Origin of the sequence: Asaia lannensis NBRC 102526, from assembly GCF_024054035.1 — a bacterium.
In the GTDB taxonomy this organism is placed as follows: domain Bacteria; phylum Pseudomonadota; class Alphaproteobacteria; order Acetobacterales; family Acetobacteraceae; genus Asaia; species Asaia lannensis.
The window spans coordinates 461,374-519,044 of the sequence record NZ_JAMXQU010000002.1; the positions used below are offsets into that span (position 1 = coordinate 461,374).

General features: G+C 59.4%; 49 protein-coding genes, 1 tRNA gene and 2 pseudogenes (2 of these 52 only partly in view). 18 read left to right on the forward strand and 34 right to left on the reverse strand.

Translation table 11 applies throughout. The annotated features are described in order from the left end of the window. Both NF685_RS04630 and NF685_RS04635 read right to left on the reverse strand, forming a co-directional pair. A protein-coding gene (locus NF685_RS04630; protein ID WP_222548017.1) for a response regulator crosses the window boundary here: on the reverse strand, nucleotides 1-12 show its beginning. 447 nt of this gene lie to the left of the window's left edge; only the first 12 of its 459 coding nucleotides appear in the window; its start codon is at nucleotides 10-12; the stop codon falls past the left edge of the window. A gap of 8 nt (nucleotides 13-20) precedes the next feature. Continuing rightward, nucleotides 21-1,127 (reverse strand): PAS domain-containing protein, encoded by a 1,107-nt coding sequence (locus tag NF685_RS04635; protein ID WP_252848766.1) that lies wholly within the window; start codon nucleotides 1,125-1,127, stop codon nucleotides 21-23. 629 nt (nucleotides 1,128-1,756) lie between these two features. Between NF685_RS04635 and NF685_RS04640 the strand changes: the two genes are divergently transcribed. Then, a complete protein-coding gene (locus tag NF685_RS04640; RefSeq protein WP_222548019.1) occupies nucleotides 1,757-2,155 on the forward strand; it encodes a hypothetical protein in 399 nt (132 codons plus the stop codon). 1,026 nt (nucleotides 2,156-3,181) lie between these two features. On the opposite strand, the gene NF685_RS04645 is transcribed toward NF685_RS04640, so the two are convergent. The 7 genes from NF685_RS04645 to NF685_RS04675 all read right to left on the reverse strand — a co-directional run bounded on the left by NF685_RS04645 (nucleotide 3,182) and on the right by NF685_RS04675 (nucleotide 8,585). After that, nucleotides 3,182-3,256, reverse strand: a tRNA-Thr gene (locus NF685_RS04645). A 69-nt stretch (nucleotides 3,257-3,325) separates the two neighbouring features. Beyond that, on the reverse strand, nucleotides 3,326-3,739 hold the full coding sequence (dksA, locus tag NF685_RS04650; RefSeq protein ID WP_222548020.1) for an RNA polymerase-binding protein DksA: 414 nt from the start codon (nucleotides 3,737-3,739) through the stop codon (nucleotides 3,326-3,328). 459 nt (nucleotides 3,740-4,198) lie between these two features. Next, nucleotides 4,199-4,858 carry a glutathione S-transferase gene (locus tag NF685_RS04655; protein WP_252848767.1) on the reverse strand — a complete coding sequence of 220 codons (660 nt, stop codon included), beginning with the start codon at nucleotides 4,856-4,858 and terminating at the stop codon, nucleotides 4,199-4,201. Between the two features lie 12 nt (nucleotides 4,859-4,870). Beyond that, a complete protein-coding gene (gene mnmA, locus NF685_RS04660) occupies nucleotides 4,871-5,935 on the reverse strand; it encodes a tRNA 2-thiouridine(34) synthase MnmA (RefSeq protein ID WP_222548022.1) in 1,065 nt (354 codons plus the stop codon). A 57-nt stretch (nucleotides 5,936-5,992) separates the two neighbouring features. Continuing rightward, a complete protein-coding gene (locus NF685_RS04665) occupies nucleotides 5,993-6,307 on the reverse strand; it encodes a ferredoxin family 2Fe-2S iron-sulfur cluster binding protein (RefSeq protein ID WP_222548023.1) in 315 nt (104 codons plus the stop codon). Between the two features lie 23 nt (nucleotides 6,308-6,330). Continuing rightward, nucleotides 6,331-7,479, reverse strand: coding sequence for a cysteine desulfurase family protein (locus NF685_RS04670; protein ID WP_252848768.1), 1,149 nt, complete (start codon nucleotides 7,477-7,479; stop codon nucleotides 6,331-6,333). Then, nucleotides 7,476-8,585 carry a cysteine desulfurase family protein gene (locus NF685_RS04675; RefSeq protein WP_252848769.1) on the reverse strand — a complete coding sequence of 370 codons (1,110 nt, stop codon included), beginning with the start codon at nucleotides 8,583-8,585 and terminating at the stop codon, nucleotides 7,476-7,478. The genes NF685_RS04670 and NF685_RS04675 overlap by 4 nt, the downstream gene beginning before the upstream one ends. A 467-nt stretch (nucleotides 8,586-9,052) precedes the next feature. On the opposite strand from NF685_RS04675, the gene NF685_RS04680 reads away from it, so the two are divergent. Both NF685_RS04680 and tyrS read left to right on the forward strand, forming a co-directional pair. Next, entirely contained in the window at nucleotides 9,053-9,718 is a 666-nt protein-coding gene (locus NF685_RS04680) for an alpha/beta hydrolase (RefSeq protein ID WP_222548026.1), read from the forward strand. A gap of 145 nt (nucleotides 9,719-9,863) precedes the next feature. Further along, complete coding sequence (gene tyrS, locus NF685_RS04685) at nucleotides 9,864-11,120, forward strand: tyrosine--tRNA ligase (RefSeq protein WP_252848770.1); 1,257 nt, start codon at nucleotides 9,864-9,866, stop codon at nucleotides 11,118-11,120. 78 nt (nucleotides 11,121-11,198) lie between these two features. Here the strand turns inward: tyrS and NF685_RS04690 are convergent, their stop codons facing one another. Next, the gene (locus tag NF685_RS04690) at nucleotides 11,199-11,648 is read right to left on the reverse strand and encodes a hypothetical protein (RefSeq protein WP_252848771.1); all 450 of its coding nucleotides are present in this window, start codon (nucleotides 11,646-11,648) and stop codon (nucleotides 11,199-11,201) included. 250 nt (nucleotides 11,649-11,898) lie between these two features. Then, a complete protein-coding gene (locus NF685_RS04695) occupies nucleotides 11,899-12,363 on the reverse strand; it encodes a hypothetical protein (RefSeq protein WP_252848772.1) in 465 nt (154 codons plus the stop codon). Nucleotides 12,364-12,855: 492 nt separating this feature from the next. Here NF685_RS04695 and NF685_RS04700 point away from each other — a divergent pair, with 492 nt between their 5' ends. From NF685_RS04700 to NF685_RS04710, 3 genes are read left to right on the forward strand one after another with little or no spacing between them, the layout of a single operon-like run. Next, the gene (locus NF685_RS04700) at nucleotides 12,856-13,434 is read left to right on the forward strand and encodes a hypothetical protein (protein ID WP_252848773.1); all 579 of its coding nucleotides are present in this window, start codon (nucleotides 12,856-12,858) and stop codon (nucleotides 13,432-13,434) included. Further along, nucleotides 13,431-14,525 (forward strand): sensor histidine kinase, encoded by a 1,095-nt coding sequence (locus NF685_RS04705; RefSeq protein ID WP_252848774.1) that lies wholly within the window; start codon nucleotides 13,431-13,433, stop codon nucleotides 14,523-14,525. Before NF685_RS04700 ends, NF685_RS04705 begins: the two co-directional genes overlap by 4 nt. Continuing rightward, entirely contained in the window at nucleotides 14,522-15,136 is a 615-nt protein-coding gene (locus NF685_RS04710) for a response regulator transcription factor (protein ID WP_252848775.1), read from the forward strand. The genes NF685_RS04705 and NF685_RS04710 overlap by 4 nt, the downstream gene beginning before the upstream one ends. 5 nt (nucleotides 15,137-15,141) lie before the next feature. Here the strand turns inward: NF685_RS04710 and NF685_RS04715 are convergent, their stop codons facing one another. From NF685_RS04715 to NF685_RS04730, 4 genes are all read right to left on the reverse strand, one after another. Continuing rightward, nucleotides 15,142-16,272 carry a glycosyltransferase family 4 protein gene (locus NF685_RS04715; protein ID WP_252848830.1) on the reverse strand — a complete coding sequence of 377 codons (1,131 nt, stop codon included), beginning with the start codon at nucleotides 16,270-16,272 and terminating at the stop codon, nucleotides 15,142-15,144. A 62-nt stretch (nucleotides 16,273-16,334) separates the two neighbouring features. Next, nucleotides 16,335-18,194 (reverse strand): heparinase II/III family protein, encoded by a 1,860-nt coding sequence (locus NF685_RS04720; RefSeq protein WP_252848776.1) that lies wholly within the window; start codon nucleotides 18,192-18,194, stop codon nucleotides 16,335-16,337. Nucleotides 18,195-18,221: 27 nt separating this feature from the next. Beyond that, nucleotides 18,222-18,896 carry a ribulose-phosphate 3-epimerase gene (gene rpe / locus NF685_RS04725; RefSeq protein WP_222548033.1) on the reverse strand — a complete coding sequence of 225 codons (675 nt, stop codon included), beginning with the start codon at nucleotides 18,894-18,896 and terminating at the stop codon, nucleotides 18,222-18,224. A 31-nt stretch (nucleotides 18,897-18,927) separates the two neighbouring features. Continuing rightward, nucleotides 18,928-20,190 carry an RsmB/NOP family class I SAM-dependent RNA methyltransferase gene (locus NF685_RS04730; protein ID WP_252848777.1) on the reverse strand — a complete coding sequence of 421 codons (1,263 nt, stop codon included), beginning with the start codon at nucleotides 20,188-20,190 and terminating at the stop codon, nucleotides 18,928-18,930. A 78-nt stretch (nucleotides 20,191-20,268) separates the two neighbouring features. Between NF685_RS04730 and NF685_RS04735 the strand changes: the two genes are divergently transcribed. From NF685_RS04735 to NF685_RS04755, 5 genes are all read left to right on the forward strand, one after another. Continuing rightward, complete coding sequence (locus tag NF685_RS04735) at nucleotides 20,269-20,946, forward strand: YggS family pyridoxal phosphate-dependent enzyme (protein WP_252848778.1); 678 nt, start codon at nucleotides 20,269-20,271, stop codon at nucleotides 20,944-20,946. 185 nt (nucleotides 20,947-21,131) lie between these two features. Next, nucleotides 21,132-23,120, forward strand: a complete 1,989-nt coding sequence (locus NF685_RS04740; protein WP_222548036.1) for a potassium transporter Kup — start codon at nucleotides 21,132-21,134, stop codon at nucleotides 23,118-23,120. Next, nucleotides 23,117-24,274, forward strand: a complete 1,158-nt coding sequence (gene hemW, locus NF685_RS04745) for a radical SAM family heme chaperone HemW (protein WP_252848831.1) — start codon at nucleotides 23,117-23,119, stop codon at nucleotides 24,272-24,274. Before NF685_RS04740 ends, hemW begins: the two co-directional genes overlap by 4 nt. A gap of 154 nt (nucleotides 24,275-24,428) precedes the next feature. Continuing rightward, a complete protein-coding gene (locus NF685_RS04750) occupies nucleotides 24,429-25,514 on the forward strand; it encodes a nucleoside hydrolase (protein WP_252848779.1) in 1,086 nt (361 codons plus the stop codon). Between the two features lie 3 nt (nucleotides 25,515-25,517). Beyond that, a complete protein-coding gene (locus tag NF685_RS04755) occupies nucleotides 25,518-25,940 on the forward strand; it encodes a DUF1489 family protein (protein ID WP_222548038.1) in 423 nt (140 codons plus the stop codon). Here the strand turns inward: NF685_RS04755 and NF685_RS04760 are convergent. The 11 genes and pseudogenes from NF685_RS04760 to rimP form a co-directional block, all read right to left on the reverse strand. Continuing rightward, the gene (locus tag NF685_RS04760; RefSeq protein WP_252848780.1) at nucleotides 25,878-27,911 is read right to left on the reverse strand and encodes an FUSC family protein; all 2,034 of its coding nucleotides are present in this window, start codon (nucleotides 27,909-27,911) and stop codon (nucleotides 25,878-25,880) included. The two genes, NF685_RS04755 and NF685_RS04760, sit on opposite strands and share 63 nt — an antisense overlap. 31 nt (nucleotides 27,912-27,942) lie before the next feature. Next, on the reverse strand, nucleotides 27,943-29,373 hold the full coding sequence (locus tag NF685_RS04765; RefSeq protein ID WP_222548040.1) for an NAD(P)H-dependent flavin oxidoreductase: 1,431 nt from the start codon (nucleotides 29,371-29,373) through the stop codon (nucleotides 27,943-27,945). Nucleotides 29,374-29,433: 60 nt separating this feature from the next. Then, a complete protein-coding gene (gene pnp, locus NF685_RS04770) occupies nucleotides 29,434-31,587 on the reverse strand; it encodes a polyribonucleotide nucleotidyltransferase (protein WP_252848832.1) in 2,154 nt (717 codons plus the stop codon). Between the two features lie 248 nt (nucleotides 31,588-31,835). Continuing rightward, nucleotides 31,836-32,105 carry a 30S ribosomal protein S15 gene (rpsO, locus tag NF685_RS04775; RefSeq protein WP_023979579.1) on the reverse strand — a complete coding sequence of 90 codons (270 nt, stop codon included), beginning with the start codon at nucleotides 32,103-32,105 and terminating at the stop codon, nucleotides 31,836-31,838. Beyond that, a complete protein-coding gene (gene truB / locus NF685_RS04780; RefSeq protein ID WP_252848781.1) occupies nucleotides 32,089-33,042 on the reverse strand; it encodes a tRNA pseudouridine(55) synthase TruB in 954 nt (317 codons plus the stop codon). Before truB ends, rpsO begins: the two co-directional genes overlap by 17 nt. Nucleotides 33,043-33,057: 15 nt before the next feature. Continuing rightward, the gene (gene rbfA, locus NF685_RS04785; protein ID WP_252848782.1) at nucleotides 33,058-33,483 is read right to left on the reverse strand and encodes a 30S ribosome-binding factor RbfA; all 426 of its coding nucleotides are present in this window, start codon (nucleotides 33,481-33,483) and stop codon (nucleotides 33,058-33,060) included. Next, nucleotides 33,480-35,636: pseudogene (gene infB / locus NF685_RS04790) on the reverse strand (translation initiation factor IF-2); the annotation flags it as partial. The gene rbfA and the pseudogene infB, both read right to left, overlap by 4 nt. A gap of 209 nt (nucleotides 35,637-35,845) precedes the next feature. After that, nucleotides 35,846-36,281, reverse strand: a pseudogene (locus tag NF685_RS14390) (translation initiation factor IF-2 associated domain-containing protein); the annotation flags it as partial. Next, nucleotides 36,278-36,928, reverse strand: coding sequence for an RNA-binding protein (locus NF685_RS04795; RefSeq protein ID WP_252848783.1), 651 nt, complete (start codon nucleotides 36,926-36,928; stop codon nucleotides 36,278-36,280). The gene NF685_RS04795 and the pseudogene NF685_RS14390, both read right to left, overlap by 4 nt. Before the next feature lie 31 nt (nucleotides 36,929-36,959). Beyond that, nucleotides 36,960-38,519: a transcription termination factor NusA gene (nusA, locus tag NF685_RS04800; protein ID WP_252848784.1), complete on the reverse strand. Its 1,560-nt coding sequence runs from the start codon at nucleotides 38,517-38,519 to the stop codon at nucleotides 36,960-36,962. A gap of 98 nt (nucleotides 38,520-38,617) precedes the next feature. Beyond that, nucleotides 38,618-39,244 carry a ribosome maturation factor RimP gene (rimP, locus tag NF685_RS04805; protein ID WP_252848785.1) on the reverse strand — a complete coding sequence of 209 codons (627 nt, stop codon included), beginning with the start codon at nucleotides 39,242-39,244 and terminating at the stop codon, nucleotides 38,618-38,620. 211 nt (nucleotides 39,245-39,455) lie between these two features. On the opposite strand from rimP, the gene NF685_RS04810 reads away from it, so the two are divergent. From NF685_RS04810 to NF685_RS04820, 3 genes are read left to right on the forward strand one after another with little or no spacing between them, the layout of a single operon-like run. Continuing rightward, nucleotides 39,456-40,091: a hypothetical protein gene (locus tag NF685_RS04810; protein WP_252848786.1), complete on the forward strand. Its 636-nt coding sequence runs from the start codon at nucleotides 39,456-39,458 to the stop codon at nucleotides 40,089-40,091. Then, nucleotides 40,088-41,356 (forward strand): AAA family ATPase, encoded by a 1,269-nt coding sequence (locus tag NF685_RS04815; RefSeq protein WP_252848787.1) that lies wholly within the window; start codon nucleotides 40,088-40,090, stop codon nucleotides 41,354-41,356. Before NF685_RS04810 ends, NF685_RS04815 begins: the two co-directional genes overlap by 4 nt. Nucleotides 41,357-41,377: 21 nt before the next feature. Further along, the gene (locus tag NF685_RS04820) at nucleotides 41,378-42,346 is read left to right on the forward strand and encodes a hypothetical protein (protein WP_252848788.1); all 969 of its coding nucleotides are present in this window, start codon (nucleotides 41,378-41,380) and stop codon (nucleotides 42,344-42,346) included. 462 nt (nucleotides 42,347-42,808) lie between these two features. Here NF685_RS04820 and NF685_RS04825 read toward each other — a convergent pair whose 3' ends face one another. From NF685_RS04825 to acnA, 3 genes are all read right to left on the reverse strand, one after another. Further along, a complete protein-coding gene (locus tag NF685_RS04825; protein WP_373317809.1) occupies nucleotides 42,809-44,368 on the reverse strand; it encodes an ABC transporter substrate-binding protein/permease in 1,560 nt (519 codons plus the stop codon). Between the two features lie 20 nt (nucleotides 44,369-44,388). Further along, nucleotides 44,389-45,081 carry an amino acid ABC transporter ATP-binding protein gene (locus NF685_RS04830; protein WP_222548557.1) on the reverse strand — a complete coding sequence of 231 codons (693 nt, stop codon included), beginning with the start codon at nucleotides 45,079-45,081 and terminating at the stop codon, nucleotides 44,389-44,391. 70 nt (nucleotides 45,082-45,151) lie between these two features. After that, the gene (acnA, locus tag NF685_RS04835) at nucleotides 45,152-47,845 is read right to left on the reverse strand and encodes an aconitate hydratase AcnA (RefSeq protein ID WP_252848790.1); all 2,694 of its coding nucleotides are present in this window, start codon (nucleotides 47,843-47,845) and stop codon (nucleotides 45,152-45,154) included. 133 nt (nucleotides 47,846-47,978) lie between these two features. Between acnA and ccmA the strand changes: the two genes are divergently transcribed. The 3 genes from ccmA to NF685_RS04850 all read left to right on the forward strand — a co-directional run bounded on the left by ccmA (nucleotide 47,979) and on the right by NF685_RS04850 (nucleotide 52,765). Continuing rightward, nucleotides 47,979-48,683 carry a heme ABC exporter ATP-binding protein CcmA gene (gene ccmA / locus NF685_RS04840; protein ID WP_252848791.1) on the forward strand — a complete coding sequence of 235 codons (705 nt, stop codon included), beginning with the start codon at nucleotides 47,979-47,981 and terminating at the stop codon, nucleotides 48,681-48,683. Nucleotides 48,684-48,688: 5 nt separating this feature from the next. Continuing rightward, nucleotides 48,689-49,354, forward strand: coding sequence for a heme exporter protein CcmB (gene ccmB / locus NF685_RS04845; RefSeq protein WP_252848792.1), 666 nt, complete (start codon nucleotides 48,689-48,691; stop codon nucleotides 49,352-49,354). Between the two features lie 123 nt (nucleotides 49,355-49,477). After that, nucleotides 49,478-52,765, forward strand: a complete 3,288-nt coding sequence (locus tag NF685_RS04850) for a S41 family peptidase (protein WP_252848793.1) — start codon at nucleotides 49,478-49,480, stop codon at nucleotides 52,763-52,765. Between the two features lie 262 nt (nucleotides 52,766-53,027). On the opposite strand, the gene NF685_RS04855 is transcribed toward NF685_RS04850, so the two are convergent. From NF685_RS04855 to aroQ, 4 genes are all read right to left on the reverse strand, one after another. Further along, complete coding sequence (locus tag NF685_RS04855) at nucleotides 53,028-53,597, reverse strand: NIPSNAP family protein (protein ID WP_252848794.1); 570 nt, start codon at nucleotides 53,595-53,597, stop codon at nucleotides 53,028-53,030. 69 nt (nucleotides 53,598-53,666) lie between these two features. Further along, on the reverse strand, nucleotides 53,667-55,013 hold the full coding sequence (gene accC / locus NF685_RS04860; RefSeq protein ID WP_222548055.1) for an acetyl-CoA carboxylase biotin carboxylase subunit: 1,347 nt from the start codon (nucleotides 55,011-55,013) through the stop codon (nucleotides 53,667-53,669). 26 nt (nucleotides 55,014-55,039) lie between these two features. Continuing rightward, nucleotides 55,040-55,492 (reverse strand): acetyl-CoA carboxylase biotin carboxyl carrier protein, encoded by a 453-nt coding sequence (locus NF685_RS04865; RefSeq protein WP_222548056.1) that lies wholly within the window; start codon nucleotides 55,490-55,492, stop codon nucleotides 55,040-55,042. Next, nucleotides 55,489-55,944, reverse strand: coding sequence for a type II 3-dehydroquinate dehydratase (gene aroQ / locus NF685_RS04870; RefSeq protein ID WP_222548558.1), 456 nt, complete (start codon nucleotides 55,942-55,944; stop codon nucleotides 55,489-55,491). Before aroQ ends, NF685_RS04865 begins: the two co-directional genes overlap by 4 nt. Nucleotides 55,945-56,270: 326 nt before the next feature. Between aroQ and NF685_RS04875 the strand changes: the two genes are divergently transcribed. Further along, a complete protein-coding gene (locus NF685_RS04875; protein ID WP_252848795.1) occupies nucleotides 56,271-56,942 on the forward strand; it encodes a septal ring lytic transglycosylase RlpA family protein in 672 nt (223 codons plus the stop codon). A gap of 139 nt (nucleotides 56,943-57,081) precedes the next feature. Here NF685_RS04875 and NF685_RS04880 read toward each other — a convergent pair whose 3' ends face one another. Then, nucleotides 57,082-57,671, reverse strand: partial view of a YihY/virulence factor BrkB family protein gene (locus tag NF685_RS04880; protein ID WP_252848834.1) — the 3' portion only. The gene runs 382 nt beyond the window's last position; 590 of the gene's 972 nt are visible here — the last part of the coding sequence; its start codon lies off the right edge, out of view; it ends in the stop codon at nucleotides 57,082-57,084.

Consider the following 57,671-nt stretch of genomic DNA (forward strand, 5'->3'; position numbering starts at 1 on the left):
GAGGACGTCCATAGGCGTACTCATGTAGATGCCTCACCACCCGGGAAAGTTATGGTCACGCAAGTGCCTGGCGCATTGTCGCTCCACCTGACATCGGCCTGCACCTGACGGGTAAGACGTGTGATCAGCGCCGCGCCGATGCTTTTGGTGCGGCGTACGGAAGGCATACCCGGCCCATCATCGCAGATACGGATCGTTCCAGTGCCGTTTTCGTTTCCGGTGAACAGGGACAGGCTCCCCGGTCGTCCATCGGCAAATCCATGTTTGATCGCATTTGTCAGGATCTCGTTCAGAATCAGACCAAGCGCAGAGGCATGGGCCGAAGCAACGAGAAGCGAGCGGACATTGAGTGTGAGATTGATATCTGTCCGACCGCTGGACCCGATGATGTCGCGCGCGAGATTCTCGGCGAAGCACCCGATATCGAAAGCCCTGATATCCTCTGACTGGTAAAGCTGACGATGAACGACTGCCAGCGCATCCACACGCTCGAGCATGCTGCCCAGTCTGGACACAATGGCAGGATCGTCGATCGTGCGCGCCTGAAGTCTCAGCAGCGAACCGATCATGGTCAGGTTGTTCTTCACCCGATGATCGACTTCATGAAGAAGGATCGTCTTGGCATCGAGGGCATCGCGCAAATCTGCCGTGCGCCGTTCGACTTCGCGCTCAACAAGAATTTTCTGCTGGCTGATGATCTGCTGTGCCTGCACGCGCTCGGTCACATCCAGCTGCGAGGCAAAAAAGAACCTTATCTCCCCTTTGTCATCCCGCACAGGCGATAGATAAAGCGCATTCCAGAATGTGGAGCCGTCTTTACGATAATTGAGCAGATCGACATCGATGTCGTGTCCGTTTTCGATTGCCGTTCTGACGCGCGCTACAGAGGCGGCGTCGGTGTCCGGCCCCTGAAGAAAACGGCAATTTCTGCCAATGATCTCTTCACGGTCGTAACCGGTGAGTTCCTGAAACGCGACATTGCAGAACACGATCGGATTATCGTCCTGCCCGGGGTCCGTGATCACCATCGGCATTCTGGTCGCACGCACTGCCGCCGCGAACGGGTCGCCACGCCCCTGCTGGTAATCCAGCTCGTCAGTCAGATGCCAGTCGTCGCGCTGCTTCATGAAATCCTCCGGTGACTGCCGGAGGGCATCACGTGAAGATCAAACGACAGGCCACGGTGAGGGTTTCACACCTTCCCGGCGATCCATCTTACTTCGCAAAGACTGACCTCTGTGCCGCGTGACCCAGGATATCGGCCTATCCAGGAGCAGCAACTCCAGCATAAAGCACGGCGTGATACTCTGCTCGATAAGCGGACGAAATCTGCACTTTACATATGCAGGATACGGTGCGGCACGTGATGGACCCGATCTGGTGAAAGAGAAGGCAGAGCGACCACCACATCCAAGCGGACAACCGACTGTCTTTGCCTTGACGCGGAAATACCGTGAATACCGCCCCAGTCCGTTCAATCCAGCCGAACACGGTAAGTCCTGGCGCTGGAACGAGGGCGTTGCACGTTGTTTGTGCCGTATACAGAATGCCCCGAGGGAAACATCCCCCAGTCCATACTCAAACCTGCCGATCAGAAGCCAATTCATGGCAGTTCGTAAAGTAGTTATGGGACATATTATAATATTTTCATGTTTATTATTATTAACAGAACCAAAATAATAACGAGGGAATAACCTTGTTAGTCTGCACAGGTTAACTCAGTCGTCCGCCGTTGCGGACTGATATGGAGCATTGAATGATGCAGACAAAAATTCTCGCGGTGTTCGACACTGTGTCTCATGCACAAGCCGCCATCGACGACTTGCTCGGATGCGACATTCCGGCCGCTGCTATCCACCAGTTCTGCATTCCGAAGGGGGTCGACCCTCTCGACGCAATCAAGCCGCAGAACGCCTTTCATCGTCCCAAGGGTACATTCACCTGGGTGATGGATGACCCACCGCCGGCCAATGTTACCGGAGAGATCGAAGTTCTTCATTACGAAGAAGGACGACTGGCCCATGAGCGTGCTGTGATCGTGGTCGAATGCGCACCTACCGATCAGACACGTATCGAGGAAGTCCTGAACGATCATACCTCTCTCGAAGTCGGCATTGTCTCGATCGACCTGCCCGCAAGAAAGAAGTTCGACTGACTCGCCAACCTTGGTCCGGCATGAGGACGCTCTGCCGGATCAGGTTTTTTTCCTTGCGACGTTCTGAATACCAGGTGGATAGCCGCATTTCAGTTTCAGGTGCCTGTAGATCTGACGGAAGCCTTATCACGCCTCCAGATACGTGCTGCATATGTGTCGCACCCATATGCCCAGCTTGATGCCCACAAGCATCCCGGAAGCTTCTCCGAAATCTCGACATCATCGGATCGTCTGTTCCAACCAAACGGACCACGCTAGCTGGACATCCCTGTGTCTGGCGATGAAAGCTCAGGCGCTCACACGAGCCTCCCCCACAAGCCAATTCAGAGTTCATCAGGGCATGACGCTACGACAGCATTGCCCGAACAGACTCATTCTTGTGCCGAAAGATCCCGCCCTTCCGGGGTGTCGACTACGGAGAACAGGCAACGATAACCCGCCACACACGGGTATAGTGCAGCTCTTGCAACAGATGCAGGAATCATTACCCATCTCGTAAAGTGGCCCACATGCGATGATTTAATCCGATCGTAAACAAGGCACTCGGTTACGGATCCTCAGGAGCTAAGGAGCTCCCCAAAAGCGAATCCGGTTGTCACCAGAACTGGAGTAGACATCAAATGGCATAAGACGCGGGATTACAGCGTTTATGCTTGATACATCTTTATGACGACGCCACACATTCACGGCCTTGTCACTCCGTCGGCTCACGAACAGAACGACACTCCAGGCTGCATCAGGAGACAGGTCAATAGCCTGAATGACGCGCACACAGGACGGAAGCTGCGGGCATCGAGCACGTGAACCGCCCAGGACCATGTCCGCATACCGGAAGCCTCCCGGGCCGCTGAAAGCAAATGGGGCTGAGAGCTAGACTGTCCTGTATGGGCAGACGGCGCGCAAATCCCTGCAGCGCTTCAGCAAGGAGTCTGTTTTAAGCCATATCGAGAACGAAAAGGCGCCTTCTGACATGTCCAAATGAACACAAGACACAGAAGGCCTTACAACAAATTGTCAGGGAAATCATGGTGCTGCTAGCGAGGATTGAACTCGCGACCTCTCCCTTACCAAGGGAGTGCTCTACCACTGAGCTACAGCAGCAACTGGAGCGCTTCGTAGCTTCTCAGCCCGAAAGCTGCAAGCCCCTGAAAGCGCTTTTTTTTAAAACTCTCAGTCGTCGCGATGAATTTTTTCCATCCGCTCGTGACGTTCCTGCGCTTCGATCGACATGGTCGCGATAGGACGTGCTTCCAGACGGCGCAGGCCGATCGGCTCACCGGTTTCTTCACAGTAGCCATAGGAGCCATTCTCGACGCGCTGCAGGGCAAGGTTGATCTTGCCGATCAGCTTGCGCGCCCGATCGCGCGTTCTGAGTTCCAGAGCACGATCCGTCTCGACACTTGCACGATCTGTCACATCTGCCTCATGGATCCCGCCTTCCGACAGGCTGGCGAGAGTCAGATTGGCTTCCTTGAGCAGATCGTTGCGCCAGCGGAGCAGCTTCTGCCTGAAGAATTCCACCTGGAGCGGATTCATGAACTCTTCGTCGTCGGAGGGCCGATAATCCGGTGGGAGCGTGATCATGCACGTCTGTCCTTAACGCAAGTCTTTTTGTGACCTGCCGCGCCGTGCTGCGCCCTGGATCAAAAAAGGGTCTGAACCCGTATCCTGAGCATAACGGTATGGCTGGTTTGGCGCGGCTTATACCTGCGTGTTCAGCATTCGCCAAGCCCGAACTTATAGAAACGCGCAAACTGCACATGGCGGTTTTTGAAAAAACCATGAATTCTGCCACTGCAATAAAACGGACATATAAAACTCGACAGCTCTATATTTGAAGGCAAAGCAATAAACCCACATCCTGATTGCAGGCAGTCACGCACACCGGACGAAGCATCGCCAGAGTGGAATCATTGCGGCATCAGCATATTTTCGAGGTGTAGCTTTACCTCTTGCAGGCAAAGCTTTGGCTTTTCAGATCACACCCGCTACGCAGCACCGATCCTGCCGGACATTACGGACCGGTTCTTGAATTCCGCAACGTCATACGACTGTCTCGTAGCGCTCCAGATGCCATGCTTCGGGTTCTGCAGCGGCAAGCCGTGCCCATTCTTGCATGAGCGGCTGGGAGAGCATGGCAAGACGATAGGCCTCGGCCGCCGGGGATAGCGCGATTGCATAAGACGTAAAGCGCGAAACAACCGGTGCGAACATGATGTCGGGAATTGTCATCTCTGCACCGAACAGAAGATCGCCTCCCGCTCCGAAACGCTCTCGTGCTTCGGTCCAGATCCGGTCGACCCGCGCAATATCCGCAGCCACCTCATCACTCATCGTGTTCCGGGGGCGTCTCTCTCGCCCCAGATTCATGGGAAGAGCCTGTCTCAAAGCCCGGAACCCCGCATGCATCTCAGCACTGATACTGCGGGCCATGGCGCGGGCTATACGGTTTTCGGGCCAGAGCGCCGGGGCGAACTCTGCGCAGTAATCGCAGATCGCGAGGCTTTCCCAGATCTGCGCACCCTGATGCTCAAGAAAGGGTACGAGCCCATTGGAGGAGAGAGCGTGGATTTCGCTCGTTTGCCCCGCCCCTTGCAGGGCGATCACCTCGTCCTGCACATCCAGCCCGGCGGCCCTGACGGCAAGCCAGCCGCGCAGCGACCATGAAGAATAGCGACGTGTGCCGATAACGAGACGATCCAAGGCAGACCCCTTCTAGGCGAGAATAAAGCCTCCACCCAGAACCCTGCTTCCCTGATACAAAACGCAGGCCTGGCCCGGTGCAGGCATGGCTGCCTCATCCAATACGACGCGCGCGCCTCCCGCAAGGGGATAGACCCAGGCCTCACGCGTAATTTCACGCGCCCTGATCTGCACATGACAGCGCACACCAGCCTCTGGAGGATCGATCAGCCAGTTCATGTCGCGCAGGGCGAAATCGACGCGTCCTGCGTTCTCTTTCGGCCCAACGATAATACGCCGTGTTGTCGCGTCGATACGCTTGACGATCTGGCGACGGCCGTCCTTCGTGTGGATATCGCCAAGGCGCTTGCTCTGCCCGACCGTATAGCGTGCAATACCCTCGTGCTGACCCAGAACGCGCCCTGTCTCATCGACAATCTCGCCTGTACCATGTGTCTCCGGACGAAGCTTCTCCACAACAGAGGCATAGGTGCCGGTCGGCACGAAACAGATATCCTGACTATCGGGCTTGGCGGCGATGGAGAGACCGAACGCCTCGGCTTTCTCTCGCACGGCGTCCTTGTTCGGCATATCGCCAAGGGGAAAGCGCAGATAGTCCAGCTGATCCTGTGTCGTGGCAAAAAGGAACCACGACTGATCGCGCGACAGATCGGAAGGGCGATGCAGCTCCGTGCGTCCTTCACTCTCGATGCGACGCACATAATGACCTGTCGCCATCGCTTCGCAGCCAAGATCGCGTGCCATGCTGAGTAGATCGGTAAACTTGACGCCCTGATTGCAGGCCACACAGGGCACAGGGGTCTCACCACGCGCATAGCTGTCAGCAAAGCTCGCCATGACGCTGCTGCGAAAACGCTCTTCGGCGTCGATCACATAATGCGGTATGTCAAGCCGGTCGGCCACAGCGCGAGCGTCGAGGATATCACGCCCGGCACAGCAGGCCCCTGGCTTGGATACAGCCTGACCGTGATCGTAGAGCTGAAGCGTGGCCCCGATGACCTCATGCCCTTCCTGTTTCAGAAGGGCGGCCACTACGGAACTATCCACGCCTCCTGACATGGCAACTAGGATACGCATGAGGTCTCTCTACAGACGTTGAATGACGATGACGTTGAGGATCAGGGAAGTTAAGGCTCAGGACGACTTGGGCAGACGAACGACCAGGCCGTCCAGCGCATCGGTCATAACGATCTGACAGCCCAGACGGGAAGTCTTTTCGAGGCCGAAAGCCAGATCGAGCATATCTTCCTCGTCGTCGGTCGGGGCGGAAAGCTTGTCGGCCCATGCTGGATCGACCACCACATGGCAGGTGGCACAGGCAAGCGATCCTTCGCAGGCCCCTTCAAGCTCGATATCGTGCTTGTGTGCAATTTCGAGAACGGAAAGACCGACAGGTGCGTCGACTTCCTTGCGGGTTCCGTCCTGCTCGACAAAAATCATATGTGGCATGTTTTGATTACCCTGCTTCTTCGTTACGAGGCGCGATAGACCTCGCAGGCGGCCTCCCGGAACCGATCCAGGGCCTGCACGATCTCGCGCGTGGAGGTAAAGCGTCCGACCGCCATACGCAAGCATCGTGCTGCGTCTTTCGCATCGAGCCCCATGGCCGTCAGGACATAGGACGGAACGATTTCCGCCGAGGTACAGGCGGAACCCGTGGAAACCGCCACATCCGGCATGGCCGCAATCAGCGCACGGGCCTCGATCCCCTCAGGCAGGCAAAGGTTCAGTGCGCCGCTCACTCTCGGCGCGTCCTGTCCGTTCACTTGCAGACCGGGAAAGATCGTCTGCAAGCCTGCGAGCAATTCTGCACGCAGGGCCCCTGTGCGCGTTTCATCGCTCTCACGCATTTCGCCGGCAAGAGAGAGCGCCTTGCCAAACCCGACAATCAGCGGCGTTGGCAGTGTGCCGGAGCGCAGGCCCCGTTCCTGGCCACCGCCAGAAAAAAGCGGTTCGAGGCGCACACGCGGGCGATGCCTCACATACAGGGCCCCGACCCCCTTGGGACCGTAGATCTTGTGTCCGGAGATCGACATCAGATCGACCGCCTCGCAGGAAAGTGCGGTCTTTCCCACCGCCTGGGCGGCATCGCTGTGAAACAGAGCGCCCGCCGCTCTCACCATTGCGCCAAGCCCGGCGATATCCTGCAATACACCGGTTTCGTTATTGGCGGCCATGATGCTGACCAGCGCAGTCGGCACGGTCAGTGCTTCGGCCAGCACCCCGGGATCGAGACGACCGTCGTGCATCACAGGCAGAATGACAGGCTCGAATCCTTCACTGGCGAGCGAGCGTACGGATTCGAGCACGCATTTATGCTCCGTCGCGACAGTAATGACCCGACGTCGCGTGGTATTGCGTCGCGCGAGATGACGTACTGTCCCTTTGATGGCGATGTTGTTCGCCTCGGTAGCACCGGAGGTAAAAACGATTTCTCTCGGCTGGGCGCAGATCAGACCGGCAACCTGCTCTCGCGCCAGCTCGACCGCCCGCGCTGCAAGAAGTCCTGCCTCGTGGGAGTCGCTATGCGGATTGCCGTAATAGTCGCCAAACCAGGGAAGCATCGCCCCGACCACTGCGGGGTCGCATCGTGTCGTTGCCTGATTATCCAGATAGATCATGCTGCCTTGCTTCCAAGACGCGCGGCCATCGACTGATAAGCCGCAATAAATGCCTCGATCTGCGCCTCTGTCGTATTCCATGGTAGCGAGACACGTATGGCACTGGCCGCCCCCTGACCGAGTCCCATGGCCTGCAACACGTGAGAAGCGGACACCTTGCCCGATGAACAGGCAGATCCTGTCGAGACCGCAAAACCTGCCAGATCAAGCATCATCAGCTGCGTCTGTGCAGGCACCCCCCATAGGATCAAGGAGGTCGTATTGGGCAGTCTCGGCGCAATGCGGTCGCCTGCAATACGGGCTCCGCTGGCAAGAGCGGCCTCGTCTATACGGTCGCGCAGTCGCGCTATGACCGACCAGTCCTGCTGTCGGGCAGCCTCATAGGCAGCCACCATACTGGCGATGGCAGGCAGAGGCTGTGTGCCGCCGCGTCGCCCCCGCTCCTGCCCACCTCCCCTGATCATGGGAGGGATATGCCCTTCGGCCCCCAACACAAGTGCTCCCGCTCCCATGATCCCCCCGGCCTTGTGACCCGAGATCGCAAGGCTGGTCAGTCCAGCGAGGGAGAAAGGCAGGCGCCCTGCAATCTGCACGGCATCGACATGGAGTCTGGCATCATATCGGGCGCAGACGGAGACAATCGCATCGATCGGATGCAGGATACCTGTCTCATTATTGGCCGCCATCACACATACCAGGGCCGGCCCGTTCTGGCGCAGCGCCTGTTCTAGCGCCTCCAGACAAAGCCTGCCATCCTCATGTACCGGCAGAGTCACGGCCTGCGGAGAAGCCATTCTGATGGCATCGTGCTCGGTCGCACCGATCAGAAGGCGACGCGCCTTGTCCGGACCGGCATCGCCCTGGCCGAAAGCATGGACCGCCAGCATGTTGGCTTCTGTCCCCCCGGACGTAAAGACGATCTGCTCGGGACCGGCTTTCCAGTACCCGGCGAGCCGGTCGCGTGCCTCTTCGAGGATACGCCTTGCCTGCCTTCCCGGCCCATGAACGGAGGAAGGATTGCCTTTCGGATCGAGCGCGTCGAGCATGGCTCGCCTGGCTTCGTCGCGAAGGATTTCCGTGGCATTGGCATCAAGATAAACGCTCATCGGCCTATAGATCGGTTTGTAATGAGGAAGCGCAAGTCAAAACCACAGAAGACGGAAATGACGTGTTATGACGATTTGTGTGGAATTCCACCCCTCGCCCTCGTTATACACAGCGCCAATGATGGCGTGATGAGCGATCCGGGACGTACCATTCCCGCCCGGGGTCCTGCGCCACTTCCGGGGGATATCGATGCGATATCCTCTCACCGTTGAGGAGCTAGTCCATGCGCGTTTCAACGCCTGCCGAATCCCTATATGGTTTTCATGCCCGACCAGCTTCTTTTGCGATACGTGCGCTTACGGCCCTTTTCCGCTGACGACATCGCGCCATTCATCATGACCTGATCCTGTCGGCTTTCCGGGCGATCGTTGCTCCGGATTGTCGGGATCAGTTTCATTTCCCATAAAAAACACAACACTCCTGCCGCGGTTTCACGCGGACAGGAGTATAATTCGGAAGCATTTTGATGCCAGAAGTCATGTTCGCCGGCCCTGATGGCCGGTTGGAGGGTCGCTACCACCATTCTGATGAGCCCAATGCGCCGCTCGCTCTGGTCCTGCATCCTCATCCGCTGCATGGCGGCACCATGAACAACCGCATCACCTACACGATGTACCGGTCGTTCGAGAAAATGGGTTTTTCCGTCATGCGTTATAACTCGCGCGGCGTAGGACGCTCGCAGGGTCGCTATGACGGCGGTATCGGCGAGATTTCGGATGCGGCTGCCGCGCTCGACTGGATGCAGATGGTCAATCCGAACTCCAGCGAGTTGTGGATTGCCGGCTATTCCTTCGGTGCCTTCGTTGGCATGCAGTTGCTGATGCGTCGCCCCGAGATCAGTGGCTGGATCAGCGTTGCACCGCCAGCCAATGATTACGATTTCGGCTTTCTTGCCCCCTGTCCCTGCGGTGGCCTGATGATCGCCGGAGACAAGGATGACATGGCCCCGGAGCCCGGCATCAAGAAGCTAGTCGACAAGCTCAATACGCAAAAGAACGTCGAAGTCGATTATCGCGTATTCGAGGGCGCAAATCATATCTTTGCCAGCGAGGCAGAGAAGGTGGCATTCGCTCTCGAGGATCATGTCACGGTCATGCGTAACCGTCGCGTTCTGGCTATCGCTGCCGACTGAACGACCGATCCGCAAACCAATCAAGGCGGGGCTGGTCCCCGCCTTTTTTGTTTTTTATGCCTCATCACCCTGCATGGTCGGATTTCCTGCGGTTTCGTGCTAGGAGGCGCACCCTGTAACCGTACTTCAAAGTGGATGAACCGATATGGCAGAGCACGCGCTGAAAAGTCCTTTCCTGAAAGAGGCTGACGCTCGGGGCTATATTTTCCAGTGCACAGATCTCGCCGCTCTCGATGAGGCAATGTGTACCGGACCGGTAACAGGCTATATCGGGTTCGATCCGACAGCGGACTCCCTGCATGTGGGCAATGCGCTTTCGATCATGATGCTGCGTCTGATGCAGAAGCACGGTCATCGTCCGATTGCCCTGATGGGCGGCGGCACAGCCAAAATCGGCGATCCCTCGTTTCGTGACGAGGCACGGGCTCTGATGAGCCCCGAGAAACTTGCGCATAATCTCGGCGGCATCGAAGTCAGCCTGCGCCAGTTCCTGGATTTCGGCTCCGGCCGCAGCGATGCCATCCTCGTCAACAATGCCGACTGGCTCGACCGCCTGTCCTATATTGATCTGCTTCAGGATGTAGGCGTTCATTTCTCCATCAGCCGCATGCTTTCCTTCGAGAGCGTCAAGCAGCGGCTTGACCGTGAGCAGGGACTCACCTTTCTCGAATTCAACTATTCAATTCTGCAATCCTACGATTTCCGCGAACTAAACCGTCGTCACGGAGCCGTATTGCAGATGGGCGGGTCCGATCAGTGGGGCAACATCGTGGCCGGTATCGATCTTGCCCGACGCACCGACGGCAAACAGGTTTTCGGTCTGACCACCCCGCTGGTTACGACAGCCTCCGGTGCCAAGATGGGTAAATCGGCCAATGGTGCCACCTGGGTCAGTGCAGAAAAGCTGCCCGTTTTCGAATACTGGCAATTCTGGCGTAACACCGAAGATGCCGATGTCGGACGTTTCCTCAAGTTCTTCACCGATCTCCCGGTCGAGGAATGCGAACGCCTTGGGGCATTGCAGGGCGCCGATATCAACGAAGCCAAGAAAGTCCTTGCAACTGAAGCCACCGCAATCTGTCACGGGCGCGACGCCGCACAGGCCGCTGCGGAAACGGCTCGTCAGGTTTTCGAAGCTGGCACCCTCGTGGCAGATCTGCCCTCGCGCGATCTGCCGCGCAGCGCCCTTGAAGCAGGCATTCCGGCTTTTCGTCTTTTCGGCGAGTCAGGACTTGTCGCGACGAACAGCGAAGCACGACGCCTCATCAGAGGGGGCGGCGCTCGCCTCAACGACCTGCCGGTCCAAGACGAAAACAGGGTGATTGGCCTCGAAGATATCGTTGATGGCGTTCTCAAGCTCTCTTCCGGAAAGAAGCGTCATCTTCTGCTCAAGCCGGTCTAACGAGACAAACTGATATGCCGGGGAACCCTTCCCCGGCTTTTACGAGCCATACGTCAGAACCGACATCAGCTAAATCGGCTAGATTGTCACCACCGAGAATGTCTCGTATGAAAGCTGGCATGCTGACCAGGCCATTTCGCGATCCCCTATGACAGTCAGGTAGCGTGAGGCATCGTCCTGTATTCCGCAAGTTGTCCCGCGACAGCGCGCGCGCAACCGCCCAGGTGCCGTTACTGCCTGCACTCGCCCCTCTTCCAGATCAAGAAAAAGCCTCTTCCCCAATACGGAGATACAGGGATAGGCAATCCTGTCGACATAAGTCAGGCTGACAGGTGTGGCGTCGCCTTCCATCCATAAGACATTCGAGCTTGTGAATTGTCTTCCCCCTGCGGAATACCCAAGCGTCCTCCCGCGATGATCGAGCATCACTGGAACACCCATAATCGGGTGGTCTTCCCCTTCCGGTTGATAAATGCCTGATGCGTGATAATCGACAAGACCACGCAGAAGAATTTGCGCTTCGCTCACGTAGCCTTTTCACTCAGACGAGTGCAGACCCTGAATAAAAGTGTCTCATCGCGCAGAATATCCCGAAACTGGAAATCCTCTCTTAAGCAAGGACTGACGAGTATATCATAAACAAGTTTAGGGCGCCTGTAACAGCCGTTGGCAATCCGGTTATAGAGATTCGTCGTGTTCGCTTGGCGAAAAAGCGATGTCGCTTTCTGCAGTCGCCATGCACAGTCTTCCGCAGTATCGGGCCCGACCAGCATGTCGATTAGCTCTTTGAGATTACGACTTCCTTTGAGACTTCATAAACTATATGACCAGCGCTTGGAACGTTGGTTGACGCCACATCGACGTGTGGACGATCACGGGCATAATCGAGCCAGTGTTCGACTGTATAAGCATCCCCTTGGTGAGCCCGGTCAAAGAGGGCAAATATGCTTCCGTGAAGATCGTCGGGTTTTAGCCCCATACCGCGCATGGACGGTTCGCATAGCGCTGCCCATTCAGGAATAGCGTTTCCCTCCTGATCGTCTATGGTCAGTTGCAGTCCTAATGCTAAAGTCCTCTTCAAAGAAGTAATTCTTGAATACTTGATTGCAGCGTGCGCACCGGCAGAAAGACCCATAGTGATTACCTGACTATATTTTACAAAATCTGCCGCATAATACGTAGTGCGGTATGCATGTTGTGTAAATAATACCAGTTTTTCTTGCGTGTCGTAACAACCAAACAAGTTATATCATATCTTTCAACAATATATTTTCCAAAGTAAATCGATTATGCGCTTTCTTCATGGCCAATACCCATGAACATAACCAGGATATAATCTGTTTTTCCATCAACACAAATAAAAACAATGTCATCGCTATCAAAAATAATGCAGATGCTCATTTTTTCATTATATTTATTGTCTTTCGATATTTTTATGAGCCAATAAAATATTTCTACAAATAAAGAAGAAGACCGCTCCTTACCCCCAGCCATGCTCCCCATAAATAACTTCTTCTGACCGTCGCCCTACTCCAAAACGACTCGAATTCTCGCGTTAGCTCCACTAATCACTTTTGCACAGGTAGCACATTTCTCGGCTTCTGAATGAGGCAGCACCGTGCCACATAACCTGCAAGTAATCCCGCGTCATTTTTGAGCCATGACACAGCACACTGTCGAAGCATATTGCGACACTTCATTCTGATCATGAAGTTCATTCCGACAGGAGATCTGTATGGTTCGCCGCTCCCCCACCCAATCACTCTGGCGGTACGCCCTGAACGATCTGTCTGGCCTCGTTTTTGCCGCGTTGTGGGCCATACGCGGCACAACAGCACTCCGATTACCGTTGCCCACATGCCTTGGGCTTATCACTGGGATCACACTCGTACTTGCATGGGGGTTCCTTGCCCGTGATCTGACATCCCGACGGCCCGAATACATCCATGACCCTGTACTTGCCAGACGCACCCGCCTTTTGCGCTTCATCCTCCTGTTTCTCAGCGGGATGGGGCTTTCGGCAATCCATCGCCCCGATCTTATGCTCGTCACGACCGGAACAATCATCGGCGGATCCTATGTTCCATTGGGCCGATCAATGAACGAGCCGGTGCATACGTGGACCGGGATTGCCATCGTTGGTCTTTCCCTCATCGCCCTAGCCTTTTCCCCATCCATACACGGGGGTATTGCAGGCCTCGGAACGGCGCTCTCTTTGTGGGTTGGCGCAGCAATTCGGTTGGGGCGTGGCAGGATAGCTAAACTTACAATCCCCGCGACAATCGAAACATCGGCAGAGAACGTACATCGATGAAGCCCGCTTCGCAGATTATCAGGCGAGGATTCTTTGGTATCTATCTCCTGCTTTATCCCCTGCCCTGGCTCGCCACCGGAACAGGGCCAATTGCCATCGTTGCGTTCTTCGCTGGCGCTACGCTCTTCATGGTGTTGCCTGCGCTTACTGCCGGCCTCAATGCACCGGTTATCTGGCGTATTGCCGGTTATGCAGCGATCGGCACTGCACTCATTCCTTTCGGTGGGTATTGGGGAGTCTTTTTCATCTCAGCCGGGGCGACATGCGGTGCCATCGAAAACAGAAGGCATGGTCTTGCTCTTCTGATTGCCTCGATGATCGTCTATCTCCTGCTGGGTATTCGTGTTCATGAGACCGTGATCGGTGAGGCGATTACGCTCATCGTTACAACAGGCAGTTTTGCCGGAACACGGATGGCGGTGGACCTTAACAGGCAGAACATTGCTCTCGCACGGGCTCAGGCAGAAATCCGTGCCCTGACTCTCCTCGCCGAACGAGAGCGTTTCGCACGCGACCTGCATGACACGCTCGGTCATTCACTGACCCTGATCGCAATGAAATCAGATCTCGCCTTGCGTTACATCCCCCTGGGACCGAACCTGGTTGAACAGGAACTCCGCGAGATTGGCGAAAAGGCCCGGGAGGCACTTGCCGAAACACGCTTCGTCGTCTCAGCCATGCAAATCAGGACACTTACCGAAGAATGCGCTTCGGGCACCGCCACGCTGCGGAATGCCGGTATAGAAGTCGAGATCGAAGGCGATATCGCGTCGATACCGTCACGATATGACAACCTTCTGGCTGGCTGCCTGCGTGAGTCCATAACCAATATCCTACGTCATACCAAAGCAATCCGCTGCGCAGTGAGCTTTGCACGCAGTCTGGAGGGCAAGTACCGCATCACGATCGAGGATTTCAACGTCAGTCATGTCGGCCCCGCCCATCAGAACATTGATATTTCGTTATCATTCCGGGAAGGAAATGGTATAAGCGGCATGCGTGCACGGCTTGCCGAGGCGGGAGGGTCTCTGAACCTTCTTCATCGGCAGGACGGGACGACACTCGTCATCACGCTCGGAGATGCCTCATGAGGCAAAAACTGCGCCTCGTTCTGGCTGAAGATCAAGTCATGCTTCTCGATGCACTGGCTGCGCTGCTCGCCATGGAGCCGGATATCGAAATCGTTGGCAAGGCGCGTCATGGCAGGGAGGCTCTCGACCTCGTCAGGTCCGCGCGTCCGGATATTCTCCTCACCGATATCGAAATGCCGGAAATGAGCGGCATAGAGATTGCCGAGACCCTTCAGGCGGAAAAAGCCAGAACGGTAGTGGCGATTATCACGACCTTCGCACGCGCCGGGTATATGAAGCGGGCACTTAATGCAGGCGTCAGGGGTTATCTCCTCAAGGATGCGCCTGTGAGCGCGCTTGCCGATGCCTTACGCAATGTCGGACGCGGCGGGAGGGCCATCGATCCAACACTTGCACAACAGGTATGGGATGCGACGCTCGATCCGCTGAATTCCCGTGATCGGGCCATACTACGCATGGTTGAGTCCGGCCGCTCGACCGAACAGATTGCGACCCTGTTCGAGCTTTCGCCCGGGTCGCTTCGCAACTGCTTCTCAGACATCATCCAGAAAATAGGAGCCCGCAACCGGGTCGAAGCCAGCCGGATTGCACGCCGGAACGGCTGGCTCTGAACGCGTCAGACGTCTTGACTGCAAGACGGTCGCGTCAGGATCGATACGACATTGCGCAACACATGGGTCTGATCGTAAAGCGCGCAGCCGCGCTCACGTCCTGCCTTTCCCATAGCCTCACGTAGCGCAGGATTACGCACAAGCTGCGCAAGGGCTTCCGCAAGCGGGGCCGCAAGACCGGGAGGCACAAGAAACCCGGTCACGCCATCTACCACCTGCTCATTGGGTCCCCTGATATCGGTCGCGACAACGGGCAGTCCCGAAAGCATTGCCTCGATGACAGACATCGGCAGGCCTTCAAAATGACTGGGTAGCGTGAATATATCGGCAGCGGTCAGAAGATCCGCCGTATCGTTGCGATAGCCGAGACATTTCAGCCGATCACCCAGAACGGCGCGGGCATGTGCGAATTCCTCTTCCATGGCATCGCCATGGTCTGAAGCAAGACGTTCGCCCACGATCAGAAGCACGGCCCCGGGAACGTACTCCAAGGCACGCAGCAGCTCCGGATAGCCCTTGTGACGTACCAGGCGGGACACAGCCATGATGACAATAGCTGAGTCGTCGAGGCCGAGTGCGCCGCGTATGCGTGCGCGCCTGTCCGCATCCGGGCGATATAAAACCGGGTCGCGCCCGTTTGCTACGGGGTGTGGCCAGGGATGAATACGCAAGCGCCGGGCATCGCGGGCTTCAGCCTGCGATACCGTCATGTAGCGGTCGGTCACCTGCCCCGCGATCCATTCGAGTACGAAAGAAAGCAGACGACGTCTGGCCGAACCCGGCTGATTGAACAGGTAACCGTGGCACGTATAGGCGATGCACGGCACGTCACACCACCATGCAGCGATGCGTGCAAGAAAACCGCTGATTGGCATATGGCCATGCACGATATCGGGGCGAACCGCACGTATCAGTCGTATCAGCGCCCTGAAAGCCCTGACCTGCGCTACGGGAGAGAAAGAGCGTGCCATCGGCAACGGGTGGACCGTGAAGCCATCGTCCCTGACGACAGAGAGATGCGCTCCCTCTGCACATCCGCCCTCAACATGATGCCCTGCATCGCGAAGCGCCTGCATAAGAGGATGGAGGAACTGCCGCATGGCAAAATCGACATTGGTGATCTCAAGAATGCGCAGGGCGTGTCCACCCTCCTGCGGTGCGCTATCGATCCTGCGCCGCCCGAACCGTCGCGAGATCCTCATTCCGGAACACGCTCCATAACCCACTGAATAACCTGTCTGGGTGAGGAAAGCGCAGCACTATTCTCACGGTTGGGCGCGCTCATACTGGCTGTTCCGGTCGGGGGGCGTGCGTCAGCAACCTCGGAAGCCGTGTCCTGCGCGCGCCCGTCCCGGGTATCCTCTCTCCCCTCAGATACCTGCGCGACCAGCCCCTCGCCCCCTGCCGCAGACGCAGCATCCGAAGACGGGGCATTCGGTCTGAATCGTTCGGCCTCATCGCTGGAAGCGGCGCGCGTGCTTTCCTCCTGCACCTCGACCGGCTCTGTCACGGCGGCAGTTGGTCTGACGACAATCTGAAGACTGGCGACCGGCCTTTCACCGCCTGCATAGACACTTTTCTCAAGCGACAGGGCACCCCCTTCCTGACGGAAACGCCAGATCATGCCGCCCGCATACATAAGGACTTCATCGGCATCGGGGGCGAGTTCGGCCTTGACCGTAGGGTGAAGATGAAAACGCAATGCGAAATCGACCCTGCGCTCTCCGTCCACACAATCCTCACCACGGAGGTCTTCTCCCGTCGGACCGAGATACAGGCGTCTGCGCCATGTGGCGCCGAAGCCGGGATACCAGCCATCGTGCTGACCATCGAGCCAGTGCGCGCCATCCTGACTTTGATGGGTCAGGGTCACATGGGCCGGCCGACGAACGATATCGCCGGAGGGACTGATATCGCAGCAGGATGTCTGGTCGATCACGAGGGAAGAATGCGCTGCTGTCTCACGCAGGGCGCGCTTCCAGGCACCGGTCGCTGCTGCCCCGCAATTGACGAACAGACGCTGCCGCCCATGGGAGAATTCGAGAGACAGAGGTGCCGCATGGGCATTGCGATCGTAGCCGGACGGGGGAACCTGCCCCCCATCGACGAAAAGAAGCGCCTTGCCGGCCCCGATACGCCAGAAACCGCCATCGGGCATGGACGACGCGAGCAGTCTCTGTCGGGCACCGTATTGTATGATACGATCGATGTGCCGGTGATCCTGCTCCTTGCTGCCATTGAACAAAGCAAGCCCGCCATCGCCATGACGCAATGCACGCAGGATCGGACACAGACGAGCAAGCGCGCCCTGCACTTTTTCCGAAGGCGGAAGCTGCGCCATACGCATGAAGACGCTGATCTCCGCCATTTCCCGCGTTGCTTCGAGCTGCGCCAGCGGGCTGCGTTCACGCAGCGTTCCGTCAGGCAGAATCTGACGGTCGAGTTCCTGATCGAGAAAACGGTGGAAGCGCTGCAAAAACCCGGTCTGCGAAGGAATGGCCACCGCAACTGCCAGCAAACCCTTGAGCGCGGTCAGGTTTCTCCATCCGGCTTCGGCAAGGGGCAGCATGATCGAGACCAGACGACCCTCGACGAGCAAACGGTCCATTACTCTTTGTCTGAACGCCTCATTGGCAGAGGCCGCGAAAAAATCGAAATGCCCAAGCCAGGATGCCAGGCGGGCACCTGCCACATGGGCATTCAGAACAAGCGGATCGATGGGAGGCTGATCGAGCCAGCTGCTGACGATCGATCGGGCGTAGAGCCTTGCCTCGTCGCTACCGAGCGCACGCAGATCGCGCAGCCAGGTAAAACCCTGCACCCAGTCGCGTTGCGCAGGCGCCAGATCGGTATATTCCCAGTCATCGGCTCGCAGCGTGATTTTCCGCCCTTCGAACCGGGCCGCCCCGCTGACCAGCAGAGCCCCATGATCGGGATCACCCGGCCAGATATCCCGTATGGCATGCACAGGAAGGTCGGGGGCACGCGCTATGCCCGGCACGCTCGGTGGAAGCCTGGCAAATGAAAGGCGAGCCTCACGCGCCCAGCGTCCGAACATGCCGGTATGGTCCTTTTATTCAGGTGGTCAAGACAGGCTCCCTGCCTGTCTCAAAGATGTGATCGCCGCAGCATAGTCTTCCTGGCCGTAGATGGAAGTCCCTGCAACCATCATATCCGCACCGGCACCGGTTGCGAGGCGTGCTGTGGACAGATCGATACCGCCATCGACGCCTATCCGGATGTCGCGTCCGGTCGAATCGGCCATCTCGCGCAGCCTGCGTATTTTCGAGACCTGGCTATCGATGAATTTCTGCCCCCCAAAACCCGGGTTGACCGTCATCACGAGAATGATGTCGACAAGATCGAGCACATATTCGAGCGCCTCGGGCGGCGTGCCCGGACAGATCGCGATACCCGGTTTCTTACCCAGCGCCCGGATATGCTGCAGGGTACGATGGACATGCGGATTGTTCTCAACATGCACGTGAATATGGTCGGCCCCGGCCTTGGCAAAAGCCTCGATGAACGCGTCGGCGGGGTCGATCATGAGATGGACGTCGAAAGGTTTGTCCGTACGGTTGCGCAGCGCCGCAATCATACCGGGACCGAAAGTCATGTTCGGCACGAAATGCCCATCCATGACATCCAGATGCAGCCAGTCGGCGCCATCGCGCACCACGGCATCCACTTCCTCGCCCATACGCGCAAAATCGGCGCTGAGAATGCTCGGTGCGATAAGTGGGGTCTTTAACTGGGGCATAGGCTCTCCCTTCTTTACGATCCAATCGGTATCAGATGCTTTTGCGCAGCCTTGCCGCAAAAAATCCATCCATTCCACCGCGTTCGGCCCACATGCCGGGATGGGTGCGGAATGTACCCTGTTTCGTGAGCGCCTCAGGCATTTGTGCCAGTTCTTCCGCGGTGAAAGGCTCGAGAACCCATCCACGCTTGAGAGCTGCCGCCACGCGCTGGGGGCCTTCCTCGTCCTGAAGCGAACACACAGCATAGAGCAACACGCCGCCCGGCTTGAGCATGGCTCCTGCCGCATCGATCAGACGATCCTGATCCTTGGCCAGCGCCAGCACATCGCGAGGACGCTTGACCCACAGAACATCGGGGTGGCGACGAAGCGTGCCTGTTGCAGAACATGGCGCATCGAGCAGAACCGCATCGACCTTTTCTTCCGGCTGCCAGACGAGGGCATCGGCTACAACGAGTTTGGCATCGAGACCGAGACGATCGAGATTCTGGCGCAAACGCCTGGCACGCGTCTCTTCACGCTCGACCGCCGTCACTTCGGCACCTGCAACGGCAAGCTGGGCCGTCTTGCCGCCCGGAGCGGCACAGAGATCGATCACGGTTTCTCCGGGCTTTATGCCCAGCAAACGGGCGGGCATGGTCGCAGCAACATCCTGCACCCAGAACGCGCCCTCTTCGAAGCCCTCAAGCTCGGTCACACGTGTGCCCGGCGGAAAGCGGAGATTTCCAGTGGGCAGGATCTCGCCTCCCTCGGGGGCGGTCGCGCCAGGGCGCAGCGTCAGGTCGATCGGGGCTTCACGATGCAGCCCGGCCGCAATATCGCGTGCCCGGTTGCCCCATGCCGTCCAGAGCCAGGCTGGAACGTCCAGACGATCCTCGTCGAGTCCCTCGGCAAGCTCATCCCCGTCGCGGGCGACACGGCGCAGCACGGCGTTGGCCAGCCCGGCGAAGGGCGCAAGGCCACGACGGCGCAAAAGCGAGACGATCGTGCCAACAGCCGCATGAGGCGGCGTTTCGAGATGACGCAGCTGGGCCACCCCCATGAGCAGCGCACAGCGTACCGGTGCCGGTGGCTCACGCCTCAGCAGAGGTTGAAGCAGCTCTGTCATGCTGCCCATGTGACGCAGCACGGTCGCGGCAAGGCGATGACCGCTGGCGCGGTCGCGTGGATCGGTCAGGTTGCTGCGATCGAGCGTCGTCTCGAGCATACGTCGATGCTCGACGACACCGCAGAGAATATCGAAAGCCAGATCGCGGGTCGGATCGGCGGGAATCTGTGAAGGTGCTTTGGACATTGCCTTGCCAATGGCATTTCGCGAAGCGCCGCGCTACCCCTTCTCGCAACCGAACAGCAACAACTTGCGGATATGGCCATGACAACCGACACATTATCCACCCGTCTCGATCAGATCCGTACGCGCGTCGACGCGGCCTGTCACAAAGCCGATCGTAGCCCGGACAGTGTCACGCTGGTCGCCGTCAGCAAGTTTCATCCTGCCTCTTCGATCGAGAAAGCCCTGATCGCAGGGCAGCGCGTCTTCGGCGAGAACCGCGTGCAGGAAGCGAAGGAGAAATTCCCCCAGCTGCGGGAGAACTGGCCGGATCTGCGTCTGCACATCATCGGTGGGCTTCAGACGAACAAGGCACTCGAAGCCTGTCGCCTGGCAGATGCCATCGAATCCGTCGATCGCACGGCGCTGGTAGACGCGCTGTCGAAGGCCGCCGATCGGCTCGGCCGCGTGCCGGATCTGTTTGTTCAGATCAACACAGGCGACGAACCGCAGAAATCCGGCGTCAGACGTGAAGAGGCCGATGAGTTCATTACCCTCTGCAAGGCACGCTTCGGCAGCGCTCTCAAGGGGCTGATGTGCATACCGCCCGAGGATGAAGACCCGGCCCCGCATTTTGCCTATCTCGCCCGGACGGTGCGTGCGCACGGTCTGAGCGTGTGTTCCATGGGCATGTCGGCAGATTTCGAAACGGCCATTGCACAGGGTGCCACTCTGGTGCGTGTGGGCACGGCAATCTTCGGCGCCCGTCCGACCAATTGATCACGATCCCCGGATCGAAGCTGGTCGATAGTGTTAGGGCGTTTTAACCGTTCACACGCTTGCGGTGACGCGATCAATAATCGTATGGCAGGCCTTATGTCAGTGATCGCTCACATCTATGTGTGCCATACCGCCTATCTTCTACCCGGTACCACGCATTGTGTTTGCCATGAGTTGGAACAGAAATGACAGACAGGCCTGATGGTCAGCCAGGGTCGACCAATGCCGCCGGAACGGCAGCAACCGGGACGGCTACAGACGGACAGGGCTCTATCCGTGAGTTCGGTGCCTCTGGCGAACTACACAAGGAAGCACCCGTTGGCCTTGCAGGCCTTCTTGGCGTGCTGGGTGTCGTCTATGGCGATATCGGAACCAGCCCGCTCTATGCGTTTCAGGCATCGGTCCAGATTGTCGGCTCCATTCGCCACCCGGCCGAAAGCTGGGAGATCATGGGGCTGGAAAGCCTGATCTTCTGGGCTCTGATGCTGGTCGTTACCATCAAGTACGTCATGCTCGTCATGCGTGCCGATCATGATGGCGAAGGCGGCATCATTGCGCTCATGTCGCTGGCACAGCGTGTCTGCAAATCGCCGAAATACCGATGGTTTTTCGGGATTGTCGGTATCGGGGGCGCCTGCCTGTTCTTCGGTGACGGCATTATCACCCCGGCCGTATCCGTGCTTTCGGCCATCGAGGGGATCGAGGTCTCGGTTCCCTCGGCCTCACATATCATCATTCCCGTCGCCATCATCATCCTGATTGCGCTCTTCAGCGCACAGGCTCTGGGAACGGGCAAGATCGGCCGTGCTTTCGGGCCGATCATGATGATCTGGTTCCTGACTCTGGCCGTGATGGGTATTCACTCCATCATCCAGACGCCCCGTATTCTCATGGCGCTCTCGCCTTTCTACGCGGCACAGTTCGTGTTTTTTCACGGATGGCTCGCCTTTATCGCGCTCGGCTCTGTCGTTCTGGCTGTCACAGGTGCTGAAGCCCTCTATGCCGATATGGGCCATTTCGGCCGCGCTCCCATACGGTACGCGTGGCTGTTCTTCGTCCTGCCTTCGCTGACACTGAACTATCTTGGCCAGGGTGCCCTGCTGCTGCGCAACCCGGCGGCGCTGCAAAACCCGTTCTATCACCTTGCCCCGGGCTGGGCGCAGATCCCGCTTCTTTTCCTGGCGACAATGGCGACGGTCATTGCCAGTCAGGCCGGCATATCGGGTGGCTTCTCACTGTGCCGACAGCTGATCCAGCTGGGCTACCTGCCCCGTATGCGCATCACCCACACCAATGCCGAAGAAGAAGCACAGATCTATCTGCCCGTCTTCAACTGGGTGCTCGCAATCGGCTCCATCCTGCTGGTGCTGTCTTTCCGCTCTTCTTCCGCACTGGCTGCGGCCTATGGCATTGCCGTAACCGGCACATTCATGTGCACAGCGATGCTGGCCATGGTCGTGTTCCGGCGGGTGTTCAACTGGAGCGCCCCTCTGGCGGGACTGGTTTTCGGCTTCTTTCTGATCAGTGACGGCACGTTCTTTGCTGCCAATGTGCTCAAGATCCCCGACGGGGGTTGGGTGCCTCTGGCGATCGGCGTCTCGGCAACCATTCTCATGACGACCTGGGCACGCGGTCGCAGCCTGATTCGTGCACGCCAGATGGCAGATTCACTGCCCATGGCATCGTTTCTCGCCCGCCTGCCGCAATCACGCACCCTGCGTGTACCGGGCATGGCCGTTTTCCTCACGGCCAATCCGGAAACGGTGCCCACCTGTCTTCTGCACAACCTCAAGCATAACAAGGTTCTTCACGACCATGTCCTGTTCGTGACCGTCCAGAACCTGGATCAGCCCGAAGCAGAGCGTGGTCATCGTGCAATGGTGCAGGAGCTCGCGCCCAATATCCATCGTGTGATCATACGCTATGGATTTATGGAAATGCCGAACCTTCCCAAGGCACTCGAAGAGCTCAATGCTGCCGGGGTCGAGTTCGATGCAATCCAGGCCTCCTATTTTGTTTCGCGTGAGCTGGTCGTGCGCTCCAGCCTGCCCAAGCTCTCTCTCTGGCGCATGTGGCTCTTCCTGGTGATGGTGCGCAATGCCGTGCCCAGCACAGAGTTCTTCCGTATCCCGCCCGATCGCGTTGTCGAGCTGGGGGTGAGGATCGCCATCTGACCGACACGCCCTCTCTTTCGCTCTACGTGCATTGGCCCTTCTGTCTGGCCAAATGCCCGTATTGCGATTTCAATTCGCATGTCCGCGACGACATACCCCATCGTCGTTTCACGACAGCGCTGCGTCAGGAGCTTGCCTATGACGCTGCGCGTACGGGGCGGCGCCGATTGCGATCGATCTTTTTCGGGGGAGGCACACCGTCTCTCATGCAGCCTGAGACGGTTGCGCTTCTGATAGAAGATGCCCGTCGGCTCTTCGATGCTGATCCCGATCTTGAAATTACTCTTGAGGCCAATCCGACAAGCGTCGAGCAGGCAAAGCTTCAGGCTTTTCGGGAGGCCGGTGTCAATCGGCTGTCGCTCGGCATTCAGAGCCTCGATGAAAGAGCCCTGCGCTTTCTCGGGCGGGAGCACTCTGCCCCTCAGGCCATCGCAGCTCTGGAAACGGCCCGCGCGCTGTTTCCGCGCCTGTCTTTCGACCTAATCTATGCGCGTCCCGATCAGAGCCTCGCCGACTGGGAAAGCGAGCTGCGTCAGGCGCTGGCGCTCGCCTCGGATCACCTGTCGCTTTACCAGCTGACCATCGAACAGGGGACGAAATTCGAAGCCCTGTACAGGCAGGGTCAATTCGCACTCCCTGAAGACGATGACGCGGCGCGCCTCTACGAGAAAACGGCCGAAATCGCTGCCCTGTTCGGCATGCGGGATTACGAGATTTCCAACTATGCCCGCCCCGGAGCGGAGAGCAGGCATAATCTTACCTATTGGCGCTATCAGGATTATATCGGCATCGGCCCTGGCGCCCATGGTCGACTGACGCTGAATGAAGGACTGTTGGCGACGCGTCGTCATCGTGCCCCTGAAATCTGGGCCGAGCGCGTTGAGCAGCGTGGAAGCGGCTCGACCGACGAGTGTCCGCTCTCGCCTGAAGAACGTGGACGCGAGGCCCTTCTCATGGGTCTGCGCCTGCGCGAAGGGATTTCGCTGGACTGGTTTACCGCACGTACAGGCAGAGAGCTGCGTGACTGCGTGAACGCCGTCATTCTCGAAGCCGCTCTGGAAGAAGGCTATCTGACGCTCGACCGCGCACGCCTTATCGCCACCGATGAGGGGCGTGTCAGGCTTGAAGCCCTGCTCGGCGCACTTGTCCTCTGATCCAGCTCCATATTCTCCATTCATGTAACGCAGCCAGATCGATCTCAGGATCCGACGCAAGAACCGCTCTTTTCACAAACGATCAATCCTCCCAGAATACGCGCCAGAACAAGAGGCGTGGAACCATCACGCCTATCCGGAGTAAGTGCCTTTCATGCGTCGTTTTCTTGCCAGCCTCGCGCTCGCCGCCCTCACGATCGGATCCGCAGCCGCCGAGACCCGTAACGGCCCGGAACTCGTTATTGCCGATAACGACTATCTCGGTCCGGGCGGGTCGAACATCCAGTCCGTCATTCCCCTTCTGAACAATCCGAAGCTCCGCGTTCTCGGCCTGACAGTCGTAGCGGGCGATGACTGGGAAAACGCCGAGAGCGCGCGCATCAGACGCTTTCTGGAGGTCTCCGGTCACAGGGACGTGCCCGTCTATAACGGTGCGACCCAGCCGCTCATCAACACCGTGGCCCTGACTCGCCTGCGCGAGCAGCAATACGGCAAGCTTCCGTGGAAAGGGGCCTGGGGCGGTATGGGCTCCATGGACAAGACGCCGGATACGCAGCCCAGTGTGGGACAGACACCGGACGGCCAGCCCGAGTTGCAACCGCAAGGCATTCCGGCCGCGCTTTTCATGATACAGCAGGTCCATGCCCATCCGCATGAGGTGACCATCATCGAAGCGGGTCCGATGACCAATCTCGCGCTTGCCATACGGCTCGATCCGAGCTTTGCCGCCACGGCCAAACAGCTCGTCTTCATGGGCGGCTATCTCGATCTGTCCATGATGTCGGTGACGGGCAACGCGGATAATGGTTCGGATTTCAACCTCATCTTCGATCCCGAAGCCGCCCACATTACCCTGACGGCCCCCTGGGCACGCATAACCTCGGTCGCCAACGTCTCGAACGATGTGATGCTCAGCCAGAGCGAAGTCGACGCGATCGGCAAGGGCCACAAAACACCGGTCACCGATTATCTCAGCAGATTCTATGTGCCGCTGGCCATGTGGGACGAAGTAACGAGCGCCATCGTCGCCGAGCCTTCTCTCATCACCCGTTCGCAGGATGCCTATATGGATGTCGAGATCGGCAAGGGTATCGGCTACGGTCACGCCTATGTCTGGCCGGATGCGCTCGCTCCCAAGGCTATGGGTGTACGCAAGGTCCGGATCGTGCAGGCAATCGATGTTCCTCGTTTCAAGACGCTCTATGCCGGCTGGGCACAGGGCTTCATGGGAAAACACTGACCTTTGCTGCATATGATCAAACTGGTCGTGGGCTGCACCACGCTCGACGAACTCGCCGCGTGGATGGCACGCGGCGAGCGTATCGAGGGCCATGGTGTGATACGCACGCGCACCATGCCCAAACAGGCCGATGAAATTGCCGGACAGGGATCGCTATATCGTGTGATGGGCGGGCTTGTGCTGTGTCGTCAGCCTATCGCCGGGTTTCGTCCCTTCACACGTCCCGACGGGCAGTTGGGCACGCATATCCTGGTCACTGACGACATCATCCCGGTTCATCCGCGCGCCATGCGCCCATTCCAGGGGTGGCGCTATCTCAAACCGGACGATGCCCCCCCCGATCTGGGGGGACAGTCGGTGGTATCAGGCCTCGAGGACCTCCCCCCTGCCCTGCGGCGGAGCCTGTCCGAGCTCTGTCTGATCTGATCCGGGCGGCGTGACGGATGGAAGATCGCTGAGCAGCCCGCTGCGCAGGAACGCGATGAAAGTCTCTGTAACTTCGCCAAGCGGTCGCTCAGGGGTCATCAGCCTGCTGGCAAAGTCTTCAAACCGCTCTGCCTGCGCGAAATCTGCCCTGCGCAGACCATTCTGCATGTCGAACCGGTAAAGCGTCACTTCACCGCTCAGGCGACGCAATGCGCGCAATGTCTGCCCGGTTGTCATGGCATCGCCATCCTGTTTCAGGCTGATCTGACCGCCGAAAAGCGGCAAACCGCCACGCGCAAACTCCGCCGCGATCAGGGTCTTGCCGACATCACGCTGGGCGCGATCCGTCTCTACCGGAACCTGATCACCCGAGAGAACCAGTGCAGCATAACGACAGCTGGCCAGAAGAGCCCGCCTGAGAAGTGTGTCGCGGTCAGTATCACGTCTCTGGGGCCAGAGCAGCAGAACGCAGGCCAGCGCCACACCGCTGCCAATCAGATTATCGAGCACGCGTGCCCATATAATTCCACCGCCAGGCATCACCGCCTCGGCGATGACCACAACAAGCCCTGTCAGGAAGAACACCAGCATGGTGTAATTGACGGCGCGCGTGGCGATTGCTGCCAGAGACAGAAAGACGGCGGCCAGAAGCAAGGCGGGCTTGCCGGGCAGGACGAGCGCACAAAGCGCAGCCAGCAGGCTTCCCCCGATACTGCCAATCACACGTTCCACGCTGCGCACAAGGGTGAGGTGACCGGCCGGCTGCATGACAAGCAGCGCTGCGATCAGCGCCCAGTAAGAGAACCCCTCTCCCGCATAGAGACAGATGAGCTGCGTGATACTCAGCGCGAATGAGAGACGCAGTGCATGACGCCATATCGCTGGGGTCAGAACGGGCGCCGAAAGACGAGGCACAGCGTCATCTTCACGGTGACGCCGGGAGAACGCATCGATCATCTGCCTGAACGCCATGACGCAGGCATTCAGGGGCATGGTGCTTGCATCCTGCCTGGTCAGGGCCTCGCGTTCGAGCCCGTCGGCAAGCCGACCCAGAATACGGAAATCGGGTTGGGGCCTGCCCGACTGACGCGTGCATTCATGACAGGCTGTGCCGAGACGCTTCAACCCGCGTTGCGCACCCGGTGGCAGCAAACCGCGTTCAGCCAGATGTTCCAGCGCCAGGAGTGCCGTAAACACTCTCTCTGCAGTCGACAGCATGGCCTCGAGACGGCGTCTTACGCGTGAGTTTCCATGACGGGCATCGAGAAGGGCGACAAGACCGCGCGCGCGCTCGATGGCGTTACGTGCCGCCTGGCGATGCACGGTCTCGCGCAAACGTCCCACCGCCAGCTCACGCGCCATGAGATCGAGGATGAAAAATGTCGCAGCCAGACTGCGCCGCGCAGGCGCGTAAGGCTGCTGACGCCATAGAACCAGACAGAACAGCATGGCGAGAACGCCGCCCGCACAGAACAGCCCCGCAATGGCAAGTGCCTGCAGAGGCGCCGAAGGAAAGCCTGTTGCCGCCACAGCTGCGCAGCCAGCCAGAGCCCAGAGCTGGGTAATCGCAGGGGAAAAAACCCGGGCCAGCCCGCATCCAAGACCGATGAGTGCGACCAGCAGCACGGTCGCGCCATTGCCGAAAAAACTCAGCGCGGAAACAGCAAAGACGAGCGCCGTGCCTGCGAGGGTGAACCCTCCGAGGACCTGAAACCGCTCGCGATCGGGACCGCCGGGATCGATCAGGCAAGCCCAGAAACAGGCAAAGGCAATCCAGGCCAGTATGGGGGAATCGAAAAACAGGGACGGCACAAGGGCAAGTGCCGTCACAATGGCAGCGCGTCCCCCTTCATACAGGCTAAGCTGTTCGGGTGTCAGGGCGACTGCGTAGCGCGCGAGATGATTGGTCGTGGACGTTGTGAAAGAGGCAAGGGAGCGGAAAGCAGCAGGTCGGGAACGCCCCTTCTTCATGCTGTCTCTGCTCCCTCGCGTGGCAGGGCTCTCAGCGCCCGGTCATGATTTGTGCAACCAGCTGTCCGACAGTCGGCGTGAAGCCGTCAGCATAGAACGGATCGCTACCGAAACGCCACGCATTGGTGCCGCCGAACATCAGGTTGTTATCCACCAGACGATCGGCTGCTTCGGAGCCCATGCTGTCATCGGCATGGGCAATGTCCTGAAGGCTCTTCTGGATACAGAAAGAACGCGGATCGGACTTCGCCCCGTTGGTATAATTCGGCCCGCGCTGGCTCCAGTTCGAGAAGCGGCATTCCGACAGACAGCCCATGCAGGCCACCTGATCGGCCACAATCTCCCGGCTCTCTTCGGGTGTGACGAAAACGAGCGTGGAATCCGGCGTACGCAGGGCTTCGGTATAGCCCGCCGCTTCCCATGCCAGAACATGCTCGCGGTCAGGCGCGGTCATCCAGACTTCGCGCTTGCGTGCTCCAATACCATGCGGCGTATCGTGCTCGCCGATGGGCTCGCTGCTATAGGCGACCTGACGCTCGGAACGACCACGCAGATTCTGCATGAAGCTGTTATTCACCGCAGAAGAGTAGAACCCTGTGGGCGAGAAGCGATTGAGATAGACATCGCCTTCATGCAGGCTGCGCAAACGGCGCTTCCAGGCATCGGGGATCGGGCTCTCCTGGGTCAGCAGCGGGCGCGTACCGAACTGGAATACGATCGGGCCGATTTCCGGATTATTGAACCAGTGCGCCCACTCCTCGAGCCACCACACTCCGCCTGCCATGATGATCGGCACGTTTTCAAGGCCGAACTGGTTCATGGATTTACGCAGTGCCGCAACGCGCGGATAGGGATCTTCGGGGAGAAGAGGGTTCTCGGTGTTCGACAGGCCGTTATGCCCGCCCGCACGCCAGGGATCCTCATAGACGACAGCGCCGAGAAGCTCGGCCGTCTTGCTATAGGACCGCTTCCAGAGCGCGTTGAACGCACGCGCAGAGGAGACGATAGGATAGTAATGCACCTTGTGGCGTGCCGCGATTTCGGAGAGGCGATAAGGCATGCCTGCCCCGCAGGTCAGGCCGTCGATCATGCCGGGAGCGCCTTCGAGAATTCCCTCGATGACCTGCTCGGCACCGCCCATTTCCCAGAGCAGGTTGGCATTGATCATGCCATTGGATCCGGCGATCTCGCGCGCGATCCTGACCTGGGTGATACCGCCCTCGATAGCGTAGCGTATCAGTTCCTCATGGCGTTCGCGTCGCGTGCGACCCGCATAAACCTGAGGGATACGATTGCCAGCTTCATCGTAACTATCGGCGTTGACGGCCGAAACCGTTCCCACGCCGCCAGCCGCGGCCCAGTGGCCGGCTGAAATACCGGTAGAGACCGAAACACCCTTTCCACCTTCAACGAGGGGAAGGACATCCCGGCCAGCCATACGGACGGTATCGATCGACATCATAATCTGTATTGTACTCCGAAGAAGAGAGGCCCATGCGGCCTCTCTTCTGAATCATGGAGATCAGTCAGCGTCGCGCTGTCTGGTCGGACGGGCGGCCTTCGCACCGACACTTTCCGTGATATCGGCGCCGGTCTGCTGATCGACGACGCGCATCGACAGCTTCACCTTGCCGCGGTCGTCGAAGCCGACAACCTTGACCTTCACGGCATCGCCCTGCTTGACGACATCGGTGGTCTTGGCCACGCGACCATCGGTCAGCTCGGAGATATGCACGAGGCCGTCACGCGGGCCGAGGAAGTTCACGAACGCGCCGAAATCGGCAGTCTTGACGACCTTGCCATCATAGATACGACCGATTTCCGGCTCGGCGACGATACCTTCGATGCGCGAGATGGCCTTCTGGGCCTGCTCGTCATTCGAAGCAGCGATGGTGATCACGCCCTCGTCGTTAATGTCGACCTTGGCACCCGAGAACTCGACGATCTCGCGAATGACCTTGCCACCCGAACCGATCACATCGCGGATCTTTTCCTTGGCGATGGTCATGGTGGTGATCTTCGGCGCATTGCGCGATACGCCCTCACGACCTTCATCGATCGCCTTGGCCATCTCGCCGAGGATATGGATGCGGCCATCACGGGCCTGCTCCAGCGCGACCTTCATGATTTCCGGCGTGATGGAGGTGATCTTGATATCCATCTGCAGCGCGGTGATACCGGCTTCGGTACCGGCAACCTTGAAATCCATATCGCCGAGGTGATCTTCATCGCCCAGGATATCGGACAGCACGGCATAACCACGGTCTTCCTTGATCAGGCCCATGGCGATACCGGCAACCGGACGCTCCAGCGGTACACCGGCATCCATCAGAGCGAGAGACGAACCGCAGACGGTTGCCATCGAAGACGACCCGTTGCTTTCGGTGATCTCGGAAACGATGCGTATCGTGTACGGGAAACGATCCTTGCCCGGCAGAAGCGGGTGAATGGCACGCCATGCAAGCTTGCCGTGACCGATCTCGCGACGGCCGGGGCTGCCCATACGTCCGCACTCACCGACCGAGTAGGGCGGGAAGTTGTAATGCAGCATGAAGTTCGAGCGGTGCTCGCCTTCGAGCGCATCGATGATCTGTTCGTCCTGCGTGGTGCCGAGCGTGGCGACAACCAGCGCCTGCGTCTCACCGCGGGTGAAGAGCGCCGAGCCATGTGCGCGCGGCAGAATGCCGACTTCGGACACGATCGGACGAACCGTCTTGGTGTCGCGTCCGTCGATACGCTGGCCGGTCTTCAGAATGGCGCCGCGAACGACCTGGGCCTCAAGCTCCTTGAGCATCGGCTTGGCCATATCGACATCGAGACCCTCTTCGATGAGGCCCTCGATGATGCGCCCCTTCGCAATGGCGATCTTCTCGTAGCGCGCCTGCTTGGCCTTTTCCTTATAGGCGTCGGCCATGAGCTTGGTGCCGATCTTCTCCACGCGCTTGCGCAGGGCGATCTGCTCCTTGGTGGGGCCTTCGAGATCCCAGGGCTGCTTGGCGGCATGCTCGGCCAGATCGATGATTGCATCGATCACAGGCTGGAAAGCAGCATGACCGGCGGTCACGGCTTCGAGCATGACAGCTTCCGAAAGCTCGGAGGCCTCGGATTCGACCATCAGAACGCCTTCGCTCGTTCCGGCGACGACGAGGTCGAGCGCGCTCTCCTTCATCTCCGCGATGGTCGGGTTGATGACGAACTGATCGTTGATGCGCGCAACGCGTGCAACACCGACCGGGCCGTAGAACGGAATGCCGGAAAGCGTCAGTGCAGCAGAACAGCCAATCAGGGCCACAAGTGCAGGATCGTTTTCCATGTCATGGCTGAGAACGGTCGCCGTGACCTGCACTTCGTTGCGGAAGTTCTCCGGGAAGAGCGGGCGGATGGGACGATCGATCAGACGCGAAATCAGGGTCTCGCTCTCGGAAGGACGGCCTTCACGCTTGAAGAAGCCACCGGGAATACGGCCAGCTGCATAGGCCTTTTCCTGGTAGTTGACCGTCATCGGGAAGAAATCCTGACCCGGCTTGACGGTCTTGGCGCCCACGGCCGTGCAGAGCACAACCGTATCGCCGTACGTTGCAACGACTGCACCATCGGCCTGACGGGCAATCTTGCCGGTTTCCAGAACGAGCGGGCGTCCGGCCCATTCGATTTCCTTGCGGAAGTAGTTGAACATCATTCTGTCCTGATTAAGGGGCTTTGGCACTGGGACCGACGATCCGGAAAGAACGGGCCCTGACTGGCTGGCAGCGTTTCGGACGGCATGGCAAGGAAAACCGGGATCGGACCGGCATATCACCATGTGGCCTGAAACGCCGAAGGCCGGTTCTGTTTCCAGCTTCAACGTCCAGTGACGCAGCCTGATATCCCGTCGCCGGGTTGGCGACGGGAGGCGGCGGAGGCATGACCCTCCGCCCGAGCATATTAGCGGCGCAGGCCGAGACGCTCGATGAGGGTCTGGTAGCGACCCTGGTCCTTGCGCTTGAGGTAATCAAGCAGACCACGACGCTGACCAACGAGCATCAGAAGGCCACGACGTGAGTGGAAGTCCTTCTTGTGCGTCTGCAGATGGCCGGTCAGGTTCACGATACGCTCGCTCAGCAGGGCAACCTGCACTTCCGGCGACCCGGTGTCGGTCGGGTTGGTCTTGAATTCTTCAATCAGCGCCGTGCGGCGTTCAGCTGTAATCGACATCTCTGTCTCCGTATTTAAACGACTCGAATATCCGTATCGGCTTGAGACGATCCTCCTGGACGCGGCACAAACCGACAAGACACCCCCCCTCCTGGGCTTGCAGGACGTCGCCGTCCTGCGCTGTCAGCATCAGGTCGCCGAAATCGGCCAAAGCGAGGCTTTGCCCGTAGCGCAGTGCCTGTGCTTCTGCGTCGGTCACGGCCAGAGCCGGGATGTCGGCCAGCGCGGTCGAGACCGGGCGCAAAAGCGCTGAAAGTGCATCGGCCTTGTCGTCATTTTGAACAAGCTTGTCCAGTGTTATCGCATGGCTCTCATCGAACGGACCGCATTTGGTCCGGCGCAGGACGGCGATATGACCGACGGTGCCACAGGCCAGGGCGATGTCACGCGCCAGAGAGCGCATATAGACACCCTTGCCGGACTGGACCTCGAAAATCGCGTGATCGCGATCGGGCCGCTCAACCAGCGTGATGGAATCAACACGCGCAGGGCGCGGAGGAAGATCGGGGGGGCGGCCTGCACGCGCCAGATCGTAGGAACGCGCACCGTCGACTTTCAATGCTGAATAGACGGGGGGCACCTGCATGATGTCACCGGTGAGCGCTGGCAGAGCAGCCCGCAGATCGGCATCGCTCGGGCGATGATCGCTGATCTGGACGACTTCGCCCTCGCGATCGTCGGTCGTACGCGATTCACCGAGGAACAGCGTGAAGCGATAACGCTTGGTGGCATCCATGATGTAGGGAATTGTCTTGGTGGCCTGACCGAAGGCGACAGGCAAAATGCCGGTCGCCAACGGGTCGAGCGTGCCACCATGTCCGGCCTTTTTGGCATCGAACAGGCGCCGCGCCTTGTTCACCACATCGGTCGAGCCGATATGCAGGTCCTTGTCGACGACAAGCCAGCCGTCGATATCGAGCCCTTTTTTGCGTCCCATGACGGGTCGCTCCAATCAGTCTTCTGAGTCGAGATCGCGCTGGACCTCGGGTGTACGCATCAGCGCATCCATTTCCATGGCATGCTCAAGCGCGGCATCGGGCTGGAAATGTATCTCCGGCACAATGCGCGAACGCAGTGTCTTGGAGAGACCGGTACGCAGGAAAGGTGCCACACGCTTGAGCGCAGGCAGGACATCCTCGATATCGTTGCGCCCGAGACGACAAACGAATGCCGTAGCATGACGGAAATCGGGAGAAATACGGACTTCCGTCACGGTCACATGCACACCGGCAAGTTCCGGGTCACGGAACTCGGTGCGGGCAAAGAGATCCGAGAGGACACGACGGACCTCTTCGGACATCCTCAGCTGACGCTGCGAGGGGCCAGCCGCATCACCAGGCCCTGAGAAGCCCGGAACCTTGGAACGCGATCCCCTCATGCAGGGATCACTTCCATTTCGAAGCACTCGACCATGTCGCCTTCGCGCAGATCGTTATAGCCAGCGAAGGAAAGACCGCACTCGTAGTTGCGCGCAACTTCCTTGACGTCATCCTTGAAGCGCTTGAGCTGGCTCAGTTCACCTTCATGGATCACCACGTTGTCACGCAGCAGACGCACGCCACAGCCGCGCTTGACCACGCCCTCGGTGACATAGCAACCCGCGACCTTGCCGACCTTCGTGATGTTGAAGACCTGACGGATCTCGGCGTAACCAAGGAACTTCTCGCGGTGCTTGGGCGCAACCTTGCCCTTGACCAGCTGCTCCACGTCATCGGTCACCTGGTAGATGATCGAGTAGTAGCGGATATCCACATCCTCACGCTGGGCCATTTCACGGGCCTGCGTGGTAGCGCGGACATTGAAGGCCACGATAATGGCATTCGATGCCTTGGCGAGCTGGATGTCGCTTTCGGTGATCTGGCCAACAGAGGCATTCAGCACGCGAATGCGGACTTCCTCATGTTCGAGCTTGAGCACCGAAGCCTCGATTGCTTCGGCAGAGCCCTGCACGTCCGCCTTGATAAGCAGAGCCACTTCCTTCTGCTCACCCGCCTGGATACGGGCCAGCATCTGGTCGAGCGTGCCACGCGCTGCGGCGCGACCGGCTGCCATCTTGTCCTTCTGCTTGCGCTGACGGAACTCGCAGATCTCGCGGGCACGGTTCTCGTTCTCGACGACCACGAAGGGCTCGCCGGCACCGGGAACACCCGTAATACCCAGAAGTTCGACCGGCATGGACGGACCGGCATCCTTGAGCTGACGCCCCTTGTCGTCCAGCATCGCACGGACGCGGCCCCATTCGGCACCGGCCACGACGATATCGGAGCGATTGAGCGTGCCCTTCTGGACCAGCACCGTCGCCACTGGGCCGCGACCGCGATCCAGACGGCTTTCGATCACCGAGCCTTCTGCGACACGGTTCGGATTCGCCTTCAGGTCGAGCACTTCTGCCTGAAGCAGAATGGCTTCTTCAAGCTTGTCCAGACCGGTACGCTTAAGGGCCGAAACCTCGACATCCTGCACGTCACCGCCAAGAGCTTCCACCACGATATCGTGGCTGAGCAGGGCCTGACGGACACGCTCCGGATTGGCGCCCGGCTTGTCGATCTTGTTGATCGCCACGATGATCGGGGCATCGGCAGCCTTGGCATGCTTGATGGCCTCGATGGTCTGCGGCATCACACCGTCATCGGCAGCCACGACCAGCACGACCACGTCGGTAACCGAAGCACCACGGGCACGCATCGATGTGAAGGCCTCATGGCCCGGCGTATCGACGAAGGTGATCTTGGCGCCGCTATGCAGCGTCACCTGATAGGCACCGATATGCTGGGTAATGCCACCGGCTTCGCCAGCCGCAACATCGGTCGTGCGCAGCGCATCGAGCAGCGAGGTTTTGCCATGATCGACATGGCCCATGACCGTCACGACCGGGGCACGCGTCACGAGGTCTTCCTCGCGATCTTCCACACCCTCGATACCCAGCTCGACGTCGCTCTCGGCCACACGGCGGACACGATGGCCGAATTCGCTGATCACCAGCTCTGCCGTATCGGCATCGATGAGCTGCGTCGCGGTTGCCATGACACCCATTTTCATGAGGGCCTTGACCACTTCGGCCTGGCGAAGCGCCATACGATTGGCAAGCTCGGCAACCGTGATGGATTCCGGCAGGATCACGTCACGAACGACGCGCACCTGATCGGCACGCAGACGTTCGAGCTCGGCCTGGCGACGCTCACGGTCGCGCTGACGACGCACCGAAGCGAGCGAACGCGTCTTGTCGTCATCGCCTTCGATGGCGGCACGCACATCGATACGACCGGAACGACGGGAGTCCCCGCTCTTCTTGGGGGCCGCAGGCGCACCACGACGCGGCGGCGCGGCGGGCGCACGACGCGGACCGGCGCGACGATCGTCCTCGCCACCTTCCGCTCCGCCACGACGCAGATGCAGTGTCTCGTTACGCGGTGCGGCAGCAGCCCCGGCAGCGGCGGGAGCCGGCTTGGGCGTAACCGGACGCGGCGCCATGACAGCGCGCTCGGCCAGCGGGCGCAGACGTTCCATCGGCGCGGCAAGCTGCACACCGCCGGTGCGACGTGCAGACTCAGCGGCTTCGAGAGGGGCACGACGTGCCGCTTCCTCACGTTCACGCTCGGCTGCACGCGCCTTGCGCTGCTCTTCGAGTGCTTCCTGCTTTGCGCGGTCTTCGGCAGCTGCCGCCATCTGCCGGTCATGTTCCTCAGCCTCGCGCTGGGCCTCGACCTCGCGTGCAGCAGCCTCGGCACGTGCAGCTTCCTCACGCTTGGCTTCTTCAGCAGCGGAAAGAATACGGATCTTTTCTTCTTCGAGGCGTGCAGCCTCGCGTGCCGCTTCCTTGCGCTGCTCTTCGAGCACGCGCTGGCGGATGGCGAGTTCTGCAGGGGTCAGGGCACGCCCTGCACCGGCACGGCCACCACGGCCACCGGCGGCACCGCGGCCGTCCTTGCGCTCGTTCGTCTCGCGCTTCTTGCGCACCTCGACCTGCACCACCTTGGAGCGGCCATGGCTGAAGCTCTGACGCACAGAGCCCGCATCTACCGTTCGCCCGAGTTCCATGCGCCCGCCCGGACGCAGGGACAGACGTCCCTTACCCTGGTCACCCTGAGCCTGGGCGCCCTGATCCTGGACATTCTGGCCATCTGTCTGGCCGCCCTGAGCCTGAGTGCCCTGGTCCCGTTCGTTGCCTTCGCTCATATACCTGCCTGTTCCCGTGCGAGCCGCTCATCGCGCGGCTCAGGAACCAACCCATCGGTCAGCCCCAAAAATCGTTCATGCTCAGCCATCAGACGCTGCGCCAGCGCACCACGCGCTATCGCAACATAGACCGCATGTTCCCGCCCGAATGCCGTCGCGAGCATCTGGGCCGGTAACGTCAGTACCGGAAGTTTGCTGTTTCCCGATATCAGACGCCGCAACTCATCCGGGCTTCCGCCCGATCCCTGGATCACCAGTCCGACCTTGCCGGCAGCAATCCATTCGCGACACTTAACAAAACCACAGAGAGCCTGCCCGGCCCGGCGCGCGAGCCCAAGACCCTGCACCAGCCGCGCTTCTATTCCTGAAACCAGTACCTGCGCAATATCCTCAGGCACCTTTACCGGCTGACGCGCTGCTCTGGAGAACAGATGACGCGTCCGCGCGGTTTCTAGCACATCCCGTCTGGCACTCAACCAGATTCCCCTTCCCGGCAGCCTGGCTGCAAGATCGGGAACCACGACGCCATCGGGACTGATGACAAAACGCACCATCGTATCGGGGTTTCCGCTCTCACGGGTCACGATACAATGACGCTGCGGGCCTTTCTCGTCGTCGAGACCGATCGGATCGATCTCTTCAGACATTTCCGGACTCGCTCCTGCGGTTTTCTGAAACTCAGACGTCGGAAGCCTCCCCTTCCCCGTGCGATTCGGCTCCGGGGGCTTCTTCTGCCTGCTCACCATCGAACCAGTGAGCACGTGCTGCCATGATGATCTCATTGGCAGCATCTTCGTCTATATTGTCACCGCCAAGCATTTCGACAAGCTCGTCACCAGCAAGATCTGCAAGATCGTCGAGCGTTTTCACACCCTTTTCGCCCAGCGTCACAAGCATGGCGTTGGTAAACACGCCCAGTTCGGCGATCGAATCCTCAACGCCGAGGCCACGACGCTTGTCGTCCAGCTCCTGCTCCTTCTGCACGAGAAATTCCTCGGCACGGCGCATCAGCTCTTCGGCAACACTCTCATCGAAGCCTTCGATGGCATGCAGCTCCTCGGGATCGGCATAGGCCAGCTCCTCGATGGTGTGGAAACCCTCTGTCACCAGCAGCCCCGCGATCACGTCATCGACATCGAGCGCATCGACGAACAGCTGCGTACGCTTGCGGAACTCTTCCTGACGACGTTCCGATTCCTCGGCTTCGGTCAGGATATCGATATCCCAGCGCGTCAGCTGGCTCGCCAGACGCACGTTCTGACCGCGACGACCGATGGCAAGCGAAAGCTGCTCGTTGGGCACCACAACTTCCACGCGACCGGCTTCCTCATCCATGACCACCTTGGTCACTTCAGCAGGAGCCAGGGCGTTCACCACAAAAGTGGCTGCCTGCGGGCTCCAGGGAATGATATCGATCTTCTCGCCCTGCAGCTCGGCCACAACGGCCTGCACGCGTGAGCCGCGCATACCGACGCAGGCGCCGACCGGGTCGATCGAGGCATCCTTGGAAACCACAGCCATCTTCGCACGCGATCCGGGATCGCGGGCCACAGCCTTGATCTCGATGATACCGTCGTAGATCTCAGGCACTTCCTGCGCAAACAGCTTCGCCAGGAATGCCGGATGGGTGCGGCTCAGGAAGATCTGCGGACCACGTGTCTCGTCGCGCACATCGTAGATATAGGCGCGAACGCGATCGGAATTGCGGAACGACTCGCGGGGGATCAGCTCATCGCGACGCAGCAGCGCCTCGGTATGACCGATCTCGACCATGAGGTTGCCGTATTCGGTACGCTTGACCGTACCGTTGACGATCTCACCCACGCGGTCCTTGAACTCGTTATACTGCTTCTTGCGCTCGTATTCGCGCACGCGCTGCACAATGACCTGCTTGGCCGTCTGGGCTGCAATACGACCGAAATCGATAGGCGGAAGCGGATCGACCAGATGTTCGCCAATCTTGATTTCAGGCTGGAACTTGACCGCAATGGCGAGCGGGATCTGCGTATCCTCGTTCTCGACCGCCTCGACCACTTCGGTCCAGCGTGACAGGCGTACCTCGCCGGAGCGACGATCGATGGTCGCGCGGATGTCCTTCTCGTGACCGTACTTGGCGCGCCCGGCCTTCTGGATGGCCTGTTCCATCGCCTCCAGCACTTCTTCACGATCGATATTCTTTTCACGCGAAACAGCGTCGGCCACCAGAAGCAGCTCAGGACGGGTAACGGAGGTGTCCATCAGACGAAATCCTCAAATACGGAGCGCGAGATCGCGCAGACCATCGGAAACAGGAAAAGCGGGAAACCCGGTAACGCCAACTTCCCGGAACGCAAACTTCAGTGTGTCTTTTTTCCCGGGCGAGTGCCCTTGCCCGGTTTGGCAGGATTGAGCTTCGGCATCTTGCGACGCGGCGCTTCCTCTTCTTCTGCCGCTTCCTCACCCGATTCAATACCCATCATGGCCGCACTGGCCTCGATAAGTGCATCGGTAAGCACAAGACGCGCCTTGCGAATGGTGTCGATCGGCAGAACAGCTTCTTCACCATCATCCAGACGAATCACCGCCGCGTTGTCGCGTGTGCCGGTGATGATACCCGAAAAGCGCTTGCGCCCGTTCAGCGGAAGATCGAGCTCGGCCTTGACCAGGTGCCCGGCAAACCGGTCCCAGTCCTTCAGGCGGGTCAGGGGGCGATCGATACCGGCAGACGAGACCTCGAGCGTCCATGCACCGGGAATCGGATCGTCCACATCAAGCACAGCGCCCACGGCGTGGCTGATCTGTTCGCAATCCTCGATACCGATCAGGGAGCCATCGGCACGATCGGCCATGATCTGGATTGTTGGCGTTTCACGGCCCAGCACGCTCAGGCGCACGAGCTCATAACCGAGATCGGTCAGTGTCGGCTCGATCTGCTGCGCGATACGCGCTTCGAGACCGTTCAGGCTGGGAATTTCATTGGCCAAGACAAAAAAGGCGGCCCGTCAAGGCCACCCCCCGATAAGACGAAAGATGAAAGGAATATGAGCTGTGTAGGCCAACATGCTGAAAGAAGCAAGACTCGCGTCATGAACACCCAGCGCTGCAAGCTGGCCCCGACAATCGTAACTTTTGATTACACTCCTTATGTAACACACCTCTTGCCCAGACGCTGCGTCTCCTGCCAGACTTGGCGGAATGAATGACACTTCCGAGCCTCAACTCAAGCCGCTTCTCGACGGATCGGGCAACTCTGCCCGGCAGTCCGGGAACGAGCGTATGGGTCTGACACCCAAGCTCGTGATGGCGACGGCTATCATGGCCGCATGCATGGGTGGCGCGATGTGGCATAGATCAGCGCCCGGGGCGTCGTCTTCCGCCGAGGGAACACAGACAGTTCAAACGGCCTCCCACTCCCAGATCCGTTCGGATGCGGCCCATTTCGATGCACAGCTCGCGCTCATACCCACGGATAGGGCCGAGGCCGCGCTGGCAGAGACAGGGTTCGACAAACAGCAGCGTACCGAAATCGTCGCGGCCGTCAGAAACAGGCGTATGCGTCTGGTGCGTATGCCGATTGCTCAGGTTTCTGGCGCTCTGGGACAGTCCGTCGCCATCACCTCTGGCAGCATGACGCAGAATTTGCTTCTCAAGTCCGAACTGCAATCGGTCGTGGTACCGATCTACATGGCTGGCGAGATTACAATCAATCCGTTGAGTACTCCCGCTGCAGGCGGTCTGGAATCCGGCATACTCACAACACTGGGGCCACTCATTCTGCCTCGTCTCACCAATATCAATCAGCAGATTGTTCTGGACGTTATCGTACAATGAAAGCTCTGCTGCCCGCTCTGAACCGTCTCATGCCCGTGATGATGGTAATCTTCCTGATTCTTGCAAGCATTCAGGCTGCCGTCTCACTCCATCTGTCCGGCGGGATGCTGCTGCGTTTTCTCTCATGGGCGAGAGACGCCTATCTTCCTGTCGCAGGTTTTGCGGCTTTTCTCACTGTCTCCGGACTTCTTTACGAGGCCCGTTCTGCAAAACTGGCCCGCAAGGGACTTCGTCGTCGCAAAGGCTTCGTTATGGATATTCTTGCCCGCCTTACAAACCGCGTCGCTCTCGAGGAGCTTCTGGCCCAGGAGCAGAAGGAAGTTGCGATCAACGCCGAGGAACTTGCCGCGGGCCTGCGTGCCAAGGTTGTCGGGCAGGATCAGGTCTGTGAGGACATCGCCCAGCAACTGCGCAGACGCCTTGCTCTGACAGTTCGCAACAAGCCGGTCGGAATTTTCCTGCTTGCCGGGCCGCCGGGCACCGGAAAGACCTATCTTGCGAAACAGATCGCCCGCCAGATGGAACGCCCTCTTCTGCATTTCGACATGACCCAGATGTCGAGCCCCCACGCGGCCACGATGCTGTTCGGGTCTCCCAAGGGTTATGTCGGCTCAGACAGCTTCGGCAAGCTCACCGGGGGACTACAGGAAAAACCTGACGCCATCGTACTGCTCGATGAAATCGAAAAAGCCCATCCCGACGTGTTCAAGAAGTTCCTTACAGCGTGGAACGACGGTCATGTTACGGAAGCCTCTACAGGCACACAGATTTCCACCACGCGCGCCATCTTCATGCTCACCTCGAACATCGCCACCGAAGCGCTGACGGAAATTGCCGACCGCCTTCATGACGATACCGATCGCATGCGCGCAGAATCGACGGAAGCGCTGCGCAAGGCGGGATTTGCGCCTGAGGTACTCAACCGCCTCGACCGTATCTTCGTTTTCCGGCAGCTACGCGATCTGGATCTCGCCCGCGTGGCCGCGCTGGAAATCGAGGCCATGATCAAGGGCTACGGTCTCAATGTGGAGGCTGGTGGTATTGACGCCTATCTGCTGTTCCAGCTCATGCAACGCCAGCAGAAACTGGGAGCAGGCGCCTCTGCACGCGATCTCGTGCGCTCTATCGAGGATATGGTTAGCGAAAGCCTGATCCTCGCGCGTCAGAACGATGCCAAACTCGTTCGCCTGGTCATGGGGGATGACGGCGTGAAGGCAGAAATCGCCGATGACAGCAAATCCCTGACAGCCCGACTAAGCCCCTGATCGCCACCAGGACGATAGATAGTGTCAGCTTTTCCCCGTTTGTGGCGCCGAGCGCCTCTTTGGCGCTTCGCAATTTATGTGATGATCGTCTTTACGGCTTTGGGTCTGTTCTTCCCTATGCCCTGGATGCTTGCAAAGGCTCCATGGCTGAGCCGCATACCCGGTATCCAGCTCCCCGCTGGTACGGTGCGTCCACAGATGCAAAATCCACCTGACCAGAATGCTGCGCCACAAGATAATCAGGAACAGCAGAGCCCGCCTGATAACGGGACGAGCCGGCTGATCGCGCCGGACATCTCGACTGCAATGGTCGGCTCCATTCCGTTTGGTGGCCATACGCTACCGCTTCCTGCAGGTGTCTGGCATCCCGTCGTCACCGGTCAGTACGGCCGTGGCGGTCGGATGCTGATCAATATTCTCGTCCGGACAGACCGGGGTATCGTTACAGGTGTCATCGTCGCGCGTACCGCGACCGAGCAGCTTCCGGTCGACATCGTACAGGAAGCCACGAACCACTGTCATGATGACCGAAATTACAGCGCGCAGATATTCGCGGATCGTACAGACGGACGAAGTGAATGTGCATTTGTCGCCAATGCGGTCATGGGTCCCAATGGGATGATCTCGTCGGACGAACTGATTCAGCTCGCTTTCAAGCGTCTGTCGGCACTCGGCTTTCCCATGCCGTCACTCTTTATCGTCGCAAACTGGATTCAGAGCAGCGGTGCAACGGATGTCAACAAGGGCACCTCGGCGGTCACCTATCTTCTCTCGCCAACCAAAACGGGAACGGTTCAGCTTCTTGCCCCCCTGCCTTACTGGGACAAGGCGGCGCTCACACAAGTGCCCGCTGCAGAGAACTTCATACGCCGGACCGATCGGTGGTTCACGCAATGGATCCCGCTACTGCGTCGTGACATGACACATGACACGACAAACACCTCCGTCCCAACTGATCTTGCACGCGATCCGGCCGCACCTCCGCAATAAGGCACCGATCGGTGCCCCAAGCATCGAAGATGGCACCTTCTCGAAGGTACCTGTTGCCGATGACGCGGGAGGGTGCGTGCGAAACCGGTTTCTCGGCTTAAAACCCAGCGCGCATTCCCACCTTTCGCGCGCTTACGCCTTCACTGTCTACCTGGCGGGATCGTCTCAGCCATTTCCAGGAGGGCATTCCTGACACGACCCTGAGCTATGGGATCGTCAGGGCTCCTCGTAGGGGAGCAGATGACCTTGCAAGGTCCAGCCTTTCATCCGGCACGACACATTACGCCGGACGGTCTGTCGGTTTATGCACGACAGAGCCAAGGCAGCACTCATCGCAGCGTCTATCGCGCCGGGCACTCTTTATGAGATCGCCGTTGTGCAATGCGCAGATAGGGGTGGCAACGCCATGAACAGCCGCGACGCTCCCAGCGAAGACACCCCTTCATTTTGTAACAATACGGATCAGTGATGGCCGGAGCGCATGAGGCTTTGGCCCAGTTTGCGTTCGACATGACGGGCAAAACGCACGAAAGGCAGGCCCAGCAGAAGATAAGCCGCGCCGATCAGCAATCCCGTTCCGATATAATCGTAGTAAGTGGAAGACAGGCGGATATAGGCCTTGGTCAGTTCGGTCAGGGTGATAACGCTGACAAGAGACGAATCCTTGAGCAACGCGATGAAGTCATTGGTCATCACAGGCAGAACCGTACGGAATGCCTGGGGAATGATAACAAGCCTCAATGCCTGCCGATGCGTCATGTTCAACGCAATTGCCGCTTCCATCTGTCCACGCGGTACAGAGGACAGGCCCGCACGATAGTTTTCTGCTTCATAAGCCGCGTAGTTCAATCCAAGCGCCAGAACACCCGCGAAGAACGGTGAGAGTTTGATGCCGAGCCCCGGCAGTCCGTAGAAAATGAAAAGGACCTGAATCAGCAGCGGGGTGCCGCGCACGACTTCGATGTAAAACCCGCTCGCCATACGTACGAGGCGTGGCCCGTATTGCCGAGCGAGTGCCAGCACCAGCCCGAGGCTCACCGCCAGAACCATTGAAAGCGCAGAGACGATCAGGGTCAGGCCTGCTGCCTTGGCTATGATTGGCAGAAAGCCGACATAACGACGCGCGAGGCCCAGCCAGCCGGTCTGGCTGCGCATGGCATCGCGATAGCGCAACCACTGCGTCGGCTCCACGGCACGCTGCGTGTGATCGCCCGTCATCTGCGCCATTTCAGGTGTCCACAGGTTCCAGCGCCCCAGAATGACCTGAAGGGTACCGTCGCGCATCATGTCGCCGAGCGCCCGATCGACCTGATCGTGCAGCAGCGTATTACCGGGCTTGAACGCAATGCCGTAACGCGTTTGCCCTACCGGATCGCCAACAATCACGAGGTCATCCGTGACCCCTGCGTAGTAAAGTGCAATAGGACCATCGAGCAAAAGCGCATCCAGCCTACCGTTGCGCAGGTCGGAAAACGCGTAAGTCTCTTCCTCATACGAACGGACCGTAATACTCGGCTCGCGCTGCAACAGACGCTCGGCGAGAGTCTCCTTGATCGTTCCGACAACGTGCCCGCGCAAGGCGGCAAAACTGTTGAGATCCTGTCTGTCGCGTCGCACCACAATACGATCGCCGGTCACATAATAGGGGCGTGAAAACAGGGCCGCCTGGATATGATCGGGCGTCATTTCGATGCCGTCGACCACCATATCGTACATGCCACGCTGCAAGCCCGGTATCAGCCCGTCCCAGTCGTTCTGGACAAAGCGCGGCGTCCGCCCGAGACGTCGGGCAATTTCCTGCACCATGTCATATTCGAATCCTTCCAGACGGGTCGTGTCTGCCGGATCGTGAAAGACATAGGGCACATTGGCCTCACCATCGGAGGCCCAGCTCAGCGTAGCGGAAGGCTTTGCAGTCGCGGAGATCGCTCCTGTCGCGCCTGAAGAGGCGGCATGCGCGGGGACGAGCGCCCCGGAGAGATATGCCGCCGCGCATACCGCCATGAGAAAGGCCCGTATCATCTTCGGGGCGGCGCGCATTCTCAAAGCAGGGTCCTCAGGAAACGGCGTGTACGCGCGTCTTCGGGCGCAGCGAAAAGCGCATCGGGTTCGCCCGTTTCGACGATATAGCCACCTTCGACATAGAGCACACGATCCGAAGCCGCGCGGGCAAAACGCATGTCATGCGTGACGACGATCTGGGTCATACCCTCTTCGTCCAGACGGCGCATAACCTGAAGAACCTCTTCGGCCAGTTCAGGGTCGAGCGCCGAGGTCGGCTCGTCATAAAGCATGACTGCAGGCTTCATCGCGAGCGCGCGTGCAATGGCGGCACGCTGCTGCTGACCGCCGGAAAGCGTGGATGGATAACGATCGGCCAGCCCTTCAAGCCCGACTTTCGCCAGCAGACTACGTGCCAGAGGCTCGATATCGGAGGATGCCGCGCCCTTCACCGCACGCGGGGCCATCATGACGTTGTCGAGCACTGTGCGATGAGGAAAGAGATTGAACGACTGGAAAACCATGCCGACATGCGCACGCAGCGCATGCGCGCGCTTCTCCTGCATACGGCTCCAGCCCTGATCGGCTTTCTTGTCGATACGGACATCTTCGATACGAAGTGTACCCGAATCAGGAATTTCCAGAAAATTGAGGCAACGAAGAAAAGTCGATTTCCCGCAGCCGGAGGGGCCGATCATCGAGATCAGCTCGCCCCGCTCAACGCAAAGCGACATGTCGTGCAGCACGACATGTCGCCCAAAGCTTTTGGTGATGTTTTTTGCGTCGAGAACGATCTCGGCGTTGTCAGTCAGTTTCGGTCATCCCGCGCAGGACATAAGGAAGAATTCCTCCATGCCTGTAATAGGCGACTTCATCAAGCGTATCGATACGACAAAGAAGCTCGACCTGCTCCGTTTCGCCACTGGCGCGCTTGATTGTCATCGGCACGGTCATACGCGGCGTGATTAATTCGAGCCCGCCAAGCGAGATCGTTTCGGTACCATCCAGACCCAGCGTCTTGCGTGTCGTGCCCTCACGGAAAGTCAGTGGCAGCACACCCATGCCGACAAGGTTGGAGCGGTGGATACGCTCGAAACTCTCCGCAATCACCGCCTTGATGCCGAGCAGCTTGGTGCCCTTGGCCGCCCAGTCACGCGATGAGCCCATGCCGTATTCACGACCGCCGAACACCACGAGTGGCGTGCCGTCCTGCTGATAGCGATGGGCTACATCGTAGATTGAGGCGACCGTTCCGTCGGGCAGGTATTTCGACATACCGCCTTCGACGCCGGGCAGCATTTCGTTACGGATACGGATATTGGCGAAAGTGCCACGTACCATCACGCGGTCATTGCCACGGCGCGACCCGTAGGAGTTGTAATCCGCCACAGCGACCTGATGCTCGCTGAGGAATGTCCCAGCCGGCGAGGAAGGCTTGATGGCCCCTGCAGGAGAGATGTGATCGGTGGTGATATTGTCGCCCAGAAGCGCCAGGATACGGGCATTCTCGATATCGTGCGTCTCACCCGGCTCCTTCGTCAGCCCCTCGAAATAGGGCGGCTTCTGGATATAGGTCGAGCTGTCGGACCAGGCAAAGGTGCGTGCATCGCTGGCCACGGCCAGAGCCTGCCACTGCTTCGTTCCCTTCGAGATGCTGCCATAGCGCTCGACAAAGCTCTCGCGCGTGACCGAGGACTTGATGAGATCGGCAATCTCCTCATTGGTCGGCCAGATATCGCGAAGGAAGACTTCCTTGCCGTCCTTCGAGATACCGAGAGGTTCCTTCGTGATATCCTTGCGCAGCGTGCCGAGCAGGGCATAGGCCACCACCAGCGGCGGGCTGGCGAGATAGTTGGCGCGCACGTTAGGCGAGATACGGCCTTCGAAGTTACGGTTGCCCGACAGTACCGAGGTCGCCACCAGACCATTACCCTCGATCGCATCCACGATCGGCTGGGCGATGGGGCCGGAATTGCCGATACATGTGGTGCAACCATAACCGACGGTCTCGAAGCCGAGCGCGTCGAGATCGGCGCTGAGCCCAGCCTTGTCGAGATAATCCGTCACCACCTGCGAGCCGGGTGCCAGCGAGGTCTTGACCCAGGGCTTGGGCTTGAGACCGAGCGCACGCGCCTTGCGCGCCACCAGACCCGCCGCCACCAGGACAGCCGGATTGGAGGTATTGGTGCAGGACGTGATAGCGGCAATCACCACGTCGCCATGGCCGATATCGTAATCCGAACCAGCCACGATGGCGCGCTTGCGCACATCATCGGGCTTCACGCCCAGCGTCGTGGTCAGAGCGTCTTCGAAAGCCGAAGTCGCATCGGTCAGAGCCACGCGATCCTGCGGGCGCTTGGGGCCTGCCAGCGAGGGAATGATGGTCGAGAGGTCGAGCGACAGAACCTTGGAGAACACCGGCTCGGGCGTATCGGCGTCGCGGAACATCCCCTGCGCGCGCAGATAGGCTTCGGTCAGGCGGATGCGGTGCTCGTCACGGCCTGTCTGGTGCAGATAATCCAGCGTCAGCTTGTCGACCGGGAAGAATCCGCAGGTTGCGCCGTACTCAGGCGCCATGTTGGCGATGGTCGAACGGTCGGCCACCGGAAGATGATCGAGCGCAGGGCCGAAGAATTCGACGAACTTGCCGACCACGCCTTCGGCGCGCAGCATTTCGGTGATGGTCAGCACCAGATCGGTTGCGGTTGCGCCTTCAGGCAGAACGCCTTCGAGACGCACGCCGATCACATCGGGGATGAGCATGGCAATAGGCTGGCCCAGCATGGCAGCCTCGGCCTCGATTCCGCCCACACCCCAGCCCAGCACGCCCATGCCGTTCACCATGGTGGTGTGGCTGTCCGTGCCATAAAGCGTATCGGGATAGGCGTACTCCTTGCCATCGACCTTACCGGTCCAGACGGCCTGCGCCAGATATTCGAGATTGACCTGATGGCAGATGCCCGCACCCGGCGGCACAACGCGAAAGTTCTCGAACGCGCCCTGGCCCCAGCGAAGAAAAGCATAACGCTCGCCATTGCGCTCGAACTCGATCTCGACATTGCGTTCCAGCGCATCGGCGCTGCCTGCCACATCGACCATGACCGAGTGATCGATCACCAGATCGACCGGTACGAGCGGGTTCACTTTCTCCGGGTCGCCATCGAGCGCGATGATACCGTCACGCATGGCGGCCAGATCGACCACAGCGGGAACACCGGTGAAATCCTGCATGAGGATACGCGCCGGTTTGAACGGCACTTCCTGATCCGAATGGCCCTTTGCGGTCCAGTCGACAATCGCCTGCGCATCTTCGGTGCGATAGCTCAGCCCGTCTTCAAAGCGCAGCACGTTTTCGAGCAGCACCTTAAGGCTGACAGGCAGGCGGGACAGATTGCCCAGCTTGGCCGCCGCCTCCGGCAGGGAGAAGATGTGGTACTTTCGGCCATCAACCTCCAGATCCCGCATCACGCCCAGGGAATCCCGTCCAACGGTTCTCATGGCTTGTCCTCCTGCCTTGATCGACTGACTGGCTTGTCAACTGGCCCTAGCGGGCTGGCCCTTCTATACAGTCTTGGCCCCTATTCGCACAGAGTCGAATGAAACTCTCTCAGGAAGATGTTATTTTCGCACAATGTCAGGTTTTTCCTCGTCTAAAGCGCCATGGCTCTGCCTGCATGACGTAACCGTGATGCGCGGTGGGCGTCTCGTCCTCGACCGGATCGGCCTGTCCCTGTCACCCGGAGAGGCCCTGTTACTGACCGGGCCGAACGGATCGGGAAAATCCACGCTGCTTCGTTTCATAGCCGGGCTTTGTCCTGCCCAGGGCGGAACGATCTGCATGGCCGAAACGGAGCAAAGCGCAGAAAAGCGCGACCCTGGTCTCGCGCTCGACCTTGCCTATCTGGGGCATCAGGATGCGCTCAAACCGGGGTTGTCCCTGCGTGAAAACCTTTCCCTCGAAGCGCGTCTTTGTTCGGGCGAAAACCCTGAAGCGGCACTGGAGGACGCATTCGCCGAGCTCGATCTCGCACTGCTGTCGGATCTGCCCTCGCGTCTTCTTTCTGCCGGACAGAAACGACGGGGCGCTCTCGCACGCGTTCTTCTTCGCAGAGCACCCCTCTGGCTTCTGGATGAGCCGAGCCTCGGTCTGGATGACCGATCGATCGGGCAACTTGGCGAGATCATGGCACGACATCGTGCAGCGGGCGGCATGATCATCGCCACGACCCATATCCCCCTCCCGCTCCCTGATGCCCGCAAGCTAGACCTGACACCCCGTGACGATCCGTCTTGCGAAAGGGTAAGTGAGTCGGCAGCAGTCGAGACTTTATGGTGATGACGATGCGTAGCTTTTTCGCCCTTGCAGGGCGCGATATCCGGCTTGCCTTGCGTCATGGTGCCGATACGCTGGCCGTGCTGCTGTTTTTCGTGCTCTGCGCCAGTCTCTTCCCTCTGGCCCTTGGACCCTCTCCCAGCCTTCTGCATCGCATGGCGCCCGGCATTCTGTGGGTCTGTGCCCTGCTGGCCAGCATTCTGCCGCTCGACCGCCTTTTCGGTGCCGAGCTTGAAGATGGGTCGCTTGACCATCTGCTTCTCCTCGGCCTCTCCCCTGCCTGGGTCGCACTGGCAAAAATCCTGTCGCACTGGCTCACGACCGGCCTCCCCCTCCTGATTGCCGTGATACCGCTCACGCTCATGCTTGGCGGTACGACACAGGATATCGTCCCCCTGCTTGCCGGTCTGGCGCTCGGGACGCCGCTGTTGTCATTGCTGGGCGGCATGGCCGCAGGGCTCGTGCTCGGTGCACGACGAGGAGGCATTCTGTTGCCGCTTCTGGTCCTGCCCATGGCCACGCCTGTTCTGATTTTCGGTGCGGCGGCTGCAGATGCGTCAGCGAACGGGCAAAGCTACGGCCTCGAACTCGACATGCTCGGTGCCTTTCTCGCCCTCGCCCTTCCCCTATGCCCCCTTGCCGCCGCCAGCGGATTGCGTGCCGCGACATCGTGACAGGACTCATGCTTGTCTTTACCGCGCCCGTGCAGTGTCTATCCTGACTTCTGCATCCTCCGTTTCCTGTCCGTCGTGTCTCTGCCTGCCCTGCCTTTTCCCTTTCTGCCCCCAGGTGTGCCCATGCGTCTCTCTTCGCTTCTCGCCAGCGTTGCCCTGCTCTGCCTGGCACCGATATCGACCCATGCTGCGCCGGGCTACCTGCGCGATCCCTCGCTCTCGGGCTCCACATTGGTTTTCGACGATGAGCAATCCGTCTGGAGCGTTCCCCTCCAGGGTGGAACAGCCACGCGACTGACAACGCCAATCGGTACGGACCCTCACCCGGTTCTTTCCCCGGATGGCAAACAGGTGGCGTTTCTGGCGAGTTTCGACGGCCCGCAGGAAATCTATGTCATGCCGATCGAAGGTGGGACACCCCGCCGGGTCACCTGGGAAAACCAGAACGTCATGCCTATCGGCTGGGATAAAAAAGCCGGCATTCTCTACAGCACTGCCCCGGCAACCGGCCCCGGTCTGAGCCGCGTGGTTTGCGCCATTCACCCGGTGAGCGGCACGAGACGCACCTACCCTCTGACCGATGCCAATGACGCCACACTGAGCCCTGATGGACAGTGGATCTATTTCACGCGCTTCGGCACGGCCGTGAGCCACGATCATCTCACGCTTTATCGTGGCGGCGCTGTCGCCCAGCTCTGGCGCTACCGCCTGAAAGGCGGCGGAGAGGCCGAGAGACTCGGCCCTCAGAACATCAATCTGCAGCGTCCCATGCTCTGGAAAGACCGGCTGATCGTCGTCAGTGACGGCTCGGGCCGCAACAATCTCTGGAGTTTCGCCCTGGATGGAAGTGACGGTCATCAGCTGACGCATCATGACGATTTCAGCATCGGTCATGCAGCTCTAAGCGGCCATGATGTCGTCTATCAACTCGGGGCCGACCTCTATCGCTTCGACCTCGACACCGGAACCGAGAGCCAGATACCGGTCGACATCACGAGCGATCACCCTGCACGTCGCCCGGTCTGGCTGGACAATCCGTACCGTTATCTCACTCATATCGCTCTTGCCCCAAACGGAAAGCATGTCGCTCTGACCATGCGTGGTCATGTCGTGCTGGCCACTACCGGAGCGCTCCGTCGCGTCACCCTCGCGAGTGCCAATACGACACGCCTGCGTAACGCCGCCCTCTCGCCCGACGGCAAGACGGTCTATGCCTTCAGCGACAAGGGAGGGGAGTCGGAATTATGGGCGTTCCCCGCGACCGGAGGCAGTGATGGCACACAGCTCACACATGGCTCGAAAAGCGAGCCCATGGGTTTGTGGGTCTCGCCGGATGGCAGACTAGTCGCTCATACGGATATCGCAGGTCATCTCTTCCTGCTGGATCTCACCACCCATACCGACAAGCTCATCGACGATGCACGTCTGGATGGACAGAGCGAATACGACTCCCTGACATGGTCAGCTGACGGTCGTGCCCTTGCTTTCGTCCGCGCACGCGGTGAATCCATCAGACGGCAGATCGCCCTTTATACGCTAGATAATGGCAAGCTGGTCTGGACCACAACGCCGGATTACGACTCCTATGCGCCGCGTTTCAGCCCGGATAACCGCTTTCTGTGGTTCCTGTCGGACCGGCTGTTCAATCTGAGCAATGCAGGCCCCTGGGGCGATCGCGATCCCGCACCCGTTTTCGCGCATCGTACCGGTGTGTTTGCGCTCGCTCTCAGGAAAACGAGCCGCTTCCCGTTTGCGCCGCCAACCGAGCTCGATCCGCCGCAAAGCGCGACGACATCGGCCGGACAAGGCTCGCAGGAAAACACCAGACCCGCGATACTCGATGACGGTGTTGCCGCCCGCCTCTACCAGCTGCCGGTTCCGGCTGGCGACTTCACCAAAATCGAAGCCGGACAGGACACTCTCTACCTGCTCGCACGCAAGCCAGGTCAGCCCGAGGACAAGGATGACGACAGCATCCTGCTTGGCGTCAAGATAGGCACCGATCCGGTCAAGCCCAAGGAAATGACGGGCGGTCTGCGCGATATTGCCCTGACCCCCGATGGCAAAACCCTGATGCTCGTCTCGGGCAAGGAAAAGGAGCGCCCCAAAATCCGCCTTGTTCCGGCGGGAAGCACAGCTCCGGATATGACCGCACCGCAAAACGACGTATCGCTCGATGGCCTGCAGCTACGCATCGATCCCGGAGCGGAATGGCAGGACATGTTTACCGATGCATGGCGTTTGCATCGCGATCATTTCTACGATCCTGCCCTTCATGGCGTGGACTGGGCAGCCATACGCGAGCGTTATCGCCCCTTGCTGTCACGCCTGGGCGATCGTTCGGATCTGGACGATCTGCTCGGACAGATGATGGGTGAACTCAACGCACTGCATTCGCAGCTGCGTCCGGCCGAGACCGCCGAGCGTGAAAACGACACATTGATCGCCAGCCTCGGGGCACATCTCACCCGTCAGCCGGGCGGCTTTCTGATCGATCGTATCTATGCTGGCGATCCCGATCTGCCTCAGGACCATTCACCGCTGGCCGCGCCCGATGTCGATGCGCAGCCGGGCGACCTGATCACCGCAGTCAACGGTCAAAGCCTTGCCGATCTGCCCGATCTGTCCGCCCTTCTGGCCAGTCAGGCAGGCAAACAGGTTCTGTTGACGCTCAAGCGCAAGGATCGCCCGATCCAGACTGTCGTAACGGCCATTTCAGCAAAGCAGGAGGCGAAACTGCGCCTGCGCGCCTGGGAGATGGAGCGTGCCGACCGTGTGGCCAAAGACAGTCATGACCGCATCGGCTACCTGCATCTGCGCGCCATGGGCAGGGATGACATTGCCGCCTTTACCCGCGATTTCTATGCCCAGACAGACAAGGACGGTCTGATTATCGACGTACGCCGCAACCTGGGCGGCAACATCGATTCATGGGTTCTTTCACAACTGCTGCGCAAGGTCTGGATGTTCTGGTCCGATCACGGCAAGGCCCCCCAGGGCAACATGCAGCAGAGCTTTCGCGGGCATATTGTCGTTCTATGCGACGAATTCACCTATTCGGATGGCGAGACCTTCTCACAGGGCATCAAATCTCTCGGGATCGGGCCTCTCATTGGCACACGCACGGCAGGTGCCGGTGTCTGGCTTTCGGATAGCGACCGTCTGGCAGATAACGGCCTGCCCCGCACGGCAGAACGCCCCTATTTCGATATGAAAGGCCACTGGCTGGTCGAGAACCACGGCGTCGAACCCGATATGACCGTCGAGAACATGCCCGTGGCCACGTTCAATGGCCAGGATCAGCAACTCGACAAGGCACTGGAAACCCTGCACGCGCTTTTGAAAGACCACCCCATTCCACCCATGGTGCCCGAACCGTTCGAAACTGCGTCGGAAGCGAAGCCTCATTGAGGCAACCCTGAAGCCCCTGCCCGCGCAAAAGGCTGCAAAATCCTGGTGGGAGACATATTCGGCTGGCTTCATCCCGGTTCAGGACCGAAGCCGGTTACCGGCGTAAGGGTGAAGATTTCTGTCGCGGCAGAGGAAGAGCCTGAACGCCCCGCAGAACGAACTGTCGGACCCGGGGCACAGATTCAGGCTGTTTCAAAAAGGGTATCGCACCCGTCAGGACCATCTCCGGCTAAACAGCGGCAGATGTCTCCTGTAGGCGAAGTCAGTGGCTGGGTGAGTAACTGACCGGCGTCAGGATCGCAGTTTTCATCGTGCCGAGCAGGGGGAGGATACCTTTGGGCGGCCATGCGCCCGTCTCGACAGCCTGTCGGCGCTTGCTGGCTCTGTCAGCAAGATCCTCATACGGCCAGACATGCGCCAGACGCGACACACCATCGACCGAAACCATGACAGCATAGGCGGGAGATACGACCGATCGTGCAGGAAGGGCAGCGTCCATCAGGGCCGTAACCTTTTCCTCGCAGCCGGGCAGGATATCGTAGACGCGCCACTCGTAACTATGGCCGAATGCGCCCGGCACAGGGTGCGTATCACTGATCAGCGACCAGCTCTGCCTGTCAATCCGCTCGATCCCTGCTTCATGACCCGGCAGGACCAGGTTTTCAGGGGCAGCACTGAAGAGCAGCACGATCTCGTTCAGGCAGCCAAGCTCGGTCGTCCAGCAACCCAGAAAGCCTGCACATGCGGTCAGTGGTGCTTCGAGTGTCGATACAACGGCGGGGACACTGCCCGTGCGGCAGGTGAGAACGATGGTTTCAACACGAGCCGACATCGGGATGTCTCCTTGATCGTGGCTGCGGATGGCTCTCGTCTTTAAGAGCCATCCGCATGCCGGGTCTTGTCAGTGCTTGAGGGAATCGACGAACTTCTCAAGCCAGTGGATGGTATAATCGCCCTTGCGGAACTGGGGGTCGGCAAGGATCTTGCGGTGGAGCGGAATGACCGTTTTCACGCCATCCACAACGCACTCGTCCAGCGCGCGCATCATGCGGGCAATGGCTTCTTCACGCGTAGGCGCATGAACGATCAGTTTCGCGATCATGCTGTCATAGTAAGGCGGTACGCGATACCCGGCATAAATGGCGCTGTCGATGCGCACGCCCAGACCGCCCGGTGCATGAAAGACCTTGATCGTACCCGGATTGGGCATGAAGGTTTCAGGATCTTCGGCGTTGATACGACACTCGATGGCATGGCCGCTGAAGGTGATGTCGGATTGCTCGTAGCCAAGCGGCTCTCCGGCAGCCACGCGGATCTGTTCACGCACCAGATCCACATCGCACACCATTTCGGTCACCGGATGCTCGACCTGAAGACGGGTGTTCATTTCGATGAAGCAGAACTGCCCGTCCTGATACAGGAATTCCAGCGTTCCGGCATTGCGATAGCCCATTTTCCTGAGCGCAGCCGTTGCCGTGGCGCCAATGGCATCACGCTCTTCCGCTGTCAGGGCAGGAGAACCGGCCTCTTCCAGAAGCTTCTGGTGACGACGCTGGAGCGAGCAGTCACGTTCGCCGAAATGCACGACATTGCCATGGGTATCGGCCATGATCTGCAGCTCGATATGACGCGGCTTGTCGAGATATTTCTCGAGATAGACCTCGTCATTGCCGAAAGCCGCACGGGCTTCGGTACGCGCAACCGACCAGGCTTCCTCGATCTCGTCTTCCGTCTGGGCAACCTTCATGCCACGACCGCCACCGCCGGCAGCCGCCTTGATCAGCACAGGATAGCCGACCTTGGCGGCCACTTCGCGTGCTGCGGCCAGATCGCGCAGCGCGCCATCCGAACCCGGGACCAGAGGCACACCGAGCTCACGCATGGTGGTCTTGGCCATGATCTTGTCGCCCATCGTACGGATATGATGGGCGGTCGGGCCGATGAACACGAAACCATGCTCTTCAACCGTCTCGGCAAAGTCAGCATTCTCGGACAGGAAGCCATAGCCGGGATGAATGGCGTCGGCCCCTGTGATGGTGGCAGCCGACAGAATGGCCGCCACGTTCAGATAGGAATCGCGTGACGATGGCGGGCCGATGCAGACCGCCTCATCCGCCAGTCGGACATGCATGGCATCGGCATCGGCCGTGGAATGCACGGCAACCGTCGCTATGCCCATTTCACGGCAGGCGCGCAGGATGCGTAGCGCGATTTCGCCGCGGTTGGCGATCAGGATCTTGGAAAACATCGTGCCCCGGATTCAGTCAGTAATGCTTATTCAATGATGGCGAGCGCTTCGCCGAATTCAACCGGATCGCCGCTGGATACGAGCATACGCGTAAGCGTGCCGCCGCGAGGCGCCTTGATCTGGTTGAACGTCTTCATGGCCTCGATCAGCATGATCGTCTGCCCGGCTGTCACGGCCTGACCTTCCTGCACGAAGGGCGGTGCCGACGGATCGGGCGCGAGATAGGCAATGCCCACCATCGGGCTGTTCACGGCGCCGGGATGGTTCGACACATCGACCGGTGCGATAACCGGAGCCACTGCTGCAGGAGCTGCGGCAGCAGGCGCGGCGGCAACAGCCTGAACCACCTGATTGCCCGCACTGCGTACGACGCGGATACGGTTGTCCTTTTCCGCGACCTCGATCTCGGTCAGTCCGGTTTCGGTAAGAATATCGGCCAATGCCCGGATGGCATCTGCGTCCACGAGCATACGGCTCATCGTTCGTCCTCGTCTTCGATCATGTCATAAAGTGCGCGCAGCGCCATGGCGTAACCACGCACCCCAAACCCGCAGATTACACCGATAGCGGCCTGCGAGGTATAGGTGTGGTGACGAAAGGCGTCGCGGCGATGGATATTGGAGATATGAACCTCCACCGTCGGCAGTCCCGTTGCAAGAAGGGCGTCGAGCAGCGCGATGGAAGTATGACCATAAGCGGCCGGATTGATAATGATCCCCCTGGCCCTGCCCCGGCATTCCTGGATCCAGGATACCAGCTCGCCTTCGATGTTCGTCTGGCGAAAATCGATAGCGACATCCAGCTGCTCGGCCGCCTGGATACAGACCTGTTCCAGATCGTCCAGCGTTGCGTGGCCGTAGATTTCCGGCTGGCGCATACCGAGCATGTTGAGGTTGGGGCCGTTGAGAACGGCAATCATCGGTCGAATCATGAGAGCAGCCCGTAGCACTTTCGCTTTGGGCATAAAAGCCTTCCTGTCCATGACAGTCGGTTTACGCCTCATTCCTGCCGCGTTTGTCCTCTTCACTGCGTACAGAAGAGAGTTACAGCGTCCCCTCTGTCAGCGCAGAACGCGGGCGCGGCTCTGGCTCACGCTCGCGATTTCGCGATCGGGCGTGGCTATGTTATACGGGTTATTCGCCGTCCCGGCTTGTCGGGGCATGGGTTCGTTCGGAGTAACTGGGCAAAAGGCTGCAAGCTGTCGTGACATTATCTAGAAGCAGAAAACTCACATTCAGTTCCACGGAACGTTGCAAGATGCGTCTCCGCGCCCGAATCGGGGGTCTGGCTCTGCTTTGCACGGCTTTCGCACCCAAACATAACGCCCATGCGGCGAGCGCCGCACAGACCAGCCTGGCAAGCGAACATCAGCCCGCTCTGGCTTCTGCCGGTCATGAAACCGATCGCGCCGCCTGGGCTTCTTCGGTTCGTCTTGCCCTTGCCAAACGCGCTCATCGTATTGCCCTTGCAAGCCATAATGTTCTGGCCTGGTCCGAGCACGGCGTTGCAAGCTGGTACGGCCGTCGCCTTGCAGGGCATCGCACCAGCAGCGGCGCCAGGCTCGACAGCCAGGCTCTGACCGCGGCTCATCCGACCCTGCCCATGGGCTCCAAGGTTCTGGTCGAAAACGAGGATACGGGGCGTTCGGTCATCGTGACGGTCAACGATCGCGGCCCCTTCAACAGCCGCATCATCGATCTGTCCCATGCTGCAGCCGCCGAACTTGGCATGCTGGGTAGCGGTACAGCCCATGTGAAGCTGGCCCCCATTCCTTCGGGCGCGCCCATCAAGGAAGACGAACCGCTCGAAGTGGCCGAGGCCGAAGCAGACGACACAAATGCCCAGGCTCTCAGCGCCGTAACGCCCGTGACCAAACCCCGCACCGCCCATAAGGCCGTCGCAATCCGTCACGTCCGTCACCATAAATAAGCATGAACTGCATTCCGGCCGCGTCTGCGGCGGATCGTAGATTTGCGGATCATGGATTTATCAAAAAGGGCGTGGGGCCATAAGCCTCACGCCCTTTTTGCTGGCAGACCGGCTGAAGGGGATCGCTCCCCCTCGTCATTCAGGCTTCTGACGATACGGCAGATGCAGGCTCTGCCCCTTCCTGCACGCGCGTCACACCCGGCACTTTCGGATTGAACCCCTTCATTCTGTCCTCGAGCCCAGCATTGAGCTCGGCCCCGAACAGCACGACATAGGTGCCGACGAAGAACCACATCATGATGGCTGCGACAGCGCCCAGAGGACCGTAGGTCGAGCCATAGCTGGCAAAATGACTGACATAATAGGAAAAGGCGAGCGAGGTCAGAACCCAGAGAAGGGTTGCCACGAGCGATCCCGGCACGATCCAGCGCCAGTCGGGCTTGTCGCGGCACGGACCATAGCGGAACAGAAGCGTGACGGCGATAAACACAAAGAGCAACATCAACGCCGGCGCACCGAAATGCACGATATAGCGCGTGCTGTAGCTCATCAGATAATCGGCGATATACAGAAGCTCCGGTGGGAGATTGCGCAGGCCGAAATGATTGAGCAGATCGGGCATGTAATCGACAAGCGCCGGGAACGCCACCATGAGCGCGAGCGTCAGACACGCCCCGACCACAGCCCCGAATGTCACGCCGAGCGCAAGAAACTGGAAACGGAAAAAGC

Bases quoted from the DNA above. Each gene is read 5' to 3' on its own strand.
- NF685_RS04635 (WP_252848766.1), bottom strand. From the start codon at position 1,127: ATGAAGCAGCGCGACGACTGGCATCTGACTGACGAGCTGGATTACCAG.
- NF685_RS04640 (WP_222548019.1), top strand. From the start codon at position 1,757: ATGATGCAGACAAAAATTCTCGCGGTGTTCGACACTGTGTCTCATGCA.
- dksA (WP_222548020.1), bottom strand. From the start codon at position 3,739: ATGATCACGCTCCCACCGGATTATCGGCCCTCCGACGACGAAGAGTTC.
- mnmA (WP_222548022.1), bottom strand. From the start codon at position 5,935: ATGCGTATCCTAGTTGCCATGTCAGGAGGCGTGGATAGTTCCGTAGTG.
- NF685_RS04665 (WP_222548023.1), bottom strand. From the start codon at position 6,307: ATGCCACATATGATTTTTGTCGAGCAGGACGGAACCCGCAAGGAAGTC.
- NF685_RS04670 (WP_252848768.1), bottom strand. From the start codon at position 7,479: ATGATCTATCTGGATAATCAGGCAACGACACGATGCGACCCCGCAGTG.
- NF685_RS04675 (WP_252848769.1), bottom strand. From the start codon at position 8,585: ATGAGCGTTTATCTTGATGCCAATGCCACGGAAATCCTTCGCGACGAA.
- NF685_RS04680 (WP_222548026.1), top strand. From the start codon at position 9,053: ATGCCAGAAGTCATGTTCGCCGGCCCTGATGGCCGGTTGGAGGGTCGC.
- tyrS (WP_252848770.1), top strand. From the start codon at position 9,864: ATGGCAGAGCACGCGCTGAAAAGTCCTTTCCTGAAAGAGGCTGACGCT.
- NF685_RS04700 (WP_252848773.1), top strand. From the start codon at position 12,856: ATGGTTCGCCGCTCCCCCACCCAATCACTCTGGCGGTACGCCCTGAAC.
- NF685_RS04705 (WP_252848774.1), top strand. From the start codon at position 13,431: ATGAAGCCCGCTTCGCAGATTATCAGGCGAGGATTCTTTGGTATCTAT.
- NF685_RS04710 (WP_252848775.1), top strand. From the start codon at position 14,522: ATGAGGCAAAAACTGCGCCTCGTTCTGGCTGAAGATCAAGTCATGCTT.
- NF685_RS04720 (WP_252848776.1), bottom strand. From the start codon at position 18,194: ATGTTCGGACGCTGGGCGCGTGAGGCTCGCCTTTCATTTGCCAGGCTT.
- rpe (WP_222548033.1), bottom strand. From the start codon at position 18,896: ATGCCCCAGTTAAAGACCCCACTTATCGCACCGAGCATTCTCAGCGCC.
- NF685_RS04730 (WP_252848777.1), bottom strand. From the start codon at position 20,190: ATGTCCAAAGCACCTTCACAGATTCCCGCCGATCCGACCCGCGATCTG.
- NF685_RS04735 (WP_252848778.1), top strand. From the start codon at position 20,269: ATGACAACCGACACATTATCCACCCGTCTCGATCAGATCCGTACGCGC.
- NF685_RS04740 (WP_222548036.1), top strand. From the start codon at position 21,132: ATGACAGACAGGCCTGATGGTCAGCCAGGGTCGACCAATGCCGCCGGA.
- NF685_RS04750 (WP_252848779.1), top strand. From the start codon at position 24,429: ATGCGTCGTTTTCTTGCCAGCCTCGCGCTCGCCGCCCTCACGATCGGA.
- NF685_RS04760 (WP_252848780.1), bottom strand. From the start codon at position 27,911: ATGAAGAAGGGGCGTTCCCGACCTGCTGCTTTCCGCTCCCTTGCCTCT.
- NF685_RS04765 (WP_222548040.1), bottom strand. From the start codon at position 29,373: ATGATGTCGATCGATACCGTCCGTATGGCTGGCCGGGATGTCCTTCCC.
- pnp (WP_252848832.1), bottom strand. From the start codon at position 31,587: ATGTTCAACTACTTCCGCAAGGAAATCGAATGGGCCGGACGCCCGCTC.
- rpsO (WP_023979579.1), bottom strand. From the start codon at position 32,105: ATGTCGATTACAGCTGAACGCCGCACGGCGCTGATTGAAGAATTCAAG.
- truB (WP_252848781.1), bottom strand. From the start codon at position 33,042: ATGGGACGCAAAAAAGGGCTCGATATCGACGGCTGGCTTGTCGTCGAC.
- rbfA (WP_252848782.1), bottom strand. From the start codon at position 33,483: ATGAGGGGATCGCGTTCCAAGGTTCCGGGCTTCTCAGGGCCTGGTGAT.
- NF685_RS04795 (WP_252848783.1), bottom strand. From the start codon at position 36,928: ATGTCTGAAGAGATCGATCCGATCGGTCTCGACGACGAGAAAGGCCCG.
- nusA (WP_252848784.1), bottom strand. From the start codon at position 38,519: ATGGACACCTCCGTTACCCGTCCTGAGCTGCTTCTGGTGGCCGACGCT.
- NF685_RS04810 (WP_252848786.1), top strand. From the start codon at position 39,456: ATGAATGACACTTCCGAGCCTCAACTCAAGCCGCTTCTCGACGGATCG.
- NF685_RS04815 (WP_252848787.1), top strand. From the start codon at position 40,088: ATGAAAGCTCTGCTGCCCGCTCTGAACCGTCTCATGCCCGTGATGATG.
- NF685_RS04825 (WP_373317809.1), bottom strand. From the start codon at position 44,368: ATGATACGGGCCTTTCTCATGGCGGTATGCGCGGCGGCATATCTCTCC.
- NF685_RS04830 (WP_222548557.1), bottom strand. From the start codon at position 45,081: ATGTCGCTTTGCGTTGAGCGGGGCGAGCTGATCTCGATGATCGGCCCC.
- acnA (WP_252848790.1), bottom strand. From the start codon at position 47,845: ATGAGAACCGTTGGACGGGATTCCCTGGGCGTGATGCGGGATCTGGAG.
- ccmA (WP_252848791.1), top strand. From the start codon at position 47,979: ATGTCAGGTTTTTCCTCGTCTAAAGCGCCATGGCTCTGCCTGCATGAC.
- ccmB (WP_252848792.1), top strand. From the start codon at position 48,689: ATGCGTAGCTTTTTCGCCCTTGCAGGGCGCGATATCCGGCTTGCCTTG.
- NF685_RS04850 (WP_252848793.1), top strand. From the start codon at position 49,478: ATGCGTCTCTCTTCGCTTCTCGCCAGCGTTGCCCTGCTCTGCCTGGCA.
- NF685_RS04855 (WP_252848794.1), bottom strand. From the start codon at position 53,597: ATGTCGGCTCGTGTTGAAACCATCGTTCTCACCTGCCGCACGGGCAGT.
- accC (WP_222548055.1), bottom strand. From the start codon at position 55,013: ATGTTTTCCAAGATCCTGATCGCCAACCGCGGCGAAATCGCGCTACGC.
- NF685_RS04865 (WP_222548056.1), bottom strand. From the start codon at position 55,492: ATGAGCCGTATGCTCGTGGACGCAGATGCCATCCGGGCATTGGCCGAT.
- aroQ (WP_222548558.1), bottom strand. From the start codon at position 55,944: ATGATTCGACCGATGATTGCCGTTCTCAACGGCCCCAACCTCAACATG.
- NF685_RS04875 (WP_252848795.1), top strand. From the start codon at position 56,271: ATGCGTCTCCGCGCCCGAATCGGGGGTCTGGCTCTGCTTTGCACGGCT.